We start from the raw sequence: 47,145 nt of genomic DNA, 5'->3' as shown, positions 1-47,145 counted from the left end.
ACGGATGCTTCGAAAGATACACCCTAAAAGCTTCAAAGACAAGATCAAAGTGAATTGGCGAAGCAAGCTTGAGGTTTTTTTATGGTTTATTTTTTGAAAAAATATGGTAAAATAACGGTTCGAATCCGTCCCGAAGCTTAGGTAGATGTATCTAAAACCTTCAAAGACACTTGATTTTTTTTTTTTAGAAAAATTCTCTTTTTAAACCAGTAAGGTATTAAGGAAATTAAGAGTGAAACCGGAAAAATAAATAAAAAATATTTATATTAAAAGCTTAAATGACTTATATGTTAAAATAAAAAAGCCTTGAAACTATTGTATTAGAATCAAGGCTTTGTCAATTATGTAGAATTTAAAATTACTTATTCTCTATTTTTTCAAATGCTTTTTTAACCATTTCTTTTTCTTCAGGAAACCAACCTTGAGTGATTAAAACGATTCCAAAAACCATCATCACTACACTTATTCCTTTTTTTATTTTAAGAATATTGTGTGGAGTTAATCTCGATTTTAATTGTTTAGCCAACAGTATTTTAAAACAATCAATAATTAAATACGAACCAATTACTGATATGAAAAAAGTTAGCATTCTTGATGTCTGCATTTCTAGTTTTGGACCAACAGATATAATAATTGCCAACCAAAAACCCAACACACCAATGTTGATAATGTTAAGCAGAAAACCTTTCATAAAAAGACTGAAATAATTCTTCTTTACAATTTCTCTGTCAATAGAATCGGTGTTTATTTTTTCGACTTTTTTGAGTTGAACAAATGAAATCACACCATAAGCCAACATGATAACTCCTCCAAAAATAAACAGAGCAGGCTGATCTTTCAAACTTTGAATCAATCTGTAACTGCCTAAATACGCAATTGCAATAAAAACAATATCTCCTAAAACAACTCCTAAATCAAAAACCAAAGCTGCACGAAATCCCTTTATAATACTCGTTTCTAGTAAAATAAAAAAAACGGGACCAATCATAAAACTTAGAAAAATTCCCCACGGAATTCCAGACAGTATATCGTTTATCATTAAAAATCTATTTATTATCCTAAAAGGAAAGGCAAAGTACTACTTTTTTTCCAAAATAGTACCACCAATAAATACTTCCTTATTGATTTGTTTGGGTGATCCGTAGATAAAAATTGATCCACCAGCACGTACTTTTGCGTTAACAAGTACACTTGCTTGAATCTCTGATTGTCCTCCCGCAGATACATTGATACTAGTTTGTGATGTATTTAAATCTCTTGCTTCAAGAATGCCTCCAGAAGTAATTTTTACGTCTTGTGTGCTCGCTTTTCCGCTTAGATGAACAATTCCTCCAGAATTTGATTTTACCGTCGTATTATCAACGTCAAGCTCTAGTTTAACATTTGCTCCCGAATTAGAATTTACAGTAAGGCTAGTTTGCTTAAAAACATGTTCACTCTCTACACTACTTCCTTCACTTGCTGAAACAGCTTGGAGTTCTTTAAAATACAATTTGACAGTAATATCCTCTCCTGCTAACAGTTTAGTAAGTGGCATTCTGATTTTTAATTCACCATTTTTATTTACTGTTTCTAACTCATCAGCACGAGCTCCTGTGGCTTCAAGTTTATTCTCTTTACTGGGAATTAACAGTACATTGATTTTGTCAAAAACCTTAACTTCGTCAAAATCACCTAAATTTCTTGTTACTTGTGCTTGGCTCCATTGTGCAACAACAAGGCATACCAATAGTGCTATTTTTTTCATACTTTTTTGAAATAGTTATTATTCATTTCTTCTTAAAAAATTAAAATCCAATTGTTTTTTAACTAAATCGGCATTTTTAACTTTAACGAAAATTTCGTCTCCTAATTGCAATAATCTACCCGAAGTAGCTCCTGTTAGTGCATATTGTTTTTCATCGAAAGTGTAATAATCATCACGAATATCGCGAATACGTACCATTCCTTCGCACTTATTTTCGATAATTTCAACATAAATTCCCCATTCTGTCACACCCGAAATTACACCCAAAAACTCTTGATCCTGATGATCTTGCATGTATTTTACTTGCATGTATTTGATAGAATCACGCTCCGCATTGGTTGCCAAACCTTCCATAGTTGAGGAATGCAAACATTTAGTTTCATACGTTTCTTCATCAACAGATTTTCCTCCATCAAGATAAAACTGTAACAAACGGTGTACCATAACGTCAGGATAACGACGAATTGGTGATGTAAAATGCGAATAATATTCAAAAGCAAGTCCGTAATGACCAATGTTATCAGTAGAATATTTGGCTTTACTCATACTTCTAATAGCCAGTGTATCGATTAAATTTTGCTCTTTTTTACCATTAACATCCGCCATTAATTGATTCAAAGACTTAGAAATATCGCCTTTGTTTCTGAAATCAATTTTGTAACCAAACTTAGCAATTACGGTTTGCATGGCTATTAATTTGTCTTCATTAGGCTCATCGTGAATTCTGTAAATGAAGGTTTTCTTTTGTTTACCAATGTATTCGGCTACTTTTTTATTTGCCAAAAGCATGAACTCTTCAATCAAATGATTGGCATCTCTAGATACTTTAAAGTAAACACCTTGTGGTTCACCCGCATCGTCTAAGTTGAATTTTACTTCGACTTTGTCAAAAGATATCGCACCATCAGCCATTCTCTTTTTTCTAAAAATCTTCGCTATTTCATCCATTTTGAGCGTTGCTACAACAATTTCTGCAGGAACTTGATAAGCTGCTCCAGTGATCGAAATTTCTACAGGAATAACATCTTGTTTCGTTTCTATGATGTGTTGCGCTTCTTCATATGCAAAACGTTGATCCGAGTAAATTACAGTTCGACCAAACCACTGGTTCACAACTTGCGCTTTTTCAGTAATTTCAAATATGGCCGAAAAAGTATATTTCTCTTCATGCGGACGCAAGGAACACGCAAAGTTTGACAACACTTCAGGTAACATAGGTACTACTCTATCCACTAAATAAACCGATGTAGCACGTTGATAAGCTTCATCATCAAGGATAGTTCCCTCTTCTAAATAATACGATACATCAGCAATATGAATTCCTATCTCGTAATTACCATTTTCTAATTCTTTGAAAGACAAAGCATCATCAAAATCTTTAGCATCTTTTGGATCAATGGTAAATGTTAATGTATCACGCATGTCACGACGATTGGCAATTTCTTCTGCCGTAATCGAAGTATCTATTTTTTGTGCATAGGTTTCGACTTCAATAGGAAACTCTGATGGCAAACCGTATTCAGCCAAAATAGCATGAATCTCAGTATCATGTTCACCTGGTTTACCCAAAACTTTCACAACGGTACCAAACGGACTATCGGCACGTTTTGGCCAATCTTCAATATGCACCAAAACCACATCACCTTGCTCCGCCTCTCCTATTTTATCCTTTGGAATAAAAATATCAGTATACATTTTTGGATTGGCAGTAGAGACAAATGCAAAATTAGCTTGAATATCAATTACACCCACAAAGTCAGTTTTGTGTCGTTCTATGACTTCAATTACTTCACCTTCAGGACGTTTTCCTTTTCTGCGGTTGTACACATATACTTTTACGATATCTTTATCTAAAGCATGATTCAAGTTTGCAGTAGGAATAAAAACATCATCCTCAAGATCTGGACAAACAAAAAAGGCTGTTTTACGACCCGTCATATCAATTTTACCTTCGTAATAATCTTGACTGGCAGCTTTTACCAAATACTTACCTGGTTCCGACTCAATAATCTTATTTTGTGAGGCTAATATTTTTAAATCTTTAATGATTTGATTTCTACTAGCTGTATCATCTAACTCTAACTTAGCTCCTATTTGTTTATAATTGAATGCTTTATTGGCACTTTGCGATAATATTTTTAAAATTTTATCTGAGAAATCTTTCTCTTTCTTTATCGGCTTTCTTAATCTTTTACTCATAAATCTGTTCTTAAAAGTCTAAAATTACGAAATACTAAACTGTATTCGACCAAAGCAACCTAGTTTTAAAGAAAATATAACTATAACGGAATAATTGTATCTTTATAAAAACAACACTAATGGACACATTTAAAACGATTGCCATATTCAATTACGCTCACGAAATTGTAGTTATCAAACATTTGCTCGAGCAAGAATCGATTGCCCATTTGTTCGAAAACGAAAATCTTGTTTCAGTCGATCCGTTTGGCAGTTTTGCCTACGGCGGAATCAAACTCAAAATTCATCAAAACGATTTTGAAAAAGTACAAGCTCTTTTGGATCACCTGAACAACAATTTGAAAATCGTTTGAGATCAATTTTAAAAATTTTTGAATTTTCTTTTTTGAAAGTTGTGAACATATATTTAAATAAACAAAAAGAAAATTTAAATTTTAAATCCTTCTTGGTTGTTATTATAGTGTGTTAATAGTGGCAATAAATTTTTTAAAAATAGTATTGTATTTCAGTTTTAAGATGTTATTTGTAGTTATCAACATACTTGTAAAATAGTAAATAGTTGATTTTAAAAGTCTTTTCAATTTTAATTAACAACGGTTGATAATTGTAAACAATTAAAAATTGTAAATAAGTATTTTTAAAAATTCAGTTGATAAAGTGGTTTTGAGTATTGATAACTTTTCTAAAAATTCATCAAACTAAATTAGGAATTAATAAGTCAATTTTTGCTTAGTTATTTTTTCGATTCAACCAAAAAATACTTCTTATTTTCTATCCCAAGTTATGAACAATTTATGTTAACTTAAAGTTAACTGAATATCAAGTAGTTGCGTTTTGGTATTAACAATGCAAAATTTTAACATTTAAATCATACATTTTTTACTGATTTACAAGTATTTATACACTTATTAAAATTGTTAATAACTGCTAAATATTTCATTATTAAGTCTTTAAATAAAATTATAAAAATGGCCTGAAAATAGTGTTTATAACAATCAATTTTCGGCAACAAACTTAGCGGTATTTACTCCTTAATAGTTGAATAGTTTCTCTAAATTTGCAGCACACAACTTAAAACACACAAAATGAAAATTTCAATAGGAAACGATCACGCCGGACCAGATTACAAAAAGGCAATTGTTGAAATGCTTATCGCAAAAGGACATCAAATAACCAATTACGGAACTGATTCAGTTGATAGCGTTGATTATCCTGATTTTGGGCATCCAGTGGCCACTGATGTAACAGAAGGTAAAGCTGATTTAGGAATTGTAATTTGCGGAAGCGGAAACGGAATTGCAATGACTGTTAATAAACATGCTCAAGTTCGTGCTGCTTTGTGTTGGACTAAAGAAATTGCAGTTTTAGCACGCCAACATAATGATGCCAATATTATAAGTATTCCTGCTCGTTTCACTTCAATTCCACAAGTATTAGAAATGGTTGAAGCTTTTATTACTACTGATTTTGAAGGTGGCAGACACCAAAATCGTGTCAATAAAATAGCCTGTCAATAAAATTTAGGCTGCTTCGCAGTTCTAAAATTACATTAAGCCCGGTTTTTCACTGGGCTTTTTTTATTTTCATTGACTAAATTAATGTTTTATCACTTAAAATTTCAAAGTTAAAACATAGATAGAGCAGTGCAATTTGTAAAGTAGCAAGTAACCAAAACTTCCATAAATAGCTTTTTTTGGCTGTTTTATGTCTAAAAAGTAACATTGCAATTCCTGAACCAATTGTTCCACCTAGAAATACAAAACTCAAAAGAGTTCGTTCTGATATTCGTCTTTTTTGATTTTTAGCTAAAAATTTATCATAACCTATACTCACAAAAGCGATTAGGTTTATCACAAAAAAGAAACAGAATAAAACAATCATTTGATTTAAATTGAAGTCAAAGATATTATTTTAGCCTTTAGAAAATAGAGACAATGACAAATATAGATTTCATTAAAAAACAGGTTGCTACAGCAGCCATAAACATTCAAAATACAGTTCAACTTTTACAAGAAGATTGCACGATTCCATTCATTTCCCGTTATCGAAAAGATACCACTGGAAATCTTGATGAAGTACAAATCGAACAAATTGCTAAGCTTCAAAAAGAATACGAAGCAATTGTCAAACGCAAAGAAGCAATCCTAAAATCAATTGAAGAGCAAAACGGATTAACCTCAGAATTAGAAAAAAAAATACAGCAAAGTTTCGATTTACAGGAATTAGAAGATTTGTATTTGCCATTTAAAAAGAAGAAAAAAACCAAAGCTGATGTGGCTCGCGAAAATGGTTTAGAACCTTTAGCGAAAATTATCATGGCTCAAAACAAAGAGGATGTTGATTTCCTAGCTACTAAATATTTGAATGATGCTGTAACTAATGAAGATGCCGCTTTGCAAGGCGCACGAGATATTATTGCCGAATGGATCAACGAAAATATTTTTGTTCGTAAACAATTGCGTCGCCTGTACGAGAGGAAAGCAACCATCACGACCAAAGTAGTAAAAACTAAAAAAGACGAAGAAGGCGCTCAAAAATTCAATCAATATTTTGATTGGTCAGAACCCTTGACAAAAGCACCTTCGCATAGATTACTGGCAATGCTTCGTGCCGAAAACGAAGGTTTTATCAAGTTCAAAGTAGAAGTCGATCTTGATGAAGCTTATGATATTATTGTCGAATTGGTTTTAAAAGGAGACAGTCCAGCCACGCCACACGTGCAACTAGCGATTGAAGACAGCTACAAGCGATTGCTAAACCCTGCTATTTCAAACGAAGCTTTACAGGAAGCTAAAGCCAAGGCTGATGCCAATTCGATTCAAGTTTTTGCTACTAATTTAGGGCAATTATTATTGGCTCCACCGTTGGGCGAGAAACGAATTTTAGCTATTGACCCAGGATTTAGAAGCGGTTGCAAAGTAGTTTGCTTAGATGAAAAAGGTGATTTAATTTACAACGAAACCATTTATCCGCATGCGCCACAAAACGAAACCGCAATGGCCATGAAAAAGATAAAATCAATGGTAAACTCCTATAATATCGACGCCATTTCAATAGGAAACGGAACGGCATCTCGAGAAACCGAATTCTTTATCAAAAAAATTGCTTTTGATAGAACGGTTCAGGTTTTCATTGTTTCAGAGGCGGGTGCTTCGGTATATTCGGCATCAAAAATTGCTCGTGAGGAATTCCCTAATTACGATGTCACGGTTCGTGGTTCGGTGTCTATCGGTCGCCGATTGAGTGATCCTTTGGCCGAGTTGGTAAAAATTGACCCAAAAGCCATTGGCGTAGGCCAATACCAGCACGATGTGGATCAAAGTAAATTGAAAGAAGAACTAGATACCACTGTGGTGCGTTGTGTGAATTCAGTTGGAGTAAACATCAATACGGCGAGTAAACATTTGTTGAGTTATGTGAGTGGGATAGGAGAGAAGCTTGCCGAAAATATTGTGAATTACCGTTCTGAAAATGGTCCTTTTGAGGATCGTAAACAACTTAAAAAAGTACCTCGTTTGGGCGAAAAAGCTTTTCAGCAAGGAGCAGCTTTTATCCGAATTAAAGACGGGAAAAACCCACTGGATAACTCGGCAGTTCACCCCGAAGCCTATTCAATTGTGGAAAAAATGGCTAAAGATTTGAAGCTGAAAGTAACCGATTTAATTGGAAACAAAGAGAAAACAGCCTTAATCAAACCAGAAAATTATGTTACGGCTGAGATAGGTTTATTGACTTTAAAAGACATTATTAAGGAATTAGAAAAACCTGGTTTAGACCCTAGAAAAGCTGCAAAAGTTTTTGAATTTGATCCGAATGTAAAAACTATTAAAGACGTAAAAACAGGAATGATTTTGAACGGAATTGTCAATAACATTACCAATTTTGGTTGTTTTGTAGACTTGGGGATTAAAGAAAGTGGTTTGGTACACATCTCTCAACTCAAAGCAGGCTTTGTTAGCGACGTAAACGAAGTGGTGAAGTTACACCAGCACGTTACCGTAAAAGTCACCGAAGTAGATGAGGATAGAAAGCGAATTCAGTTGACGATGGTTTTGTAAAATAGAAAAATCCCAAAATTCAATATTTTTCATTGAATTTTGGGATTTCTAAATTTGTATGCAAACGGTTTTTATTTTCTAGCGCTTATCCAAGAGCTCATTTTATCAAGCACTTTTGGTGAAATGGTTTGCTCAATTTCCACATATTCGCTCATAGCACCTGTTGTACATTCCTGAAAAAGATGATTCATGCCTTGAAATTCGTAGGTTTCGAAATTTTTATTTTTAGCCTTTGTCAATGATTTTTTTATGGCTTCCAAATTTTCTTTTGCAGGTACTTGAAAGTCTAAACTTCCGTTGATAGCCAAAACAGGAATCTTTAGCTTAGAAACATATTCGTCTGGATTAAAAGCGATAAAGTATCTGAACCAAGCATTTGATACTTGTTTTTTAACATCGTCTGGCAATTTTTCTGAGGATGAATTTATAAACTTTTCAAAGTCGGAATCAAAAGTGCTGCCTTTGTAATTTTTTATAAAATCATAGATCATTCGGTTTATTTGACTGCTTTTTTGAAGCGCTTCTTCACTCATACCCGCTAGTTTTCCCGCCAAATAATTTTGCTGTACTAAAAGTTCGTTTATAGGTTGACCAGGTCCAGCCATCAAAACCAAAAATTTAACGTCTTTGTTTGTACTAGCCACGATAGGAGCAATCATGCCGCCTTCGCTATGACCAATTAAACCAATGTTTTCAAAACCTATTGCTTTTAAAAATAATACTGCTGCATTGATATCAGTAGCGTAATTGAAAGAGGTTTCATCATTACTCCCTTTTGATGAGCCACCAATTCCGCGATCGTCTAGTCGGAGAGTGGCAATACCTTTTTTAGCAAAATCATCAGCGATTACTGCAAAGGGTTTGTGGCCAAAAAGCGCTGAATCGCGATTTTGTTTTCCTGAACCAGTAATCATAATCAAAATGGGCTGTTTTTTATTGAAATTGTTCGGTTCAGATAGTGTCCCGGCCAAAGTATTCTTATCTGTGGAATTGATAAAAGTTACTTCCTCTGTTTTGTATGTAAAGGGTGCTTTTGGAGTTTGTGGTCTGTACAATTTTGGCGCAAGCCCATCACCTTTAATTTTAGAAAGTATTAATGGTAATTCCATTCCACCTTGTTTAAAAGTGCCGTTAATGCTTTCATTTGTTACTTTTCCGGAGTAGTAGATTCCCAATGCAGGTAGCTCGAGGGCTAATTGATCAGCAGTGTAGCTGGTTGTACTGACTGGAATATTTGTAGCCCCTTGTTTTGGACTGTCAAGAGTTGAAATGAGTTTTTCACCCTCTTTTTTAATGTGAAAAATTAGTGGCAATTTCATTCCTGGAACGTCTAGTTCACCTTGCCAAGAACCAGTTATTTCTTGTGCAAAAAGAAGTTGAATACTTAAAAGCAATACGGTTACAAGAGTTGTTTTCATTGTTTTTTGATTTTAATCTCAGTCAGTTAGTAGCAAATTGATTTTTATTTTATTCACGTAAATTTTTTCCACAAAGTTTTCAAAATAAACTTCTACAAGAAATTAATCTATTATTGAAAAAACAAGTATCAAAAAAATTTACAAAAAAACCCAAACAGCAATTGTAGTTGCTATTTGGGTTTTTCTATTCTAGTTATAAAGAATTATTCTTTTGTAGAAGCTTCTTCTTTTTTATTGGCTGGTTCACCGTCTTTTGCTGCGTTCTTGAATTCTTTGATTCCGCTTCCTAAACCTTTCATCAATTCTGGAATTTTTTTACCTCCAAAAAGTAATAAAACGACAGCTAATATTATAAGGATTTCTGTAACACCTAATCTTCCCATGATAGTATAATTTATGCCGAAGCAAATTTGTAAATAACCTAATAGCAAAGGTATATAGAATTACTGAATACAAATTCATTTTACAGCATTTATTTAATGGGCGAAGCGTTAAAAATTTATTAATGTCACTGCACCAATTGCTTTTTGTATTGCTGTAAAGACAGTAAATGCAAGCACAATAATTGTTATATTTGTTCAATAATCAATGAATATGTCCAAAAAAAGACAAAAACGAAAAGTCATAAAAGAAAATTTATTCAACAAAAGACGTCTCGTAATTCTAAACGAAGATACTTTTGAAGAGACCTTTTCATTAAAACTCACCTTAATGAATGTTTTTGTTGTAGCTAGTGTGGGTGCTATCTTAATCATTTTTGTAACTACATTTATCATTGCATTCACGCCTTTACGAGAGTTCATTCCGGGCTATTCGTCATCGCAATTGAAAAAAGAGGCTACTGAATTGGCTCTCAAATCAGATTCGCTTTCTAAAGCCATAAAACAGAATGATTTGTATTTAAAAGCCATCAAGAAAGTTTTAACTGGTGAGTTAGAATATGCTAAATTCAACAAAGATTCTATTTTAGAAACTCCCGAAGTAACAGCAGATAAAGTAGATTTAACTCCATCAGAAGCAGAATTGGAATTGCGCAAACAAGTGGCTATCGAGGAGCAAAAAGCAGCATCAAATTCGGCTGCGTCCAAAAGAAAAAGTTCTAAATAAATCGTATTTTACATTTCAAAAGTATCTCATCAGGATGTCATTAAAATCAATTATAGCAAAGATTTTTGCCAAAAATATATATCAAAAAACCCAAGCTTGGGCTACAAATCCAGTAGTGGCTCAACAAAAGGTGCTGCAGCAATTAATTACTCAAGCACAACATACGGCTTTTGGCAAGGACCACCATTTTAATAAAATTACAACTGCGGCCGACTTTGCCAAGTACGTTCCCGTGCGCGATTACGAAGCACTAAAACCTTATGTTGATCGAGTGGTACAAGGCGAAGCCGATATTTTGTGGAAAGGGAAACCGTTGTATTTTGCCAAAACATCGGGTACTACATCTGGAGCAAAGTACATTCCGTTGACTAAGGAATCCATGCCGTATCATATTGAGGCCGCCCGAAATGCCATCTTGCATTACATTCATGAAACCGGAAATGCAGATTTTGTAGATGGTAAAATGATTTTCTTGCAAGGAAGTCCGATTTTAGAAGAAAAAAATGGAATAAAACTAGGGCGTTTATCCGGAATTGTAGCGCATTTTGTTCCAAAATACCTTCAAAAAAACAGAATGCCATCTTGGGAGACGAATTGTATCGAAGATTGGGAAACCAAAGTAAATGCCATTGTTGAAGAAACGTTTCATGAAAATATGGCTGTGATTTCAGGGATTCCATCATGGGTGCAAATGTATTTTGAAAAACTGCATCAAAAAGGAGGGAAGCCTGTTAGCGAAATTTTCAAAAACTTTAATTTGTTCATTTACGGCGGTGTGAATTACGAACCGTATCGGGCCAAATTCGAGAATTTAATAGGAAGAAAAGTAGACAGCATTGAATTGTTTCCGGCTTCGGAAGGATTTTTTGCCTATCAAGATTCTCAAAAGGAAAAAGGAATGTTACTACTGCTAAACTCCGGAATTTTTTATGAGTTTATCAAAAGTGACGAATTTTACACGGAGAATCCAAGACGTTACACCATTGGTGAGGTTGAATTGAATGTCAATTATGTTTTGATAATTTCGACCAATGCAGGACTTTGGGGGTATAATATTGGCGATACCGTTCAGTTCACGAGTTTAAAACCGTACCGAATAATTGTATCGGGCAGAATCAAACATTACATATCGGCTTTTGGAGAACATGTTATTGGTAAGGAAGTAGAAAGTGCTTTGCAAGAAGCCATTATCGGAACATCAATCAGAATTAATGAGTTTACAGTAGCACCACAAATCACGCCAGCAGAGGGATTGCCGTATCACGAATGGTTTATAGAGTTTGATTCCCAAGGATCGGGAGAACCAGAAAATTTAGAGAATTTTGCGGAGGCGCTAGACAATGCCATGCGCAAACAAAATGTTTATTATGACGATTTAATTGTGGGCAAAGTGTTGCAAAAAGTGGTGGTTACCAAAGTGGTTAAAAACGGTTTTCAAGATTATATGAAATCGATTGGGAAATTAGGTGGCCAAAATAAAGTGCCGCGCTTATCTAATGACAGAAAAATAGCAGATTTGTTAAAGACCCAATAAATGTCATACATTTGCAGGTTAAAAAATAAGTAGAAAATGAAAGAAACAAAAAATATATCGCGCTCAAGAGCACAAGAATCATCGGCAGCCATTGAAAAAATGTACATAACAATGCGCCACCTTTTTAATAGAGGATTTTACAAACCAATGGGAGTATCAGGCGATACGCTTCGCGAGGCATTACTTGCTTTACGACCAGAGATTTACGGGAATATTGCCGAAGAGAAAGTAGAATTGAACGGACTTTTGTACGTAATTGAACGTTTACCAGTAGGAATTGAAGAATGTCGTTTTATCAATCTTACTTCGGATGAAGGTTACTCAAAATCGCATTTTCAAGCGATTGTTCCTCCAAAAAGACGTCGTAATTGCTACCGTATTGATGAGGAGCAAATGAATGTAGAAATTACAAGAGGAAGATCTGATATTTATGATATTTTAACGCACTTGACTTTTGTTTTTATCGAATCACATAAAATCAGAAACCGTGTTTTATTAGATGATGCCGGCGAGGTTTCTCGTGATTGGATCAAGCTTGAGCAGGCCGTTTCATCAAAGAAAAAGCTAACTCAAATAGAGAAAGAAAAAGCTATTTCGCATGCAGCTAACATTTTAGGTAGAACTTTTGCTGAGGTTTTAGATATTTATGATGCCTTTGGTTCAGCAGCTGCTCCAGACCGTTTTTTACACGTGATTTTTTGGTTGGGTAAACTAGCCATTGAAGAAATTGTAGAGGATAATAAAAGAACGATTACTTTCAGCCCAATTTTAAGAGAGCGTTTAGGACACCACATTCACGGTGAAATTTGGGCAACCAATATCAAAGAAGTTTTAAAAGCCAATCAACTTTTAAACCGACCAATTCACGTAATCAGTGCCAACATGCACAGTGTGATGAATTCGATTTTTGCTACCGAAGTTTTGAAAACGAAGTTCAAAGACAAATCGGATTTCTTTATTTATGAAGAGCTAAGTAGATCAGGTGCTGATGAGGTGCGCAATCAAGTTACAGCTGTTGCCTTGAAGCAAGGAATGATTTCATTACCAGACACATCAGGAACTAATATTGACGTACAAATTTTTGATACAGCTAAAATCAATTGGACCAAAACATCGTTTCCTACGGCGCAAGTAGATACTGAAAAACCGGTGCTAATTGTTATGGATTATGCTTTTGGAGAACAAGCTTATGAAACTATTGATGAGTTATTGAAACCATTTAAGAAAGATACTTTGCTGAATGTAAAATCGGTTTCAATCATGGGTAAAGCAGGAATTCTTGAGGGCGGAAAGGGAGATATCATGATTCCTAATGCACATATTAACGAAGGAACTGCTGATAATTATTTCTTTGAAAACGAATTAACTGCCGACATGTTTGAAGGAAATGACATTGCGGTTTTTGCAGGTCCAATGGTAACTGTTTTGGGAACTTCATTACAAAACAGAGATTTATTAAAGTTTTTCCACGAATCAACTTGGGGAATTATTGGTCTTGAAATGGAGGGTTCTTATTATCAAAAAGCCATTCAATCGGCCTCAAAAATTAGAAGAAGTGTACCAAGCGATATAAAAGTTCGTTATGCTTATTATGCCTCAGATAATCCTTTAGAAACAGGAAGTACTTTGGCTTCAGGTGGTTTAGGAACAACAGGTGTAAAACCTACGTATTTGATTACCATTAAAATATTGGAACAAATTTTCAACGTAAAATAACAATCCTATGAGCGAAAATAAGCCGCTTAATTCGAGTGATCAAGAAGTTGATTTGTCTCAAATATTTTCAAAAATGGGTCTTTTTGTAGATCGTGTTTTTTTGCGACTATTTGAAGGTTTTTTGTTCCTGAAACGAAATGTTTTGGTATTGATTGTTTTGTTTGTTTTGGGAGCAGGGCTAGGTCTATTTTTAGATAAATCCAGAACAGCTTATGATCATGAAATCATTGTGATGCCTAATTTTGGATCGACGGATTATTTGTATGGCAAAGTAGCTTTACTAAATTCTAAAATCAAAGAAAACGACAGCTTGTTTTTGCAAAAATTAGGGTTTGACACGAGGTTGAAATTACGAAATATAGAGATAACTCCAGTTATTGACGTCTATAAATTTGTAGGTAATGATGAGCAGCGTTTAGAGTTGGTAAAACTCATGGCCGATGAAGGCGGTGCGGCAAAGTCAATTGAAAATGAATTAACGAGCAAGAATTATCCGTTTCATCAACTGTCTATTTCTACAGCTAAAAAAGTAGGTCAAGATGATTTTGTGAAACCTTTGCAGGAGTATTTGAATGATTCAAAATATTTCTCAGCTATTCAAAAAGAAAGTTTGAAAAACCTTGAAATGAGCCGCAAAGAGAATGATTCGATACTCAAACAAATAAATACCTTACTCAACAACTTTAGCAAAAATCCGAAAGGACCAAGCAGTAGTTTGGTATATTACAACGAAAATACGCAGGTAAACGACTTGATCAAAAATAAAGAGCTACTAATCAAGCAGCAAGGTAATAATCGTTTAGACAAAATTAACTTTGATAGTGTTATCAAAGAAATTAGTTTAGTGACCAACATAAAGAATGTAAAATCTATCAATGGCAAACTTAAATTTTTAGCTCCATTATTGTTTGTGGGGCTGTTCATATTTGGTAGCCTATTCGTTAGTTTTTATCAAAAACTAAAAGTTAAATACAATAAATAACTACCATGAAAGGAATAATTCTAGCAGGAGGTTCAGGTACGCGCTTGCATCCGTTAACACTAGCAGTGAGTAAACAACTGATGCCTATTTATGACAAGCCTATGATTTATTATCCTTTGTCATCCTTGATGTGGGCAGGAATCAGAGAGATCTTGATTATTTCGACACCACATGATTTGCCTTTATTTCAACAATTGTTAGGCGATGGTTCTAAATTGGGTTGTCGTTTTGAATATGCCGTGCAAGAACATCCAAATGGTCTTGCCGAAGCTTTTATTATTGGTAAAGAGTTTATTGGAGGCGATAAAGTAGCCTTGGTACTGGGAGATAATATTTTTTACGGAACAGGTTTGTCACAACTTTTGCAAGCCAACAACGATCCTGATGGCGGTATCATTTATGCCTATCACGTAAACGATCCAGAGCGATATGGTGTGGTTGATTTTGACTCGGAAGGAAATGTACTTTCTATTGAAGAAAAACCATTAGTACCAAAATCTAATTATGCTGTTCCCGGAATTTATTTCTATGATAACGATGTGGTAGATATTGCTGCGAATATAAAGCCAAGTCAACGCGGAGAAATTGAAATTACTGATGTCAACAAAGAATATTTGCGCAGAGGTAAATTAAAAGTAAGTATTCTCGATCGCGGTACTGCATGGTTTGATACTGGAACATTCAATTCGTTAATGCAAGCCTCTCAATTTGTACAAGTAATTGAGGAGCGTCAAGGATTAAAAATAGGATCAATTGAAGAAGCTGCTTTTAGGATGGGTTACATCTCAGCAGAGCAATTAAAAACGATAGCACAACCTTTATTAAAGAGCGGATACGGTTCGCATTTATTAGAGATAATTTAATAATTTATGATATTTAATACAACCAAACTGGAAGGCTGTTTCATCATTGAACCCAAAGTAATTCAAGATGAAAGAGGCTACTTTATGGAAAGTTTCAATGCTAAAACGTTTCAAGACGGTGTACAAAAGGAAGTTCATTTTGTACAAGACAATCAATCGTTTTCTACCAAAGGAGTGCTTAGGGGATTGCATTACCAAACCGGAGCGCATGCGCAGGCTAAATTGGTTCGTGTTTTAAGTGGCGAAGTTCTTGATGTAGCAGTCGATTTGCGTCCCGAATCTGCGACTTTTGGCGAGCATGTTTCGGTTGTACTTTCTGCTGAAAATCAAAGGCAGTTTTTTGTGCCAAGAGGTTTTGCACATGGTTTTGTTGTCCTAAGCGAAACGGCAACCTTTTTCTACAAATGTGATAATTTTTATAATAAAGAGTCGGAAGGTGGATTAAAATACAACGATCCTGCTTTGCAAATAGATTGGAAATTTTCTGAAGAAGATTTATTGATTTCAGATAAAGATAAAATTTTGCCTAATCTAGATCAAGCCAAATGCGTTTGGTAGTGCTTGTGACCGGTGCCAACGGTCAGTTAGGCCAAGCCTTGCAGCATATTGCCTCAGGATACGCTGAAATCGATTTTGTGTTTTGTGACTCAAAAACGCTAGATATTACCGATAAAGCAGCCATTCAAAGTCAGTTTGAAAAATACAAACCTGATTTTTGTATCAATGCAGCAGCTTATACTGCGGTTGACAAAGCAGAGCAAGAACCTGAAAAAGCAATTGCAATTAACACAACCGCCGCACAATATTTAGCCGAGGTTTGTGATGAGTTTAAAACGCAATTGTTGCACGTATCCACTGATTTTGTTTTTGATGGACTTGCGGAAGAGCCCTATCTAGAAACTGATATGCCTAATCCGCAAAGTGTGTATGGGCAAACAAAACTTGACGGTGAGAAGGCAATTCAAGCGGTTTTTGGTGCTTATTTCATCGTTAGAACGTCATGGGTTTATTCACAATTTGCAGGTAATTTTATGAAAACCATGTTGCGATTGGGAGCTGAACGAGATTCTCTATCAGTTGTTGACGATCAAATAGGCACGCCAACACATGCAGTTGATTTGGCTCATGCATTAGTACAAATTATTCTTTTTGCATCAAAAAATCCTGATCACCAAGCGCATGGATTGTATCATTACAGCAATGAAGGCTCCTGCAGTTGGTTTGAATTTGCTAAGGAAATTTTTGAGGTAAATAATGTCAGTATTGATTTGAAACCAATTCAGAGTAGCAGTTATCCAACACCTGCACAACGACCAAAGTACAGTGTTTTAGATAAAAGTAAAATTAAAACTGTTTTTGGCATCTCGATTAAATCTTGGGAGGATAGCTTGAGAAATACCGAGCTATAGCCATTTTTTTTTCCGGATAGGCTTTTTACAATAAGCAAATGAAAAATGTTTTAAAAACCAAATTGACTAACGTAAAATGCCGGGAAATTGTTTTTCTTTTGGCGGTACTTTTATTGGTTGTTATCCCAAAAGGAGGTTTTAAAATAGCTGGAATTCCTATCACATGGGGATATTTGTATTTAGGTTTTTTATCGGTTTTAAGCTTATTCATTATAGGTTTTAAAAGCGAGTTTAAAGTACCTAATAAAGCCTTTATTGCTTACGTAGCAACCTTACCCTTCGTAGCTTATTTCACGCTTCATTTGCTTATCAATGGTTATCAAGGCAGTTTAGGAAACCTGATTTCGTTTTATGTAAGTTTTGTTTTTTTGCCGTTGCTGTTTTATATCTTTTTGAGTTCATTTCTAAAAAAAATAAACACAGCTTACATGGCTAATATCATTAGCCAAGCGGTTTTTATCGTGGCCTTGTACGGGATTTTTCTGTTCGTGTATAAGCAAGTTGTGGGGCATTTTCTAGAAATTCCATATTTAACTGTCAATGCAGGTGATTTAGGCGAGTTAGATTCTTCCAAATTCAATCAACGTGGCTCCGTTAGTAAATTGATATCAACTTATAATAACGGTAATATTTTTGGGGTTTGTACTTTGATGTTGTTCCCGGTTTTTTACCAAAATACCAAATCGAAAATAAAAATAATCACTGTGGTATTGGCGTTACTACTCACTTTATCACGAACAGTGTGGATCGGTTTGATTTTTTATTTTCTGTTTTTGTATCGCAACCAAGTCCTGAAATTAGTTAAAGTTTATTTGTTGGTCGGACTTTTGTTGCTGTTTTTGGGATCAATTATTATGACGCGTTACTTTCAATACGGTTCTCTTGGAGGTTTTATTTTGGACTCAAATCTAGGCGGACGAATTTTGCAAATCAGAAAATCAAACGAAATCACCTTATTTGGAAGCACGGTCTACAATGCTATTGAAGAAATCGTGTATTTATCTATTTTTAAACAGTTTGGTTTAATTGGATTGGCGTTGTTTTGCCTTTCTTTTTTTACGCCTGTTTACCTTTTTTTAAAAACCAAAAACAACAATTTCATTTATTTCATGGGTGTGATCACCTACTTGTTTGTGTGTTTAAGTGACGGCTGCATTTTATTAATTCCCACCTTAGCTTTCTTCTATTTCATTTGTGTTATGACTTTTATTAGGGACAATAGCTCCCAGCAGCAGGATATCGCATAAAAAATAACAGTAAATACCGTACTGACGAACTAAAATATTTTCAGTTATAAAGGCAAAGCAAAACAATAAAGTGACTGAAAAGTACAAGTAGTTTTGTTTTTGATAAGCCAGTCGCAATTTGGTGAACAAAATCATAACAAAAGCCACAAAAAGCAAAATACCACCTTTTAAAAAGTAATCTAGATATTGATTGTGAGAGTTTATGTTCTCTTTTGATAATTCCGAAAAACCATACCTATCATAACAAGAATTGAGTTGATTTTGTAGCAAATTCGGGTTTGTTCCGAGTAAAAAAGAGTCGGTAATTGTTTGTAAACTGCAGTAATTAATGGTGTATCTAGAGGAACTGGCAAGCTTATTTTCGAATAAATAAACAACATCATCCCAATACCTTTGCGAAAGCATAAGTATAGCACAAAAAGATATAAAAAGTATTACTACCATTTTTTTTGAAAAAACTAATTGATTGCTTTTAATGGCATAAAAATAATACAACAAAACTCCCAAGAATAGCATTGAATACAACATCATTCTAGAATTAACAATGAGTAAACTTGCTACAAAAATCAAGCAAGAAAAACTATAAAACACCTTTTTGATGGTGTTTTTGGCAGTATTGGTAATCCAGGTATTTGTAAGTATTAGTAGCGCAATGCTAATCCATAAACTGAAATAAGTGCCATGAATGTGCAAATGATTCTCGATATTAAATCGGGCAAAATACCAATTAAAATTATGGTTGGGAATATCAATGAGGTAGAATACAATTGTATATAAACTGAGCAATCCTACGCTACCGCAAAAACTGAGCAGTATACGTGTTTTATGCTTTAAGAATGTTTGGGATTGATATAAATACCGACTGCACAACGGGATTGCAAATAACAATAAAGTGTTAGCTAGCAAGTTGATGCTTTTGGAACTGAAATACCACAAACAAACTCCTGAAAATAGTACAGCTGCAGAGATAAAAGGTAAGTTAAAAGTATTTATTTTAAGAGATGTCCTCTTTATTTTGGTTAATAAAAGAACGCTGCAACCAATCATTGTAATAGATTGAAACGCTTCCCAAAAATACAAAACGGGTGAGATAGCCAACAGGTAAAGAAGGACTACGAGTAAAAGATCATCTTTGAGTAGCGTTTTCATTTTACTATTTTTTTAAATGCATCTCGAATGCCATTTTGCAGCCAAAGAGGTAAATATTCGCGGATAAATTGAATCAATTTTTTCTTCCATTTTAATCGAAATAAATCCCAAGTGCTAATATTTAATTGCAATGAATAAATTTCATCTTCTGCAATAAACCCTAATGAATTCCATTTTGTAGGATCGTTTTCATGCAAGTTGGTGAAAGTGGTGTAATTGCTAAGATCAATTTTTTTCCAAAACTCAAAAAAAGCCAAGTTATCTGAGTCATCTCGATGTGACCAATTGGTTATTTTGGTATAAATTTCGTCTTCGTCTCGAGCCCAAGATTGGTGCAATAAAATGAATTTTGTAATTATTTTATTCGAGTGTCTTGTGGCACGCATGTATTTGTAATCAGGCCAATTGGTAGCTACTTCAATAGTATCGAGTGAATCTTTTACGTAGAGGAAACCACCCTCTACTTTTTTAAATAGAGTAATCCATTGTACCTGAATTTCAACGGCTTGTTGCTCAGGATTATCTAAGTAGTGTTTGTTTTGTTTTAAAAAATCAGTAAAACCTTTAAAGTCCTTAAAATATTCATCACTATCAATTTGAATGTGCCAGCCACCTTTTCCCATGGCCTGTGCTAATAAATTGCGCTCTCTAGTATCGTTTTGAGCTGGTGTATTTTCGGGGATGTAAAAGGTATCTTCGTATAAGACAATTTTGTTCGAAACATCAAATTGGCGTACCCATTCAAAAAATTCTGGAGAAATGTATAGCGGATTCCCACTCCAAGTTTTGCGTTCTCTATCTATGGCGAGCACAATCAAATCAGCCTCTTGATATACTAAAGGAATGGATTGGTACAAATACTTGAAATCATACGAAACTAAAAATCCAACCTTAATCATGTTTGAAAAAATTTAATGTGCTATTGGTCCAGGTTTTATAATTTAAGTACAGGCAAATAAAAAGTTCCGTCAAAAGTAAGGCTGCAATCATACCTTCAACATGAAAGTAATACGTAAGCGCAAAAGACAAAATCAAATTAAGCATCAAACCAATACCATAAGCGCTAAAGTAAATATTTTTTTGCTCATGCAGTACTACCGACATGTAAGCTGATTGATTTAGTGCTGCAATAAGTGGTAGCGGAGACAATAGCATCAAGTACCAACTCGATTCCGCAATATTTTGACTACTTAAAAAAGGAACAATCCAATCGGCAAAAAACCAAATAATAAGCATTCCAAAACTGTACAAAACCAAATACGATTTAAAAATATAACGCAAGTAGCGATTCAATTGGTCTAAATTACGAGTTCCTATTTGTACTATTTTCGGGAAAACACCTTGAAATAAAACGCCAATAGTATGTTTGCAAAGCATGATTATTTTTTCGGCAACACTATAAATACCAACAATTTTTGATTCAAAAAATAATCCTAGAATAAGTGTTCCCGAGTTTAAAATGGAGCAAATACTTAAGTTGGTCAAAAACATTTTAAAACCATCTTTTAATTCAGAAATAAGGGCTGAAATAGAAGTTTGGTGGTATCGAAATTCACATTTAAAATACAAATAAAATAATGCTGCAATAAACTGCAGACTATCAAATAAGGCTAGTATAAAAAACACTAAAGCAACGGTTTTAAATTTGGGTAAAACCAGCATTAACGTTAAAATTGCGCTTATTTTGAAAATAGTATTCAGGATAAAATACACGTTAATTTTATTGAGGCCAATGAAAATCCAGTGGGTATTTTGAGATCTAGAAAACAACAAGGCAAATAGCGATAAGCACAAAAGTAAATTGTTTTGAATGTCATCGTAAAATTGTACGCAAACCAAAAGCAGCAACATTGATGGGATGAGCAACACTGCTTTGGTGCTTATTACAGAGGAGATGTAGGAGTTTAAGGCTAGCTTGTCAGTACCTAATTGACCAATTTTCACAGGTCCTAAAATACTCCAAGAGTAATCATTTATTACGGCAATATAGTTGATTAGGGAAATACAAATTGCGATTAATCCGTAGGTCGTTATTCCAAAAACACTGATGTAAAAAGGAATAAGCAAAACCGGAAAAAGAAAGTTGATAAAGTTGATGCCAAAACTTAAAAAGACATTTTTAATCACAATTGTGGGTATATAAAATAGAGGTTACCTCATTAGGAAAACCTCTATGTTTTATTTCAAATTTAATATATCAGCGATCTTATTGTTGTGAATCATCCACACCGCCTTGCGAAGTCCATGCACCTGATTTGTCTCCACGCATAGTTACTTCACCAGTTTCAGTATCTAAGATAAATACACAAACTTCTCCGCTATCCGTACGTTGAATTACTGACATTTGGTATCTGCCTTTTGCTTCTTGTTCTGCTTTCTCTTTTGATGGTTCTTGACAAGCAGCTAATAATGCAATCATGGCAATACTAAAAACTATTTTCTTCATTTTTTTTTCCTTTTAAAAATCAATTCAAATGTAAATTTTTTAAAGCACACTACAAAATTATTCGAGTGAGAGCCTTTTTGATAGCGGATTTTTAAGTTGTAAAAAGCACTAATAAATTTGCGAAAGAGTCTTGATGTTTGTGAATTGATAATTCTTATAATCCAATAAAAAACTACCTTTGTGTGAATAGATTTTGATCTGAATAGAATACCGAAGAACTATGAAAAAAATTGTTATGCGACTTGTAGATGCTCTTGCCAATGTTTGCAGCTTTTTAATGTCGTATTCGATCATAAAGTACAGCAAGTATTTTAAGAACAGAATCTACGCTTTCATGGTCAAAAGAAACTTTAAAAACTGTGGTTCCAATTTTTACCTTGAAGCACCTATTTATCTCCATAATGCGCAGCACATTACCATTGGTGACGATTTTTATTGTTTTGAACGCTTGCGACTAGAATGTTTTGAGCGCCACAATGGCTATTCTTTTCAACCCAAAATTACCATTGGAAACAATGTAAGCATCAACTACGATTGTCATATCGCTTGTATCAACTCGATAACAATTGGTAACAATGTACTATTGGCCAGTAGGGTATTTATCACCGATCATTTTCATGGTTCGGTTGATGCGATTTCGTTAAAAACTGCGCCAAACAAACGTCCTTTGGTTAGTAAAGGTCCTGTAGTTATTGAGGATAACGTATGGATAGGCGAGGGTGTGAGTATTATGCCAAATGTTACCATTGGTAAAAATTCTATAGTAGGTGCCAATGCTGTTGTTACAAAAAGTTTTCCAGCTAATTCAGTACTTGCGGGTAATCCTGCAGTTTGTATAAAAAGTATATCATAAATGCATAACACTATTTTAGAAAGCGGTTACAGTATTGCTATTCCGGCCTACGGACGACCGGTAGAATACGAGGCGCTTTTGCAATCTATTTTAGAAATGGATTTGTTGCCAAATGAAGTAATAGTTGCCGAAGATTGCTCTAAAGAACGCAATCAAATTAGGCAAATAAGCGAGCGTTTTCAAATTCTTTTTAGTTCAAAAAAAGTGGTTTTACAGTACCATGAAAACGAACATAATTTAGGTTACGACGCCAATATTCGAAAATTGATTGGCTTGTCTCAGTTCAAATGGGTTATTTTGATTGGCAACGACGATTTATTCTTGAAAGACGGTTTAACACACATTGCCGACTTTTGCGAAAGGCATCCTGATATTGCTATGGTTTCACGACCATTTATTCGTTTTGAAACTAGTTTGCATGAACCTATTGGCGTTTCGCGTATTTTGCCAGCAGAAACGTGTGTCAAACAAGGAGACGATCCCAAGTTAATTTTTAGGTCTTGCGGCTTTGTTGGCGGACTTGTTATCAATACTGCGTGGGCAAATGAAAAAGCTACAACGCAATACGACGGCACTTTATACTATCAAATTTACCTCGCGGCCCATGCCTTTTGTACACAAGGAATTGGATATTTAGCACAGCCTTCGGTTGGTGGGCGTGCGGGTAATCCACCTTTGTTTGATGAATCAGCCAAGGACGGAGCGCATCATATTCCAGGGGCCTATTCGGCGAAAGCCAGAGCCAAAATGTGGCGTGGCGTATTACAAATTGCTAAAGATGTAGGCGCTCAGTACAATTACAATTTAGTGGATGCTTTGCGACAAGAGTTAATGGTTAGGCAAGCCTTTCATATTTTTGAAATGAACGTGGGAGCAAGCAATGCCACTTTGAAAGAATTACGAGCAGAATTGACCAAATTGGATTTGTTTAGTCATTGGCTGCCTAAATCATTATTTTACCTTAATTTTATTTTTGGCAAATACGCCTATTATTTTTATTTCCTAATTCGAAAAGTAGCACAATAAGCCCGAATGAAAAAAGCATTAATTAACGATTGGTATTATGTAAATGGTGGTGCCGAAAAAGTAATTCATTCACTCAATGCGATTTGGGATGATTTTGACCACTTTGCCTTAATCGATTTTTTGAATCAGTCTGATCGAGATTTTATTTTGAATGGCAAAAGTGCTGCTACCACTTTTGTTCAAAAATTACCTACCGCAAAATCAAATCACCGTAAATTTTTGCAATTGTTTCCAAGCGCCATGTCTCAATTTGATTTAAGTGGGTACGATTTGGTTTTAAGTTCTTCATCGTCAATTGCAAAAGGAGTGCGCACCAAGCCGGAGCAATTGCATATTTGCTACTGTCATTCGCCTATGCGTTATGCGTGGGATTTGCAAACACAATATTTGCAAGATGCGGGTTTACACAAAGGTTTAAAAGGCAAATATGCACAATATGTGCTGCGTAAAATGAGACAATGGGATTTACAAAATAGCCCTCAGATTACACATTTTATTGCCAATTCAAAATATGTTGCACAACGCATTAAAAGCATTTACCAGCGTGAAGCAACGGTAATTTATCCACCAGTAAACACTACTTTTTTTACTCTTCAAGAATCGAAAAAGGATTATTTTTTTACAGCTTCCAGAATGGTTTCTTATAAAAAAATCCAACTTATTGTCGAGGCTTTTAACGAAATGCCTCATCATCAATTAATAGTGGCAGGAACGGGACCAGAGTTGGATGCGATTCAAAAAATAGCCAAATCGAATATTCAACTTTTGGGTTTTGTAGATCAAGAACAACTCAAGTATTATTTACAAAATGCGAGAGCATTTGTTTTTGCTGCTGAAGAAGATTTTGGAATTGTTCCCGTCGAGGCTCAAGCTTGTGGTACTCCTGTAATTGCTTTTGGAAAAGGTGGCGTTCTTGAAACTGTACTTCCAGAGCAAACGGGTTTGTTTTTTCACGAACAAACTGCTCAATCCATTCAAGCTGCGGTCAAACTATTTGAAACCAAAAAATTCGATCTCAAAACGATTCGGGAACACGCTGAAAAATTCTCAAAAGAACGTTTTGAATTGGAGATAAAAAACTTTGTCAATGAAAAGTACGAACTACATCAAAAGCAGTTTGTCATTTAAAAAAGTAAACCCAATAATTATAACTATTTTTGTTACCAATAAACTAGGAGTAACCATTTACTATGAAAAGAATTTTAATCACCGGAGCTGCAGGATTTTTAGGTTCACACCTTTGTGACCGTTTTATCAAAGAAGGATATTTTGTAATCGGGATGGATAATCTCATTACCGGAGATTTAAAAAATATTGAGCATTTGTTTCAATTGGAACATTTTGAATTTTACCACCACGACATCACCAAGTTTGTACATATTCCTGGCGATTTAGATTATATTTTGCATTTTGCATCGCCTGCAAGTCCTATTGATTATTTAAAAATTCCAATTCAAACCCTAAAAGTTGGATCCTTAGGAACTCATAATTTGTTAGGTCTTGCTCGAGTTAAAAAAGCCAGAATCCTTATTGCATCCACTTCTGAAGTATATGGCGATCCTTTGGTACACCCACAAACAGAGGAATATTATGGGAACGTAAATACCATAGGACCAAGAGGAGTTTATGACGAAGCCAAACGTTTTCAAGAATCAATCACGATGGCGTACCACACTTTTCATGGTGTAGAAACTAGAATTGTTCGAATTTTTAATACCTACGGACCAAGAATGCGTCTCAATGACGGTCGTGTTATTCCTGCTTTTATAGGTCAAGCTATTCGTGGCGAGGACCTAACTATTTTTGGCGATGGCATGCAAACCCGTTCTTTTTGCTATGTTGACGATCAGGTAGAAGGTATTTTTAGATTGTTACATTCGGATTATGCTTTGCCCGTAAATATTGGAAACCCAGATGAAATCACCATTAAAGATTTTGCCGAAGAAATCATTAAACTCACAGGTACCAATCAAAAAGTGGTGTACCATCCCTTACCAATAAATGACCCATTGCAGCGCCAGCCAGATATTACCAAAGCTAAAGAATTATTGGGTTGGGAAGCTAAAGTTGGCCGTGCCGAAGGAATGAAAATTACTTATGAGTATTTTAAATCTTTATCACCAGAGGAACTTTCTAGAGAGGAACACAAAGATTTTTCGAAATATATATTTTAAATCGAGCTTTTTTGGGTTTATAACAAAAGTTAACCGAGAGGTAAATTGGTACTATGAAAACACTAGTTTAAGAGGAGGTTAAATTATGCAAAAGTTTCAATCAATCAGCTTAAATGCTCCTCCAGAAAAGTTATTTTAGCCCAACTTAGTAAATGGCAAGTGCGAATTGCGTACTATTTTTAATTTGAACCAACAGTGAAAACCAAAACAGGAAGATATTCGGGCTACATTCGTCCTTTTTCTTTTATAGTTGATATGAGCATTCTCAATATAGGTGCAATTTATCTGACTGATTTTCCTATGGATTTCATTTTGTACCCGCTCAGTATTAGTTTGAGTTGGTTTATCATTGCTGCAAGTTTGGGTTTTTATGAAGTTTACCGTTATACCAAAGTAATCGCTATTCTAAATTGTGCTTTAAAACAAATTATTTTATTTAGCCTTTTCTGCATGGCTTTGGCCTTTTTTCATTCTGATAACTCGAGTTTTTATAAAATAGTCTCGTACACAAGTACAACATTTGCCCTAATCATGACGGTGAAATTGTGTATTTACTACTTTCTTAAAAAATTCAGAGTGCTGTACGGAGGGAATTTCCGAAAAGTAATATTGGTTGGAAATGCCAAAAGCGTGTCTCCGTTGCAACATTTTTTTACCGAAAATCCAGATTATGGTTATCAATTAGAACATGTTTTTGACCTAGAAAAAGAGAAATCAATGCAATTGCAAAAATGTTTTGCATTTGTTTTAGAAAATAAAATTGATGAGATCTATTGCGACATGGGCGAATTAAGTCAAAAACAAATTAATGATTTGGTATATTTTGCAGATAACAATTTAAAAACACTCAAGTTTATTCCTAGCGAAAAACAAATTCTGTCTCGTAATTTCACTTTTGAGTATTACGATTATATCCCGGTGATTTCCTTGCGCAATATTTTGTTAGATGATACACTCAATAAATTTATAAAACGCATTTTTGATATTGTATTTTCATTATTGGTAATTGTTGGTGTTCTATCTTGGCTCAGTATAATACTAGCCATTATAATCAAATGGCAATCCAAAGGACCGTTGTTTTTTATTCAAAAAAGAAACGGTTTAAATTATAAAGAATTCAATTGCTACAAGTTCAGATCGATGGAGATTAACGATGAAGCACACATCAATCAGGTTCGAAAAAACGATGCTAGAGTAACCAGAATAGGTCGCTTTATGCGCAAAACAAGTATTGATGAACTGCCTCAATTTTTTAATGTATTGCTTGGAGACATGTCGGTTGTGGGTCCTAGGCCGCACATGGTGAGTCATACCGAAATGTATGCGCTAAAAATAGATAAGTTTATGGTGCGTCATTTTGTGAAACCAGGAATTACCGGCTTGGCGCAAACCAAAGGGTATCGTGGCGAAGTAGAAACAGACGAAGACATCATCAACCGTGTGAAATACGATATTTTTTACATGGAAAATTGGTCTATTTTATTGGATATAAAAATCATATTTGACACTATTTACAATACCTTACGAGGCGATACAAAAGCGTACTAATATGCAAAACGAATTGGTATCGATACTAACTCCTTCTTTTAATTCTGCTCCATTCATAGCAGCAACAATCGCATCGGTACAAGCCCAAACCCATACCAATTGGGAGTTAATCATTATTGACGATGCTTCTTCCGATGACACTGTTGCCATTGTCAAAGCTTTGGCACAAAATGATAGTCGCATTCATTGTATTACATTGCCAAAAAATCAAGGAACAGGCGTAGCTAGAAATACCGGATTGCAAGTAGCCAAAGGAAAGTATATTGCTTTTTTAGATGCTGATGATTTGTGGAAACCGAATAAGTTGGCTACTCAAATCGCGTTCATGAAAAATCACCAGTTGGCCTTTACTTATTCTTTTTACGATTGTATTGATGAGGTTGGATTGCCGCTGAACAAAACCATTACCGCACCGCTAGTATTGCGATACCAGCACTTGTTTTTTTGTAATTTCGTTGGTAATCTCACAGGTATTTATGATAGAAATATTTTAGGTACTGTACCTATCCCTACTGCCCGAAAACGACAAGATTGGATGCATTGGTTGTCTATTTTACAAATAACAAAAAAAGCTTACGTAGTTCCTGAAAGTTTGGCCTACTATCGTGTTAGAAGCAACTCTATATCAGCATCAAAACTAGAGTTGATCAAGCATAATTTTGCAGTCTACACTCAATTTCTTGGTTACAATTTTATAAAAGCAAGTTTTTGTATGATGGGTTTTTTGGTAGTGCAACTTTTGATAAAACCTAGATTTAAAAAGTATCTACAACAACGAACTAAATTGTTTTAATTTACCTCTTTGGCTACGGTTTAAAGTTTCTTTACGGACAAAAGTAAAATGCAAGTTAGGTTCTAAATACAAGGCAATAGCAGCTTCAATTTTTTGTATTTGCGCAGGAAGTAAGGTTGTTGCGCTCACATACTCAATCTCAAACTGATCCAAAGCAATCTGTTTGATGACGAATTCTTTCACATTGCCATCATCTTCAATAATGCTTTTGGTCACATAATAAAAAGTTAAGCCTGCTGCTTTTTTTCCGCTAGGCAAAACAGCCACATCATTGGTGCGACCTATAAGTTCCTTTAAAATAGGTTTTTGGACTATACTTTTTTCATCAATCGTGCCAATATCGCCAATATCATAGCGAATAAAAGGATGCGCTTTATTGAACAAAGAGGTAATTACAATGCGCCCGGCAGTGCCATTGGGAACTACTTGGTTTTGATCATCCAGAATTTCAACAAACAGTGTTTCGGCATTTACTTGCCACTCGTTTTCAAGGTTCTGGAACGCAATTAAATCCAGTTCTGAGGCACCGTATTCATTCACAACCGGAATTCCGAATTGGTTCTCTAGCAGTATTTTATCTGAAGTAAAAAGCATTTCGGAGGTGACAATACACACTTTTAAACTCGGACAAATGTTCTTTAAAATGATATTTTGCTGTTGCAAATATTTAGCAAACACCACAATTGCGCTGGTGTAACCGTTGATGTAATCGAATTTTTTAGTTCGAAAATGCTGAACATAATTGGCCAAAACGGCATCCGATAAATCAAAAATCGGGAAACGGTACCGATTACCCAACCAATCTTTAAAACGTTCTTTTTTGTAGCCAACAAAATCAAGTGGTATACCGTAAAAACGGGCCTGATAGGAAGAGTTAAAATCAATTCCGTACCAACCAAATCGGTATTTATTGGATGCCCAAGTCATGGCATGCGACCATTTATCTTTGGCAAATACAAATGGAGTACCGCTAGAACCCGAGGTTTTATTGGTATATAAAGCTTTTGACTTGTAAGGTAAAGACAACCGATCTTGCAAGGTAGTTTGTAAATTAGCCTTGGTCAAAACAGGCAAGTCTTCCCAATTGGGGGATGAATTTTTACCGACTAATTCAGCATAAAAAGGATTGTTTAGCAGGTGATAAGCAACTATTTCTTGTTTTTTTTGCGCCAAAAAACTTTGGTGTTCTTCTGCTGACAAGGTATTGATAGCACGCAACTGAGCACAAGCTTTCTTAATTGGAAAGCCATTGATTTGAAGCGATAAATCAAATAATGGAAGCATAGAGCGGTAGCAATTTTTTCAAAAATAATATTAAGTAGCAACTTAAACGGGGTAAAAGGGAAGTTTTTAGTAATTAATTATTTTTTGAGTACAAAAGCAATTATTTTTGTGCCACAACTAAAAACAACACACATGACTATTTTACTTTTGGGTTCTGGCGGTAGAGAACATGCTTTTGCATGGAAAATGCTTCAGAGTCCGCTTTGCGAAAAACTTTTTGTAGCCCCAGGAAATGCAGGTACCGCTGCCATTGCAACCAATGTGGCTATTAGCCCAACTGATTTTGATGCACTTAAACTTTTTGTGCAAGAAAATCAAGTAAACATGGTTGTGGTTGGTCCAGAAGATCCTTTGGTAAAAGGTATTTTTGATTATTTCCAAAAGGATCCGCAATTGAGTTCAATTCCGGTAATAGGACCCTCTCAACTAGGAGCGCAACTAGAAGGTAGTAAAGAATTTGCTAAGGAATTTTTAATGCGACATGCCATTCCTACTGCTGCTTATGATAGTTTTACAGCAGAAACAGTAGAGAACGGTTGTGCTTTTTTAGAAACTTTACAACCTCCGTATGTTTTAAAAGCCGATGGTTTGGCAGCCGGAAAAGGTGTTTTGATTATCCAAGATTTAGAAGAAGCCAAACAAGAATTACGAAATATGCTTGTTCATCAAAAATTTGGTGCAGCGAGTGCTAAAGTGGTTATCGAAGAATTTCTTGATGGTATTGAGCTTAGCTGTTTTGTTTTGACTGACGGAAAAAGCTATAAAATTTTGCCAACAGCCAAAGATTACAAACGTATTGGCGAAGGCGATACTGGTTTGAATACAGGCGGTATGGGAGCTATTTCTCCTGTTCCTTATGTTGATGCTGTTTTGATGGAAAAAATAGAGACACGCATTGTAAAACCTACAATTGATGGGTTTCAAAAAGATGGAATTCCGTACAAAGGATTTGTTTTTATTGGGCTTATCAATGTAAACAACGAACCTATCGTAATTGAATACAATGTACGTATGGGCGATCCTGAAACCGAAGTAGTTATTCCAAGATTAAAAACTGATTTAGTCGAGCTGTTTTTGGCTGTAGCCGATCAACGTTTGAATGAAATAGAGCTTGAGGTTGATCCTCGTAGTGCGGCTACCGTAATGGTAGTTTCTGGCGGTTATCCTGAAGATTTTGAGAAAGGAAAAGTAATTTCTGGACTTGAAAACGTAACTGATTCGATCGTTTTTCATGCAGGAACAAAACTAGAACAAAACCAAGTGGTAACTAACGGCGGACGTGTTTTGGCCATTACATCGTATGGAACTGATTTTGAATCGGCCACCAAAAAATCTTATCAAAACATAGATCAACTTGATTTTGATAAGATGTATTTTAGAAAAGATATTGGCAACGACTTAAAGTAATATGCTAAAAAAAAACCTCCATCAGGAGGTTTTGCTTTTTTATTTTAAGAACGAATGTGCTGTGGTATCTTGATTTTCAGTACCCGCATCGTCAAAAATACGTAATTGCTTAATCCAGTAAACGATTGCTGCCGTACAAATAATCATAAAAATCCAGTTGATTGTGTTAGCTGCAAACCAAGAAGTAAGCTCTAATGAACGTAAAAAATCTAGTGGAGCAAATAAAATATCTACGAATAAATATTGTATGCCTTCAAAAAATGCCTTCATAATATGTCAAATTAATTTTTAAACTAAATCATTCAGTAATTCAGACTGCTAACGCTTCAAAAGAAAGATTCTTTCTTAGCAAGTACAGTTACTTTTTAAACAAGTCTTATATTTACCACCACAAAAGTATAAAATATCCGTATGATAACAAGTGTTTTTAGAAAATCTACACCGTTAAATTTTGCATTAGTGGTACTATTGATGCTGGTTTTCTTTTCGTTGTACCATTTGCAAGCACATCCTGCTGCAATTGCGGTTCTTGAATGGGTAAAAATGGGTGCTTTATTTTTAGTCTTGATTGGTTCTATTTTCTTAACTGATTTTATTGCTAAGCGCAATGGGCTGAGTAAAGACAGTACTTACACTGTGTTTTTTTACTTTTTGTTTCTGCTGTTTTTTCCTGATGTGTTAAACAATACCAACCTGATTGTCTCTAATTTTTTTCTGCTTTTGGCTTTACGCCGATTGATTTCATTGCAATCGCTCAAGGCATCTAAAGAAAAAATATTTGATGCCTCGTTGTGGATTTTCATCGCAGCCTTGTTTCATTTCTGGAACATTTTGTACATCGTACTGGTTTTCATCTCCATTTTATTTCACGTAGCCCGTGATTACAGAAACTGGATTTTACCATTTATCGCTTTTGTAGTGTCGGTAATTTTATTTTTACTCTTTGGAACGGTATTCAATTTTGACCTTGTAAATTATCTTATTAACAGCGTTCAAGTTGATTTTGCCTTAGATTATTTTACTAATAATTATCAAAACGGAGCTTTGTCGCTTTACGCTACGGTGGTTTTGTTTTTTGTGGTATCCATGTTGGCTACTTTATCTAACAGACCGCAGCTGTTGCACACATCGTATAAAAAAATTGTTGCTGCGCTTTTTATTGGTGTTTTAGTGTATGTGTTATCGGCTAATAAAAGCAACGATATTCTCATTTTTACCATGGCACCTTTGGCCATTATGGCCAGCAGTCACATCGAAATCCCACAGGAAAAACTCAAACAAGAGCTCGTGTTTGGTGTATTAATTTTGTGTAGTTTATTTGCTTTTTTCTCGCAGCTATAGTTTTTTACCATACGCCAAGTCGCCAGCATCGCCTAAACCGGGAACAATATAACTTTGTTCGTTCAACTTTTCATCTAAGGCCGCAACCCATAAGTGGCAATGGTCGGGCAAATGTTGCTCTAGGTACGCTATACCTTCGGGAGCGGCAATTACAACTGCAATATGAATTTCTTTGGGAGCACTGTTTTCCATTAATTTATTGAAAACAGCTACAAGCGATTGTCCAGTCGCCAACATCGGATCTACAAGAATCATATTCTTTCCGTTTAAATCAGAAATAGCTTGGTATTGCACCAGAATTTCAAAATTTTCATCGTTATTAGGGTAGTTTCGGTAAGCCGATATGAAACCATTTTCGGCATCATCAAAATAATTCAAGAATCCCAAATGCAAAGGCAATCCTGCCCGCAGCACAGAACACAATACCAATTGCTCAGCTATAGCAGTCGTGGCTTTTGTGCCAAGTGGTGTTGGTATTGCTACGGTTTTGTAGGTCATATTTTTACTCAACTCATACGCCATAATTTCGCCAATGCGTTCAATATTTCTGCGAAAACGCATGCTATCGTTCTGCACGGTAACATTTCGAATTTGCGCTAAAAAGTGATTCAATACGCTGTTTCCTTCTGATAGATAATGAATTTGCATGACGATTTTAAGGTATTTAAACTTGTGATTATTTTTTGACGGGATAAAAGTATAAAAAGTATCTTTGCTTTTTAATATATAAAGATATGTTTTCAAAATTAGCGTACTCCGTATTCGAGCAAAGCATCAAGGATTATCACCAGTTTGATAATGTTGATCAGCCTATAAACAATCCTTATCCAAAGGATAAATTTGAACATTTGTTGTACCACAAAAATTGGATTGACACCGTTCAATGGCATTTTGAGGATATTATTCGTGATCCAAACATTGATCCGGTAGCAGCTTTAACTTTGAAAAGAAGAATTGATGCTTCTAATCAAGAGCGTACTGATATGGTTGAGTATACAGATAGTTACTTTTTGCAAAAATACAGCCATGTTGTGGTAAAAGAAAATGCCAAAATCAACTCTGAAAGTCCTGCTTGGGCCTTTGACCGTTTGTCTATTTTAGCATTAAAAATCTACCACATGCAAGAAGAGGCTACCCGTGCAGAAGCATCGCAAGACCACCGCGACAAATGCCAAGCTAAATTGAATGTATTGTTAGAGCAGCGCACTGATTTGTCAACTGCAATTGATGATTTATTGGCAGATATTGAAAACGGCGATAAATTCATGAAAGTGTACAAGCAAATGAAAATGTACAACGATGATGAATTGAATCCTGTTTTGTACCAAAATAAAAAATAATTTACGAAGCTATTCCAGCTTTCCATTACAATTCCTCACCCAAGCAGTGCCGTTTTTATGGGTTTAAAAAGAGCTTCCGTTGGTCGCTTTTTTAAACCCAAAAACGTTGCCGCTTGAGTTCCGGGATTTTCATTTCAATCTGGGCTAGAAAGCACAATAAAACACACTAATTGTTAATTACCGCTACACATATCGCTGTAATGCGCCTTTCCGCAATGGGAGATGTCGCCATGACGGTTCCTGTTGTAAGAGCACTAGTAAACCAACATCCACAACTTAAGATTACGGTTATTTCCAGACCTTTTTTTAAGCCTTTTTTCGAGGGAATCCCCAATCTTACTTTTTTTGCTTTTGACGAAAAAGAACGCCACAAAGGATTTCTTGGATTGTTGCGTTTGTTCAAAGATTTGAAAGGTTTACATATTGATGCTTTCGCTGACTTACACAACGTATTACGCTCTAAAATTGTTCGAAATCTTTTTGTGTTAAGCGGTAAAAAAGTAGCAGCGGTTGATAAAGGCCGACAAGGCAAAAAAGAACTCACTCGTGCCGAAAATAAAGTATTTCAGCAATTACCAACCATGTTTGAAAGACATGTAAAAGTATTTGAACAACTCGGTTTTCCAGTTGATTTATCTCAACCACAATTTCCTGAAAAAGCAGTTTTGACTCCTGAAATTGCAGCATTAATTGGAAAAAATTACAAGAAATTAATCGGAATTGCTCCTTTTGCACAATACACCTCAAAAGTATATCCTCTCGATTTAATGCAACAAGTAATTGATCAATTAGCATTAGATACAACCCAAACCATATTGCTTTTTGGTGGCGGAGCGCATGAAATTCAACAATTAAATGCCTTAGCGGCACAGCATAAAAATATGGTGGTAGTAGCAGGAAAAATCAAATTTCAGCAAGAATTACAACTGATTAGTAATCTGGATGTAATGCTCTCTATGGATTCTGGCAATGCACATATTGCAGCCATGTTGGGCGTAAAAGTGATCACACTTTGGGGTGCAACGCATCCGTATGCTGGATTCTTACCTTTTAACCAACCATTTGAAAACGCACTAACCGCGGACAGAAAACAATTTCCTATGTTACCAACTTCGGTTTACGGCAATAAAAATGTGCCAGGTTACGAGGATGCTATGCGAACAATTATTCCTGAAACGGTAGTTACCAAAATTCAAAAAGCACTTTAAATTTCCACTTAAGCTTTTTGCAACTGTTTTTATCACCTCCGATTGCGAATAAAATGCCTTTTCGCGTAAGAAAAACTTTAACACATTTATAACAATTCGTAAAGATTACGTAGTACGAATAATACTATTTTTGGTCCGTCTGCGTTGTAAGTAACGAAACTAAAATTTAGAGTTAGTAGTAAAGTACTATAATACTAGTTTTTATTTGTTTCAAAATGCATTAACCAAAAACCAACTAGTATTTATGTCAAACTTTAGGGTAACTCTTGCCATTTTATTTTTTGTAACCTTTACAGCTTTTGCCCAAAAAAGCAAAGTATCAGGAACATTAACCGCCGGAAGCGAAAAAACACCTATTTACAATTCGGTAATCGCTTTATTAACACCCGTTGATTCGGTGCTTTATAAATTTACACGTTCTGACAAAGATGGTAAATTTTTAATGAACAATGTAAAACCAGGCAGCTATATCTTGATGACTTCTCACAGTCAATATGCCGATTACTTGGATGATATTACTTTAACCGAAACAGATCGTAATTTAGGCAACATCAACTTAATGAGTAAAATGGAATTACTTCGAGAAGTGGTCATTAAAACCGGATCTATTAAAATAAAAGGCGATACAACCAGTTACCGTGCTAGCGATTTTCAAGTGGATGCTAATGCTAACGTAGAAGAACTTTTAAAAAAATTACCCGGAATTCAAGTGGATAAAAACGGAACAATCAAAGCCATGGGCGAAACCGTTGAAAAAGTTTTGGTTGATGGCGAAGAATTTTTTGGTGATGATCCAGGTATGGCGGTAAAAAATTTACGTGCCGATGCTATTAAAGAAGTGCAAGTTTTCAATAAAAAAAGCGACCAAGCTGAGTTCACAGGAATTGACGACGGCGAGACTAAAAAAACCATCAATCTTAAGTTGAAAGAAGACAAAAAGAAAGGCTATTTTGGTAAAATTGACGGAGCAAATGAGCCCACGGCAGATAATGATTCACGTTACAACAGTAATATTTTGGTGAGTAGTTTTAAAGGAAAAAGAAAACTATCAGCTTTTTTATTAAATGGTAATACGGGCCAAGATGGTTTAAGTTGGGAGGACAGTGATAAATTTGGAGGTGGTGACGGTAATGTAAGTATGAACATGGATGATGATGGTAATGTGAGCTATGAGTGGACCGGTGGTGAAAATGATGACGAGCCGTATGTAGATACTCAAAATGGATTTATTAAAAATACCAATGCAGGTTTGCAATACAATAACAAATGGAACGACAAACACAGTTTAAATTTGTCTCCTAAATACAACCGACAAAGTTATCAAAACAATAGCAGCCGAAATACGCAAACACAAGTAAGCGACACGCAACTCAATCAAAACAGCTCTACGGTAAGTAATGTAAACAGAGATAATTTTAAAGCAAACATAGTTTATGATGTAAAAATTGACTCTATTAATACTTTAAAGGTTACGGCAAAAACTAATTTTTATACTACCGAAAGTGACGAATTTACTAACGGAGATACCAGAGGAAATGATGGTTTACTGCGCAACAGACAAGAGCGTATGTTTACCACAAATTCTGATAAGCAAGCGCTTTCTGCAAGTGTTTTATTCAAACATAAATTTGCAAAACCACGTAGAACTTTATCTGTAAATAGCAGCTGGAACACATTAAACAGCAATTCTAATAATTTTTTGAAATCAAGTAATGAAAGCTACGAAGGCGGAGCTTTGGCTTTTAGTAATGAAGTAGATCAAAATAAAGTGGGCGAGAAAAACACACAAAATGTGAGTGTAAACACTACTTATACAGAACCTTTGGGTAAAAAGATGGCTTTGCAATTGTCTTATCAAATTACTAATAACAGCGGCAATAGTAATTTTATTACCTATGATTTTTCTGATTTGAGCGGACGTTATGATGTAGTTGTTGATTCGTTATCCAATCAATTTGAGCAAAACATTACAACACACAAACCTTTAATTAAGTTGAGTTACAATGCAAAAAAGATCACTTATAGTTTTGGTAGTGGTTTTGGTTTTACTTTTTTTGATTTACAAGATTTATCGCAAAACAAAGAGTATAACCGCAGTTTTACTAACTTTTTCCCATCGGCAAATTTTTCATATAAATACAAAAGCAATAGTAACCTGCGTTTTAGCTATCAAGGAGCTACAAGACAACCAACTATTGATCAGTTGCAACCGCTTCGAAACAACCAGGATTTTTTCAACCAAGTTGTAGGTAACCCAGATTTGAAGCAATCATTTACGAACAGTTTTAATGTTACACACAGTACTTATAGCATTTTAACCGAAAGCAATTTTTTTCAGAGTGTATCTTTTAGAACAACAGCAAACTTGATTTCTTTTAACAGAGATATCGATCCAGAAAGTGCAAAAACAGTAACGACACCTATAAATACCAATGGAAATTTTTCGGCAAATGTTTATATGGGTTATGGTTTTAAATTAAAAAAATTAAACCTATTTGTTAATTTGAATCCGTCTCTTAATTACAACAGGTCTGTAAATAGCATCAACAAACAAATTAATAATTCGGATAATTTGAACTCTAGTTTTGGTCTCTATATTAACAAATCGAAAGAAAAAAAATACGATTTAACTTTGAGCAACACCTTCTCAAACAGTCGTAATAGTACTTCGCAAAACAATCAAGTTAGGTCTTTTAATACCAATGAACTAGGTTTTAGAGCTGGTGTTTATTTAACACAAAAATGGAAAATTGAATCAGATTACAATTGGTACGCCCGTCAAAAAACACTTGAATTTCAAAACCAACTATCTAACCAACTTTGGAATGCAAGGTTACAACGCACCTTTAAGAAAGAGGAGTTTACAGCTTATTTCTTAGTGAGAGATATTTTGAATCAAAACGTGGGAATTAATCGATTTATCTATGAAAATACGATTGGTGAGGAGCGTAACGACAGATTGAAACGATATGCTATGATTGGATTTACATGGAATTTTAAAAACAAAAACGTAGAAGAAAAAAAATAGAATAAGAGAAAGCAATTTTCTTTAAATCATAAAAAAATACAACACTATGAAAACCTATTATGTATGCCTAATGCTACTTGTATTTACAGCCAATAGCTTTGCGCAACAGTTTGTAGATAAAGCGGTTATTGAATATGAAGTGAGCACCAACCTTAAAAAAACAATGAGTAATGACAGTTGGAATGAGCAAATGAAAGAGAGCATATCTGATCTTAAAATTTCGTATTACAATTACACTTTCGAAAACAATAAAAGCTTGTTTAAATTTGACCGTTGGAGTCCAAAAACTAAAATTCCGAATTACGAAAAAGAGGCAGACGAAGAGAATATTTGGTTTTTTGATTTTGCGAATCGCAAGATGAACGTTCAAAAACAAATTGTAGGAACCAATTTTGTAATAACAGATAGCATTCCAAAAATTGAATGGAAAATTACAAATGAACATCGTGAGATTGCGGGTTACAATTGTAGAAAAGCTGTCGGCAAAATTTTTGACGAAGTATATGTTTTTGCTTTTTACACCGATGATATCACCATTTCTGGAGGTCCGTGCACTATAAATGGATTGCCAGGAATGATTTTAGGTTTATCAATACCACGTTTGTACACCTCGTATATTGCAACCAAAGTAGATTTAAAAATAAAAGACCCAAGTATCATTCAACCTATAACGGCCAAAAAAATTTATGATTTGAATGGTCTTAAAACTTTGATTGAGGAAAAAACAAAAGATTGGTACAGCTATGGCGAAGATAAAGAGGAGAATAAGCGCCAGAAAAGCATGTTTTTATGGAATGCCTTTTTGTAAATAATTAGACCAGAACAGAAAAAAAAATTCCAAATCCCAGCTTTAAAAGTTGGTATTTGGAATTTTTAATATTGGATGATTATTTTTTAAACATCATCATAATCTACATAAATCGTATCCGATGTAGGATGCGCTTGACAGGTAAGTATCAAACCATCTGCAATTTCTTTATCTGTAAGGATAGAATTCTTAGACATTTCAGCAGTTCCAGAGGTAACACGAGCCAAACAGCTGCTGCAAATTCCGCCTTGGCAAGAATATGGAGCATCAATTCCTTGTTTTAAAGCCGCATCTAGAACGGTTTGTTTTTGCGACATTTCAAAAGTAGTCTCTTCGTCATCTACCAAAACAGTAATTTTTGAATGACCGCCTAATGATTTTTCGATCTTATTTTCTTTGGTTGACGAAGCAAACAATTCAAATTTAATATTTGATTCTTTTACATTATGCTCTTTTAAAACTCCAGAAACGGTATTAATCATTTCCTCAGGTCCGCACAAGTAAAATTTAGAAAACTCAAGTTCTTTGTGTTTTGTGTTTAAAACAAAATTCACGCTTGATTTTTCAATACGACCAAACAAAACATTTTCAACTTTAGCTTGACTGTACACATAATGTACAAACAAACGACCTACATATTGCAATTGCAAATCGTGTAACTCTTGATGAAAAATAGTGTCTTCAGGTGATTTGTTGCCATAAACCAAAACAAAAGTGCTGTTGGGTTCGTTGCTTAAAACCGATTTTAAGATCGACATTACAGGAGTAATTCCACTTCCTGCCGCAAAAGCAGCGTAGTTGCGTTGGCGATCAGCCTGAGGTTCAAAAGTAAATTTTCCTTCCGGAGTTCCTACTTCAAGAACGTCACCCGCTTGGAGTTTGGTGTTGGCAAATTGCGAGAACAAACCATTAGGAACGGCTTTAACAGCAATTCGAAGTTCATCACTATCAGGCGAAGAACAAATAGAGTAGGCTCTGCGAATTTCTTGACCGTCAAGGGTTAGTTTTAAGTTCAAATATTGACCAGCAATAAAAGCATAATTGGCTTTTAATTCTTGTGGTACGTTAAAAAGTATGGAAACTGCATCTTTAGTTTCGCGTTTTACTTCTTTTATAATAAGTTTTAAAAAAGACGACATGTGATAATTTTTTTTACAAAGATACTAAAGTCAATAGGTAAGTTAAATTAAAGTAATTGAAAATTTACATACCTAGAAGTTTTATGTATAAGAATCTTATGTATATTTGTTTTTCCAAAAGAAAATGAAAATGAAAAACTCACAATTGTATAAAGGAAGTCTGAATACGATTATCATGAAATTGCTAGAAGAAAACGGCAAGATGTACGGCTATGAAATCACTCAGAAAGTAAAAGCGATTACTGCGGGTGAACTCAATATTACTGAAGGCGCATTGTATCCTGCCTTGCACAAGCTTGAGGCCGAAGGAATTTTGGATGTTGAAATTGAAAAAGTAGACAACCGCATGCGCAAGTATTACAAACTAACCGAAGCAGGCGAGAAGGAAACGATTAATAGACTTTCAGAACTTGAGGATTTCATCAGAAACATGCAGAGTTTAGTGAACCCTAAGCCTAGTTTAGAATTTTAATTTTTTAAGAATGAAACTAACCACCGAACAAATAGATTGTATCAACCAAACCTTAATTGCAAAAGGACTGAATTTTGACGATTTGAAAGTAGAAGTTTTAGATCATATCGCTACTGAAATAGAAGAGAAAATGCAGAATGCAAATTGCACTTTTGATGTTGCTTTTAAGGAAGTTCTTGAAAAATGGGAGCCAGAATTTAAACCATCCTTTTCGGGATTTATAGGTTTTACAAACCCAAGAATAATGACTGTCAAATGTCACAAAATAGTGAAAAGACAATTTTTAACCGCAATTGTAACTTCAACTTTGCTTACGCTCGTATTCTTGCTTTTTGTCAGAAACTCAAGCCTCGGATTGTTTCTTGCTGATATTCAAGTAACCCTCAGGTTATTAGTTCTTTTAGAATTTGGGTTAGTTGCTGTAGCTTGGATTTTAATTTGGAGGTCAAAACACCAAACTACTTACGGTTATTTGATGAAGAAAAAAAGCGCTGGCATAATGATCTTTTTACTTATGATGGGGATTGGTTTATTTCCAGTTAAAATAAATCATCCAGATGTTAAAATTGCTTTCGTATCAGTATGCGCAGCCATGGCTTACATTGTCATCACCGGAATTTACTTGAAACTAGCATACAAACATTTTGAGTTTGTAAAGAAAATATCGCTCGTAAAACCATAAATCCAAACCTGGGTTTTCTTGATGATTTGTTTGTTATCCATAGTTGAGACGCTTCGTTCCTCAGCATGACAAATAGCAAGAATGAGTCAATTACAATCAGTAATTACTGTAATTAAGGACAATATAAACTTTATCAGATAACTAATTTTAGTAGCAAACGTTCCCACAAATTTGTCATGCTGAGGCACGAAGCATCTTAACAAGTTGCTCACAGTTCATTTAGCTAACGTATATATTTGGAGTTGTAAGGGATTAATTTACAGAGATTACCAATATTATTGAGATGCTTCGTGCCTCAGCATGACAAATAGCAAGAATGAAGCAATTACAATAAATAATTACAGTATTTAAGTCTAAAATAAACTTTAGTAGATAACTAATTTTAGTAGTAATTGTTCCGTCAAAGTTGTCATGCTGAGGTACGATGCATCGCTACAAACTAGGAATTTATTTAAAAGAGAAAGCCATGATTGAGTATCAAGAAGGTTATCATACCTATTGTGTTTACATCTTAACTAACAAAGCCAAGACAGTCTTGTACACGGGCGTGACAAATAATTTAAAGGTAAGATTACAGCAGCACAAAGACTCCTTGAATCCAGACTCATTTACAAGCAAATACAAGGTTTTTCACCTGTTGTATTTTGAGAAGTTTACATGGATTCAATTAGCAATTGCAAGAGAAAAAGAAATCAAAGGTTGGAAGAGAGATAAAAAAATAGCACTAATAAAAACCATAAATCCAGACCTGGGTTTTCTTGATGATTTGTTTACACTTAATCGTTGAGATGCTTCGTTCCTCAGCATGACAAATTGCAAGAATGGGGCAATTACAATCAGTAATTACAGTGTTGAAGGTCTAAATAAACTTTATCAGATAACTAATTTTAGCAGCAAATGTCACCACAAAGTTTTCAGGCTGAGGTACGAAGCATCTTAACAAGTTCCTCACAGTGCATTTAGCTAACGTATATATTTGGATCGCACAGAACAAAGTTAGTCAAATTATCAAATGTGCTGTGATGCTTCGCTACTCAGCATGACAAATAACAATAAGCAAGACTGTAAATTTCCGACCTTTAAAAAACCAAAACACAAAGTCAAAAGAACACTTTTCTTTCAAAAAGAATTACTTCGTTGTAACATTTTCTGACTTTGACTTACTTACTAGCAAACCAAAAAACCAAAAGATGATTTCAAAATTCCTTTATCTCGAGTGGAAGGCTTTCACAAGGTCAGCATCCTTCGCATCTAACTTGGCACTAAAAATCCTGATGGGTTTTGTAGCGGCTTATTTCATTTTAATATTTTTAGGATTAGGAGTAGGTGCATTCTATATCCTCAAAAAAATGAAATTGGATCCTATTGTAGCCGTGAATCAATTTTTATTTTATTACGTGGTGATGGATTTAATTGTTCGCATGATGCTTCAAAAAATTCCCGTGCTCAATATTCGTCCTTTATTGAATTTTCCAATTAAAAGAGAAACCATCGTCCATTTTTCGTTAGGCAAAACAATCCTTTCGTTTTTTAATTTGCTACACGCATTTTTCTTGATTCCGTTTAGCGTAGTCTTGATTATTGAAGGTTACAATCCGCTATTGGTAGTGTTTTGGTACTTGGCCATTTACGCGCTTTTGTATTGCAATAATTTCATCAATATTTTATTGAGTAACAAAGACGGATTATTCATGATTTTCTTGGGACTTTCAGCAGTTTTAGCCGGCTTGCAGTACTATGAGATATTTGATATTACCGCTTTCATGGGTCCAGTTTTTCAGTCTTTTTACAACACCTATTGGGCGTTTGGTATTCCGGTTTTGGCACTAGTTGCTTTGTACATTATTTCATTTAAATATTTCAAAAATAACTTGTACCTCGATGCAGGTTTATCTACCAAACACGATGAAGCAAAAACCGAAGACTTAACTTGGTTGAACCAATTTGGAACCATCGGTACCTTCCTAAAAAACGACATCAAATTAATCAAAAGAAACAAGCGTTCCAAAACTACAGTTGGTTTGAGTATTATGTTTTTATTTTACGGATTGTTATTTTTTACCAATGGTATTCCAATGTATAACAATCCTACGATGCATATTTTTGCAGGAATCTTTGTTTCTGGTGGATTCCTTATCACTTTTGGGCAGTTCGTACCAAGTTGGGACAGTTCGTATTACCAACTAATGATGACACAAAATATCCCGTACCGTGGCTATTTAAGTTCAAAATGGTGGTTGATGGTTATTGCAACAATTATAACCACAGTAATAGCTGCGCCCTATTTGTATTTTGGTTGGCAAGTATATTTAACCATAATTGTAGGTGCTATTTATAACATCGGAGTCAACTCGCATTTGGTATTACTTGGTGGCGCATTTACAAAAACTCCCATCGATTTAAGTTCAGGCAAAGGTGCCTTTGGTGATAAAAAAGCATTCAATATAAAAACTATGCTCATCTCATTACCACAATTAGGTTTACCAATGCTCGTGTATTGGTTAGGTTCAAGATTTGACAGTGCAACAACCGGTTTGGCCTTGGTAGCACTGCTTGGCGTAATTGGTTTTGCATTCAAAGAAAAAGCATTTACCCTAATCGAAAAAACCTATAAATCAGAAAAATACGCTACCATAGCAGCATACAAACAAAAAGGATAATTAGGACTCTCACTGAGCAAGCTTACAAATCCTTAATTTTCTTAATGGTTTAAAAAAAAGAGACAACAACAAACCAACCTATTAAACTAATAACAATGATACAAGTAAACAACCTTACCAAAACATACAACGGAACAACCGTATTAAACATAGAAGCATTAGAAATCAAACAAGGCGAAAGCTTTGGCTTAGTGGGTAACAACGGCGCCGGAAAAACCACTTTTTTCAGTCTCTTGCTAGACTTAATTCAAGCGTCAACAGGGAACATAGTAAACCACGGCATAGATGTAAGTAAAAGCGAGGCTTGGAAACCTTTCACCGCTTCTTTTCTTGATGAAAGTTTCTTAATAAGCTATTTAACTCCCGAAGAATATTTTTATTTCATAGGCGATTTACGCGGTCAAAACAAAGCTGATGTTGATGCGTTATTAGCCAAACACGAAGAGTTTTTTAATGGCGAAATCCTAAAAAACAAAAAATACCTGCGCGATTTATCCAAAGGAAACCAGAAAAAAGTAGGTATCATTGCCACCTTAATTGGTAATCCTTCCGTGGTTATTCTCGATGAGCCTTTTGCGAACCTTGACCCAACCACGCAATTTCGACTTAAAAAAATCATTAAAGAACTAGCCGATGATCCAGCCGTGACCGTATTGGTTTCAAGCCACGACTTGCAGCACACCGTTGAGGTAAGCGACCGTATTGTAGCGATGCAAAAAGGCCAAGTGGTTAAAGACATTCAAACCTCACAAGAAACTTTAAAAGAATTAGAAGAATTTTTTGCCGTATAATTTCAGTAAAAAACGCCCTAATATAAACCGCTAGTTGTTTCAGTAGTCACGTTATTTCATTGTGATTGCTGCAACAATTAGCTTTTTTTTGGCGTAACCCTTCGTAAAAACTTCGGGTCGGGCTTTACGCTCTATCTTTATTTTCGATCCAAAAATCGAAAAATAAAGGATGCCGCTGCAATCCCTTACGCAAACCCGTTGCAGCCAAATAAAAGCTCATAATTTTCACGATATCAAAAAGAAATGTATTTTTACCAATGCATATACTAAAAAGTATATTTCATAGTTAATTGATAAAAACGTTTTCCATTGAAAATCAATACATACAAATCCTTACTTACACTCCTTTTCCTTGCTGTAGTAGTAGCGTGTTCGACCAAAAAAGACACTTTTTTAGCCAGAAATTCGCATGCTTTGAGCACAAAATACAACATTCTGTACAACGGCCAAGTAGGTCTAGACAAAGGTATTAAGTCCCTTCAAATGGGTAGCGACGATAATTTTTGGGATATTTTACCCATCGAAAAAATGCAAGTTTCGGATGAATTTACACCCGAAAAAGCCAAAAATCCAGACTTTGAATTAGCCGAAACTAAGGCAACCAAAGCCATTCAAAAACACTCCATGAATATTGGTGGCAAAGAAAAAAATTTCCAAATTGATGAAGCTTATTTGATGCTAGGAAAGGCAAGGTACTATGATCAACGTTTTGTACCTGCTCTTGATGCATTCAATTATATCCTTTACAAATATCCCAACAGCAGCAAGATTTACGAAGCAAAAGTTTGGCGCGAAAAAACCAACATGCGTTTGGGTAACGATGCACAAGTAATCAAAAACATTAGTAAATTATTAGATGACCGTAAAGTACAAAAGCAAGTTTACGCTGATGCCAATGCACTTTTAGCAGCCTCTTTTTTGAATTTAGAAGAAAAAGACAGTGCAGTTGCTAAATTAAAGCAAGCCATTAATTTCACCAAAGTAAATCAAGAAAAAGCCAGATATCGTTTTGTTTTAGGACAATTATATCAAAAAGCTGGCTACAAAGACAGTGCAGTAACAACCTTTCAAGAAATCATTGCAATGAACCGAAAGGCTGAACGCAGATTTGTTTTGCAAGCGCATGCCAAAAAAGCAGAACTGTTTGATTATCAAAACGGAGATACAGCTCTGTTTGTAAAAACATTTGATAAATTACTTAAAGATAGAGAGAACAGACCTTTTAAAGATTTGATTTTGCATCAAATGGCAGTTTTTCAAGACAAGCAAAACAATCAAAAAGCGGCTATTGCTTTGTATAATTCTTCACTCAAAACCAATTCAAAAGATTCGTATTTGGTAGCATCCAACTACCGCAATTTGGGTGATATGTATTTCAAGAATGCATCTTACGCTTCAGCTGCTAAATACTATGATAGCACTTTAGTTAAACTCAATAATAAAACTAGAGAGTTTGCTAAAATTGAAAAAATCAGAAAAAATCTAGACGAAGTAATTGCCTACGAAGCCATTGCGCAACGCAACGACAGTATTCTAAAAGTTGTTGCTATGAGTCCAGAGCAGCAAAACTCTTTTTATGAAAACTATATTGCACAACTCAAAGAGAAAGACGAGCAAAAAAAACTGCTTGAGGCTAAAAATAAAGAACTTCAAGAAAACCGAGAACGAAATGCATCTATTAGCTCTGCCGATCCTAGTGGTGGTTTTGATACCTTGAATGCAGCTCCAGTTCCCGGTATGGCGCCTCCGTCTATGAATCCTATTGGGGCTCCACAGCCTGGTAGCAGTTCTTTTTATTTTTACAACGCAACCACTGTAGCCTTTGGTAAAGTCGAATTTAAAAAATTATGGGGCGATAGATCTCGTAATGGCAATTGGCGCTTTTCAGGAACCAAAGTAGGTAACACTGCTGTTGCCGCTGATGACGCAACTACAGCAACAGATACAACAGCTGCCGTTGCTACTATTGAAAAGCCAGAATACAGTACGCTTTTTTATACCAAGCAATTACCCACTGATGCAAAAGAATTAGATAGTATTGCCAAAGAGCGTAACAGCGCCTATTATAATTTAGGTATTGTTTACAAAGAAAAATTCAAAGAAAACGAACTAGCAATAAGCAAGCTAGAGCAGTTACTTTTAAACAATCCAGAGGAAAAGCTGGTGTTACCTACGCTGTATAATTTGTTTAAATTGTACCAATCAACAAATGCTGCAAAGGCCGATGCTATGAAAACTCGAATTTCACAGGAGTTCCCTAATTCTCGTTATGCGCAAATTATAAACCAAAATGCGCAAAGTACAACAGCAATAGCTGATTCTCCCGAAACGGAGTACAACAAATGGTATAAATTATTCGAAAAAGAAGACTTCAATACGATTTTATCTAACATTGATAATTTGATTGTACAGTTTTCTGGTGACGAAATTGTTTCAAAATTCGAATTGCTAAAGGCCAATACACTAGGTAAAGTTAAAGGACTTGCAGCCTACAAAAAAGCGATGCAAGATGTAGTAGACAATTATCCTAATAGTGAAGAGGGTAAAAGTGCAGCCTTGATTTTAAAAGAACAAATTCCAGTATTAGAACAATTGAACTTTAAACCTGCTGTAGCTAGTAACTACAAAATTTTATACCAAGTAGGCGCTCGTGACGATGAAAAGACAAAAGCTTTGGAGGCGAGTTTGAAAGCATTTTTTGAGGGTGAGAATTTAC

Annotated in this window: 43 protein-coding genes (1 of these 43 cut by a window edge); 29 read left to right on the top strand and 14 right to left on the bottom strand. The window is 34.9% G+C overall.

The window, feature by feature from the left end:
• Positions 1 to 358: 358 nt before the first annotated feature.
• Genes KBJ98_RS12635 through rnr form a run of 3 tightly spaced genes read right to left on the bottom strand, consistent with a single transcriptional unit; the run spans position 359 to position 3,946 of the window.
• Positions 359 to 1,039: a LysE family translocator gene (locus KBJ98_RS12635; RefSeq protein WP_210791174.1), complete on the bottom strand. Its 681-nt coding sequence runs from the start codon at positions 1,037 to 1,039 to the stop codon at positions 359 to 361.
• Positions 1,040 to 1,078: 39 nt separating this feature from the next.
• Positions 1,079 to 1,747 (bottom strand): head GIN domain-containing protein, encoded by a 669-nt coding sequence (locus KBJ98_RS12630; RefSeq protein ID WP_210791172.1) that lies wholly within the window; start codon positions 1,745 to 1,747, stop codon positions 1,079 to 1,081.
• A gap of 18 nt (positions 1,748 to 1,765) precedes the next feature.
• Positions 1,766 to 3,946: a ribonuclease R gene (gene rnr / locus KBJ98_RS12625; protein ID WP_210791170.1), complete on the bottom strand. Its 2,181-nt coding sequence runs from the start codon at positions 3,944 to 3,946 to the stop codon at positions 1,766 to 1,768.
• Positions 3,947 to 4,065: 119 nt separating this feature from the next.
• On the opposite strand from rnr, the gene KBJ98_RS12620 reads away from it, so the two are divergent.
• The gene (locus tag KBJ98_RS12620; RefSeq protein WP_166132623.1) at positions 4,066 to 4,299 is read left to right on the top strand and encodes a DUF2007 domain-containing protein; all 234 of its coding nucleotides are present in this window, start codon (positions 4,066 to 4,068) and stop codon (positions 4,297 to 4,299) included.
• A 732-nt stretch (positions 4,300 to 5,031) separates the two neighbouring features.
• Entirely contained in the window at positions 5,032 to 5,463 is a 432-nt protein-coding gene (gene rpiB, locus KBJ98_RS12615; protein ID WP_144889894.1) for a ribose 5-phosphate isomerase B, read from the top strand.
• Between the two features lie 73 nt (positions 5,464 to 5,536).
• On the opposite strand, the gene KBJ98_RS12610 is transcribed toward rpiB, so the two are convergent.
• Positions 5,537 to 5,827, bottom strand: a complete 291-nt coding sequence (locus tag KBJ98_RS12610; protein WP_210791168.1) for a DUF1294 domain-containing protein — start codon at positions 5,825 to 5,827, stop codon at positions 5,537 to 5,539.
• A 53-nt stretch (positions 5,828 to 5,880) separates the two neighbouring features.
• On the opposite strand from KBJ98_RS12610, the gene KBJ98_RS12605 reads away from it, so the two are divergent.
• A complete protein-coding gene (locus KBJ98_RS12605) occupies positions 5,881 to 8,004 on the top strand; it encodes a Tex family protein (protein WP_210791166.1) in 2,124 nt (707 codons plus the stop codon).
• A gap of 71 nt (positions 8,005 to 8,075) precedes the next feature.
• On the opposite strand, the gene KBJ98_RS12600 is transcribed toward KBJ98_RS12605, so the two are convergent.
• On the bottom strand, positions 8,076 to 9,422 hold the full coding sequence (locus tag KBJ98_RS12600; protein WP_210791164.1) for an alpha/beta hydrolase family protein: 1,347 nt from the start codon (positions 9,420 to 9,422) through the stop codon (positions 8,076 to 8,078).
• Between the two features lie 203 nt (positions 9,423 to 9,625).
• Positions 9,626 to 9,805 (bottom strand): twin-arginine translocase TatA/TatE family subunit, encoded by a 180-nt coding sequence (gene tatA / locus KBJ98_RS12595; protein ID WP_166132628.1) that lies wholly within the window; start codon positions 9,803 to 9,805, stop codon positions 9,626 to 9,628.
• Between the two features lie 211 nt (positions 9,806 to 10,016).
• Here tatA and KBJ98_RS12590 point away from each other — a divergent pair, with 211 nt between their 5' ends.
• Genes KBJ98_RS12590 through KBJ98_RS12555 form a run of 8 tightly spaced genes read left to right on the top strand, consistent with a single transcriptional unit; the run spans position 10,017 to position 18,280 of the window.
• A complete protein-coding gene (locus KBJ98_RS12590; protein ID WP_210791163.1) occupies positions 10,017 to 10,529 on the top strand; it encodes a peptidase in 513 nt (170 codons plus the stop codon).
• A gap of 34 nt (positions 10,530 to 10,563) precedes the next feature.
• Positions 10,564 to 12,063, top strand: a complete 1,500-nt coding sequence (locus KBJ98_RS12585; protein WP_210791162.1) for a GH3 family domain-containing protein — start codon at positions 10,564 to 10,566, stop codon at positions 12,061 to 12,063.
• Positions 12,064 to 12,099: 36 nt separating this feature from the next.
• On the top strand, positions 12,100 to 13,779 hold the full coding sequence (locus KBJ98_RS12580) for a DUF6909 family protein (protein WP_210791161.1): 1,680 nt from the start codon (positions 12,100 to 12,102) through the stop codon (positions 13,777 to 13,779).
• A 7-nt stretch (positions 13,780 to 13,786) separates the two neighbouring features.
• Positions 13,787 to 14,761: a hypothetical protein gene (locus tag KBJ98_RS12575; protein ID WP_210791160.1), complete on the top strand. Its 975-nt coding sequence runs from the start codon at positions 13,787 to 13,789 to the stop codon at positions 14,759 to 14,761.
• Positions 14,762 to 14,766: 5 nt separating this feature from the next.
• Complete coding sequence (rfbA, locus tag KBJ98_RS12570; RefSeq protein WP_210791159.1) at positions 14,767 to 15,624, top strand: glucose-1-phosphate thymidylyltransferase RfbA; 858 nt, start codon at positions 14,767 to 14,769, stop codon at positions 15,622 to 15,624.
• A 6-nt stretch (positions 15,625 to 15,630) separates the two neighbouring features.
• Positions 15,631 to 16,182 carry a dTDP-4-dehydrorhamnose 3,5-epimerase gene (rfbC, locus tag KBJ98_RS12565; protein ID WP_210791158.1) on the top strand — a complete coding sequence of 184 codons (552 nt, stop codon included), beginning with the start codon at positions 15,631 to 15,633 and terminating at the stop codon, positions 16,180 to 16,182.
• On the top strand, positions 16,170 to 17,033 hold the full coding sequence (gene rfbD, locus KBJ98_RS12560) for a dTDP-4-dehydrorhamnose reductase (RefSeq protein ID WP_317192499.1): 864 nt from the start codon (positions 16,170 to 16,172) through the stop codon (positions 17,031 to 17,033). The genes rfbC and rfbD overlap by 13 nt, the downstream gene beginning before the upstream one ends.
• A 38-nt stretch (positions 17,034 to 17,071) precedes the next feature.
• The gene (locus KBJ98_RS12555) at positions 17,072 to 18,280 is read left to right on the top strand and encodes a hypothetical protein (protein ID WP_210791156.1); all 1,209 of its coding nucleotides are present in this window, start codon (positions 17,072 to 17,074) and stop codon (positions 18,278 to 18,280) included.
• Here KBJ98_RS12555 and KBJ98_RS12550 read toward each other — a convergent pair.
• The 4 genes from KBJ98_RS12550 to KBJ98_RS12535 all read right to left on the bottom strand — a co-directional run bounded on the left by KBJ98_RS12550 (position 18,206) and on the right by KBJ98_RS12535 (position 21,875).
• A complete protein-coding gene (locus KBJ98_RS12550; RefSeq protein ID WP_210791154.1) occupies positions 18,206 to 19,429 on the bottom strand; it encodes an O-antigen ligase family protein in 1,224 nt (407 codons plus the stop codon). The two genes, KBJ98_RS12555 and KBJ98_RS12550, sit on opposite strands and share 75 nt — an antisense overlap.
• Positions 19,426 to 20,328 carry a hypothetical protein gene (locus KBJ98_RS12545; RefSeq protein ID WP_210791152.1) on the bottom strand — a complete coding sequence of 301 codons (903 nt, stop codon included), beginning with the start codon at positions 20,326 to 20,328 and terminating at the stop codon, positions 19,426 to 19,428. Before KBJ98_RS12545 ends, KBJ98_RS12550 begins: the two co-directional genes overlap by 4 nt.
• Complete coding sequence (locus KBJ98_RS12540; protein ID WP_210791150.1) at positions 20,321 to 21,556, bottom strand: oligosaccharide flippase family protein; 1,236 nt, start codon at positions 21,554 to 21,556, stop codon at positions 20,321 to 20,323. The genes KBJ98_RS12545 and KBJ98_RS12540 overlap by 8 nt, the downstream gene beginning before the upstream one ends.
• A gap of 79 nt (positions 21,557 to 21,635) precedes the next feature.
• A complete protein-coding gene (locus KBJ98_RS12535; RefSeq protein WP_210791148.1) occupies positions 21,636 to 21,875 on the bottom strand; it encodes a hypothetical protein in 240 nt (79 codons plus the stop codon).
• A gap of 220 nt (positions 21,876 to 22,095) precedes the next feature.
• Between KBJ98_RS12535 and KBJ98_RS12530 the strand changes: the two genes are divergently transcribed.
• The 6 genes from KBJ98_RS12530 to KBJ98_RS12505 all read left to right on the top strand — a co-directional run bounded on the left by KBJ98_RS12530 (position 22,096) and on the right by KBJ98_RS12505 (position 28,269).
• The gene (locus KBJ98_RS12530; RefSeq protein WP_210791146.1) at positions 22,096 to 22,728 is read left to right on the top strand and encodes a DapH/DapD/GlmU-related protein; all 633 of its coding nucleotides are present in this window, start codon (positions 22,096 to 22,098) and stop codon (positions 22,726 to 22,728) included.
• Positions 22,729 to 23,754 carry a glycosyltransferase family 2 protein gene (locus KBJ98_RS12525; RefSeq protein ID WP_210791144.1) on the top strand — a complete coding sequence of 342 codons (1,026 nt, stop codon included), beginning with the start codon at positions 22,729 to 22,731 and terminating at the stop codon, positions 23,752 to 23,754. It begins immediately after the preceding gene.
• A gap of 6 nt (positions 23,755 to 23,760) precedes the next feature.
• Entirely contained in the window at positions 23,761 to 24,882 is a 1,122-nt protein-coding gene (locus tag KBJ98_RS12520) for a glycosyltransferase (RefSeq protein WP_210791142.1), read from the top strand.
• Between the two features lie 62 nt (positions 24,883 to 24,944).
• Positions 24,945 to 25,928: a UDP-glucuronic acid decarboxylase family protein gene (locus tag KBJ98_RS12515; protein WP_166132643.1), complete on the top strand. Its 984-nt coding sequence runs from the start codon at positions 24,945 to 24,947 to the stop codon at positions 25,926 to 25,928.
• Positions 25,929 to 26,123: 195 nt separating this feature from the next.
• The gene (locus KBJ98_RS12510; protein WP_210791140.1) at positions 26,124 to 27,476 is read left to right on the top strand and encodes an exopolysaccharide biosynthesis polyprenyl glycosylphosphotransferase; all 1,353 of its coding nucleotides are present in this window, start codon (positions 26,124 to 26,126) and stop codon (positions 27,474 to 27,476) included.
• 1 nt (position 27,477) lies between these two features.
• Positions 27,478 to 28,269, top strand: coding sequence for a glycosyltransferase family 2 protein (locus tag KBJ98_RS12505; protein ID WP_210791138.1), 792 nt, complete (start codon positions 27,478 to 27,480; stop codon positions 28,267 to 28,269).
• Here the strand turns inward: KBJ98_RS12505 and KBJ98_RS12500 are convergent.
• Positions 28,243 to 29,553 (bottom strand): phenylacetate--CoA ligase family protein, encoded by a 1,311-nt coding sequence (locus tag KBJ98_RS12500; protein ID WP_210791136.1) that lies wholly within the window; start codon positions 29,551 to 29,553, stop codon positions 28,243 to 28,245. The two genes, KBJ98_RS12505 and KBJ98_RS12500, sit on opposite strands and share 27 nt — an antisense overlap.
• A 132-nt stretch (positions 29,554 to 29,685) precedes the next feature.
• Here KBJ98_RS12500 and purD point away from each other — a divergent pair, with 132 nt between their 5' ends.
• Positions 29,686 to 30,960 (top strand): phosphoribosylamine--glycine ligase, encoded by a 1,275-nt coding sequence (purD, locus tag KBJ98_RS12495; RefSeq protein ID WP_210791134.1) that lies wholly within the window; start codon positions 29,686 to 29,688, stop codon positions 30,958 to 30,960.
• A gap of 39 nt (positions 30,961 to 30,999) precedes the next feature.
• On the opposite strand, the gene KBJ98_RS12490 is transcribed toward purD, so the two are convergent.
• The gene (locus KBJ98_RS12490) at positions 31,000 to 31,230 is read right to left on the bottom strand and encodes a DUF6341 family protein (protein ID WP_210791132.1); all 231 of its coding nucleotides are present in this window, start codon (positions 31,228 to 31,230) and stop codon (positions 31,000 to 31,002) included.
• 141 nt (positions 31,231 to 31,371) lie between these two features.
• Here KBJ98_RS12490 and KBJ98_RS12485 point away from each other — a divergent pair, with 141 nt between their 5' ends.
• A complete protein-coding gene (locus tag KBJ98_RS12485) occupies positions 31,372 to 32,301 on the top strand; it encodes a DUF6427 family protein (RefSeq protein ID WP_210791130.1) in 930 nt (309 codons plus the stop codon).
• Here KBJ98_RS12485 and upp read toward each other — a convergent pair.
• Positions 32,296 to 32,949: a uracil phosphoribosyltransferase gene (upp, locus tag KBJ98_RS12480; RefSeq protein WP_210791128.1), complete on the bottom strand. Its 654-nt coding sequence runs from the start codon at positions 32,947 to 32,949 to the stop codon at positions 32,296 to 32,298. The two genes, KBJ98_RS12485 and upp, sit on opposite strands and share 6 nt — an antisense overlap.
• A gap of 86 nt (positions 32,950 to 33,035) precedes the next feature.
• Here upp and KBJ98_RS12475 point away from each other — a divergent pair, with 86 nt between their 5' ends.
• From KBJ98_RS12475 to KBJ98_RS12460, 4 genes are all read left to right on the top strand, one after another.
• Entirely contained in the window at positions 33,036 to 33,641 is a 606-nt protein-coding gene (locus KBJ98_RS12475) for a DUF4254 domain-containing protein (protein WP_210791126.1), read from the top strand.
• A 200-nt stretch (positions 33,642 to 33,841) separates the two neighbouring features.
• Positions 33,842 to 34,849, top strand: a complete 1,008-nt coding sequence (locus KBJ98_RS12470; RefSeq protein WP_210791186.1) for a glycosyltransferase family 9 protein — start codon at positions 33,842 to 33,844, stop codon at positions 34,847 to 34,849.
• Between the two features lie 244 nt (positions 34,850 to 35,093).
• Positions 35,094 to 37,877 (top strand): outer membrane beta-barrel family protein, encoded by a 2,784-nt coding sequence (locus KBJ98_RS12465; protein ID WP_210791124.1) that lies wholly within the window; start codon positions 35,094 to 35,096, stop codon positions 37,875 to 37,877.
• Between the two features lie 46 nt (positions 37,878 to 37,923).
• Positions 37,924 to 38,685 (top strand): GLPGLI family protein, encoded by a 762-nt coding sequence (locus KBJ98_RS12460; protein WP_210791122.1) that lies wholly within the window; start codon positions 37,924 to 37,926, stop codon positions 38,683 to 38,685.
• A gap of 86 nt (positions 38,686 to 38,771) precedes the next feature.
• Here the strand turns inward: KBJ98_RS12460 and KBJ98_RS12455 are convergent, their stop codons facing one another.
• Positions 38,772 to 39,824 carry a ferredoxin--NADP reductase gene (locus KBJ98_RS12455; RefSeq protein WP_210791120.1) on the bottom strand — a complete coding sequence of 351 codons (1,053 nt, stop codon included), beginning with the start codon at positions 39,822 to 39,824 and terminating at the stop codon, positions 38,772 to 38,774.
• Positions 39,825 to 39,954: 130 nt separating this feature from the next.
• Between KBJ98_RS12455 and KBJ98_RS12450 the strand changes: the two genes are divergently transcribed.
• The 6 genes from KBJ98_RS12450 to porW form a co-directional block, all read left to right on the top strand.
• Entirely contained in the window at positions 39,955 to 40,296 is a 342-nt protein-coding gene (locus KBJ98_RS12450; RefSeq protein WP_210791119.1) for a PadR family transcriptional regulator, read from the top strand.
• A gap of 10 nt (positions 40,297 to 40,306) precedes the next feature.
• On the top strand, positions 40,307 to 40,978 hold the full coding sequence (locus KBJ98_RS12445; RefSeq protein WP_210791117.1) for a hypothetical protein: 672 nt from the start codon (positions 40,307 to 40,309) through the stop codon (positions 40,976 to 40,978).
• A gap of 466 nt (positions 40,979 to 41,444) precedes the next feature.
• The gene (locus KBJ98_RS12440; RefSeq protein ID WP_210791114.1) at positions 41,445 to 41,765 is read left to right on the top strand and encodes a GIY-YIG nuclease family protein; all 321 of its coding nucleotides are present in this window, start codon (positions 41,445 to 41,447) and stop codon (positions 41,763 to 41,765) included.
• Between the two features lie 403 nt (positions 41,766 to 42,168).
• Positions 42,169 to 43,638 (top strand): DUF5687 family protein, encoded by a 1,470-nt coding sequence (locus tag KBJ98_RS12435; protein ID WP_210791112.1) that lies wholly within the window; start codon positions 42,169 to 42,171, stop codon positions 43,636 to 43,638.
• Positions 43,639 to 43,733: 95 nt separating this feature from the next.
• Positions 43,734 to 44,429 (top strand): ABC transporter ATP-binding protein, encoded by a 696-nt coding sequence (locus KBJ98_RS12430; protein ID WP_210791110.1) that lies wholly within the window; start codon positions 43,734 to 43,736, stop codon positions 44,427 to 44,429.
• A 309-nt stretch (positions 44,430 to 44,738) separates the two neighbouring features.
• Positions 44,739 to 47,145: the 5' portion of a type IX secretion system periplasmic lipoprotein PorW/SprE gene (porW, locus tag KBJ98_RS12425; RefSeq protein ID WP_210791108.1), read on the top strand. 221 nt of this gene lie beyond the right edge of the window; the window shows 2,407 of its 2,628 coding nt (coding positions 1-2,407); it begins with the start codon at positions 44,739 to 44,741; its stop codon lies off the right edge, out of view.

The sequence above is a fragment of the Flavobacterium erciyesense genome, from assembly GCF_018069925.1.
GTDB classification, from domain to species: Bacteria; Bacteroidota; Bacteroidia; order Flavobacteriales; family Flavobacteriaceae; genus Flavobacterium; species Flavobacterium erciyesense.
This window is presented reverse-complemented; position numbering and strand designations above follow the sequence as displayed.

Excerpts from the sequence above, each read along its gene's own strand:
- rfbD (WP_317192499.1), top strand. The coding sequence starts at position 16,170 with ATGCGTTTGGTAGTGCTTGTGACCGGTGCCAACGGTCAGTTAGGCCAA.
- KBJ98_RS12440 (WP_210791114.1), top strand. The coding sequence starts at position 41,445 with ATGATTGAGTATCAAGAAGGTTATCATACCTATTGTGTTTACATCTTA.
- KBJ98_RS12610 (WP_210791168.1), bottom strand. The coding sequence starts at position 5,827 with ATGATTGTTTTATTCTGTTTCTTTTTTGTGATAAACCTAATCGCTTTT.
- KBJ98_RS12515 (WP_166132643.1), top strand. The coding sequence starts at position 24,945 with ATGAAAAGAATTTTAATCACCGGAGCTGCAGGATTTTTAGGTTCACAC.
- KBJ98_RS12470 (WP_210791186.1), top strand. The coding sequence starts at position 33,842 with ATGCGCCTTTCCGCAATGGGAGATGTCGCCATGACGGTTCCTGTTGTA.
- KBJ98_RS12605 (WP_210791166.1), top strand. The coding sequence starts at position 5,881 with ATGACAAATATAGATTTCATTAAAAAACAGGTTGCTACAGCAGCCATA.
- KBJ98_RS12525 (WP_210791144.1), top strand. The coding sequence starts at position 22,729 with ATGCATAACACTATTTTAGAAAGCGGTTACAGTATTGCTATTCCGGCC.
- KBJ98_RS12490 (WP_210791132.1), bottom strand. The coding sequence starts at position 31,230 with ATGAAGGCATTTTTTGAAGGCATACAATATTTATTCGTAGATATTTTA.
- KBJ98_RS12455 (WP_210791120.1), bottom strand. The coding sequence starts at position 39,824 with ATGTCGTCTTTTTTAAAACTTATTATAAAAGAAGTAAAACGCGAAACT.
- KBJ98_RS12590 (WP_210791163.1), top strand. The coding sequence starts at position 10,017 with ATGTCCAAAAAAAGACAAAAACGAAAAGTCATAAAAGAAAATTTATTC.
- tatA (WP_166132628.1), bottom strand. The coding sequence starts at position 9,805 with ATGGGAAGATTAGGTGTTACAGAAATCCTTATAATATTAGCTGTCGTT.
- KBJ98_RS12630 (WP_210791172.1), bottom strand. The coding sequence starts at position 1,747 with ATGAAAAAAATAGCACTATTGGTATGCCTTGTTGTTGCACAATGGAGC.
- KBJ98_RS12460 (WP_210791122.1), top strand. The coding sequence starts at position 37,924 with ATGAAAACCTATTATGTATGCCTAATGCTACTTGTATTTACAGCCAAT.
- KBJ98_RS12430 (WP_210791110.1), top strand. The coding sequence starts at position 43,734 with ATGATACAAGTAAACAACCTTACCAAAACATACAACGGAACAACCGTA.
- KBJ98_RS12445 (WP_210791117.1), top strand. The coding sequence starts at position 40,307 with ATGAAACTAACCACCGAACAAATAGATTGTATCAACCAAACCTTAATT.
- rnr (WP_210791170.1), bottom strand. The coding sequence starts at position 3,946 with ATGAGTAAAAGATTAAGAAAGCCGATAAAGAAAGAGAAAGATTTCTCA.
- purD (WP_210791134.1), top strand. The coding sequence starts at position 29,686 with ATGACTATTTTACTTTTGGGTTCTGGCGGTAGAGAACATGCTTTTGCA.
- KBJ98_RS12500 (WP_210791136.1), bottom strand. The coding sequence starts at position 29,553 with ATGCTTCCATTATTTGATTTATCGCTTCAAATCAATGGCTTTCCAATT.
- KBJ98_RS12635 (WP_210791174.1), bottom strand. The coding sequence starts at position 1,039 with ATGATAAACGATATACTGTCTGGAATTCCGTGGGGAATTTTTCTAAGT.
- KBJ98_RS12535 (WP_210791148.1), bottom strand. The coding sequence starts at position 21,875 with ATGAAGAAAATAGTTTTTAGTATTGCCATGATTGCATTATTAGCTGCT.
- KBJ98_RS12555 (WP_210791156.1), top strand. The coding sequence starts at position 17,072 with ATGAAAAATGTTTTAAAAACCAAATTGACTAACGTAAAATGCCGGGAA.
- KBJ98_RS12545 (WP_210791152.1), bottom strand. The coding sequence starts at position 20,328 with ATGATTAAGGTTGGATTTTTAGTTTCGTATGATTTCAAGTATTTGTAC.
- rfbC (WP_210791158.1), top strand. The coding sequence starts at position 15,631 with ATGATATTTAATACAACCAAACTGGAAGGCTGTTTCATCATTGAACCC.
- rfbA (WP_210791159.1), top strand. The coding sequence starts at position 14,767 with ATGAAAGGAATAATTCTAGCAGGAGGTTCAGGTACGCGCTTGCATCCG.
- KBJ98_RS12520 (WP_210791142.1), top strand. The coding sequence starts at position 23,761 with ATGAAAAAAGCATTAATTAACGATTGGTATTATGTAAATGGTGGTGCC.
- KBJ98_RS12475 (WP_210791126.1), top strand. The coding sequence starts at position 33,036 with ATGTTTTCAAAATTAGCGTACTCCGTATTCGAGCAAAGCATCAAGGAT.
- KBJ98_RS12620 (WP_166132623.1), top strand. The coding sequence starts at position 4,066 with ATGGACACATTTAAAACGATTGCCATATTCAATTACGCTCACGAAATT.
- KBJ98_RS12575 (WP_210791160.1), top strand. The coding sequence starts at position 13,787 with ATGAGCGAAAATAAGCCGCTTAATTCGAGTGATCAAGAAGTTGATTTG.
- KBJ98_RS12580 (WP_210791161.1), top strand. The coding sequence starts at position 12,100 with ATGAAAGAAACAAAAAATATATCGCGCTCAAGAGCACAAGAATCATCG.
- KBJ98_RS12485 (WP_210791130.1), top strand. The coding sequence starts at position 31,372 with ATGATAACAAGTGTTTTTAGAAAATCTACACCGTTAAATTTTGCATTA.
- KBJ98_RS12450 (WP_210791119.1), top strand. The coding sequence starts at position 39,955 with ATGAAAAACTCACAATTGTATAAAGGAAGTCTGAATACGATTATCATG.
- KBJ98_RS12600 (WP_210791164.1), bottom strand. The coding sequence starts at position 9,422 with ATGAAAACAACTCTTGTAACCGTATTGCTTTTAAGTATTCAACTTCTT.
- KBJ98_RS12550 (WP_210791154.1), bottom strand. The coding sequence starts at position 19,429 with ATGAAAACGCTACTCAAAGATGATCTTTTACTCGTAGTCCTTCTTTAC.
- rpiB (WP_144889894.1), top strand. The coding sequence starts at position 5,032 with ATGAAAATTTCAATAGGAAACGATCACGCCGGACCAGATTACAAAAAG.
- KBJ98_RS12505 (WP_210791138.1), top strand. The coding sequence starts at position 27,478 with ATGCAAAACGAATTGGTATCGATACTAACTCCTTCTTTTAATTCTGCT.
- KBJ98_RS12435 (WP_210791112.1), top strand. The coding sequence starts at position 42,169 with ATGATTTCAAAATTCCTTTATCTCGAGTGGAAGGCTTTCACAAGGTCA.
- upp (WP_210791128.1), bottom strand. The coding sequence starts at position 32,949 with ATGCAAATTCATTATCTATCAGAAGGAAACAGCGTATTGAATCACTTT.
- KBJ98_RS12465 (WP_210791124.1), top strand. The coding sequence starts at position 35,094 with ATGTCAAACTTTAGGGTAACTCTTGCCATTTTATTTTTTGTAACCTTT.
- KBJ98_RS12585 (WP_210791162.1), top strand. The coding sequence starts at position 10,564 with ATGTCATTAAAATCAATTATAGCAAAGATTTTTGCCAAAAATATATAT.
- KBJ98_RS12530 (WP_210791146.1), top strand. The coding sequence starts at position 22,096 with ATGAAAAAAATTGTTATGCGACTTGTAGATGCTCTTGCCAATGTTTGC.